Annotated in this window: 47 protein-coding genes and 1 tRNA gene (2 of these 48 only partly in view); 20 read left to right on the top strand and 28 right to left on the bottom strand. The window is 72.4% G+C overall.

Going from position 1 to position 57,671, the window contains the following annotated elements:
• From ASG23_RS03420 to ASG23_RS03395, 6 genes are all read left to right on the top strand, one after another.
• Positions 1-3,104 carry the 3' portion of an ABC transporter permease gene (locus ASG23_RS03420; RefSeq protein WP_056020014.1) on the top strand. The gene continues 190 nt to the left of window position 1, outside the view, so the window shows 3,104 of its 3,294 coding nt (coding positions 191-3,294); its start codon lies beyond the left edge, outside the window; the stop codon is at positions 3,102-3,104.
• Positions 3,101-5,899: an FtsX-like permease family protein gene (locus tag ASG23_RS03415; protein WP_056020011.1), complete on the top strand. Its 2,799-nt coding sequence runs from the start codon at positions 3,101-3,103 to the stop codon at positions 5,897-5,899. The genes ASG23_RS03420 and ASG23_RS03415 overlap by 4 nt, the downstream gene beginning before the upstream one ends.
• 37 nt (positions 5,900-5,936) lie before the next feature.
• On the top strand, positions 5,937-7,040 hold the full coding sequence (locus ASG23_RS03410) for an ABC transporter ATP-binding protein (RefSeq protein ID WP_082515721.1): 1,104 nt from the start codon (positions 5,937-5,939) through the stop codon (positions 7,038-7,040).
• A complete protein-coding gene (locus tag ASG23_RS03405) occupies positions 7,037-7,771 on the top strand; it encodes an ABC transporter ATP-binding protein (protein WP_056020008.1) in 735 nt (244 codons plus the stop codon). The genes ASG23_RS03410 and ASG23_RS03405 overlap by 4 nt, the downstream gene beginning before the upstream one ends.
• Before the next feature lie 135 nt (positions 7,772-7,906).
• Positions 7,907-8,608, top strand: a complete 702-nt coding sequence (locus ASG23_RS03400; RefSeq protein WP_056020005.1) for a hypothetical protein — start codon at positions 7,907-7,909, stop codon at positions 8,606-8,608.
• 85 nt (positions 8,609-8,693) lie between these two features.
• The gene (locus ASG23_RS03395; protein WP_056020001.1) at positions 8,694-9,458 is read left to right on the top strand and encodes a L,D-transpeptidase family protein; all 765 of its coding nucleotides are present in this window, start codon (positions 8,694-8,696) and stop codon (positions 9,456-9,458) included.
• Between the two features lie 18 nt (positions 9,459-9,476).
• On the opposite strand, the gene ASG23_RS03390 is transcribed toward ASG23_RS03395, so the two are convergent.
• Positions 9,477-10,100 (bottom strand): class I SAM-dependent methyltransferase, encoded by a 624-nt coding sequence (locus ASG23_RS03390; RefSeq protein ID WP_056019998.1) that lies wholly within the window; start codon positions 10,098-10,100, stop codon positions 9,477-9,479.
• A 58-nt stretch (positions 10,101-10,158) separates the two neighbouring features.
• Between ASG23_RS03390 and ASG23_RS03385 the strand changes: the two genes are divergently transcribed.
• A complete protein-coding gene (locus tag ASG23_RS03385; RefSeq protein ID WP_056019995.1) occupies positions 10,159-10,662 on the top strand; it encodes a MarR family winged helix-turn-helix transcriptional regulator in 504 nt (167 codons plus the stop codon).
• Positions 10,663-10,715: 53 nt separating this feature from the next.
• Here ASG23_RS03385 and ASG23_RS03380 read toward each other — a convergent pair whose 3' ends face one another.
• Positions 10,716-12,104 carry a PhoH family protein gene (locus tag ASG23_RS03380; protein WP_056019992.1) on the bottom strand — a complete coding sequence of 463 codons (1,389 nt, stop codon included), beginning with the start codon at positions 12,102-12,104 and terminating at the stop codon, positions 10,716-10,718.
• A 362-nt stretch (positions 12,105-12,466) separates the two neighbouring features.
• The gene (locus ASG23_RS03375) at positions 12,467-13,228 is read right to left on the bottom strand and encodes an isoprenyl transferase (protein WP_056019989.1); all 762 of its coding nucleotides are present in this window, start codon (positions 13,226-13,228) and stop codon (positions 12,467-12,469) included.
• A 283-nt stretch (positions 13,229-13,511) separates the two neighbouring features.
• Here ASG23_RS03375 and trhA point away from each other — a divergent pair, with 283 nt between their 5' ends.
• On the top strand, positions 13,512-14,288 hold the full coding sequence (trhA, locus tag ASG23_RS03370) for a PAQR family membrane homeostasis protein TrhA (RefSeq protein ID WP_082515719.1): 777 nt from the start codon (positions 13,512-13,514) through the stop codon (positions 14,286-14,288).
• 7 nt (positions 14,289-14,295) lie between these two features.
• Here trhA and ASG23_RS03365 read toward each other — a convergent pair whose 3' ends face one another.
• The 3 genes from ASG23_RS03365 to mca are packed head-to-tail and all read right to left on the bottom strand — an operon-like array spanning position 14,296 to position 16,441.
• The gene (locus ASG23_RS03365) at positions 14,296-15,129 is read right to left on the bottom strand and encodes a carbon-nitrogen hydrolase family protein (RefSeq protein ID WP_056019986.1); all 834 of its coding nucleotides are present in this window, start codon (positions 15,127-15,129) and stop codon (positions 14,296-14,298) included.
• Positions 15,126-15,560: a hypothetical protein gene (locus ASG23_RS03360; protein ID WP_056019983.1), complete on the bottom strand. Its 435-nt coding sequence runs from the start codon at positions 15,558-15,560 to the stop codon at positions 15,126-15,128. Before ASG23_RS03360 ends, ASG23_RS03365 begins: the two co-directional genes overlap by 4 nt.
• Positions 15,557-16,441, bottom strand: a complete 885-nt coding sequence (gene mca, locus ASG23_RS03355) for a mycothiol conjugate amidase Mca (RefSeq protein ID WP_056019980.1) — start codon at positions 16,439-16,441, stop codon at positions 15,557-15,559. Before mca ends, ASG23_RS03360 begins: the two co-directional genes overlap by 4 nt.
• A 181-nt stretch (positions 16,442-16,622) precedes the next feature.
• Here mca and ASG23_RS03350 point away from each other — a divergent pair, with 181 nt between their 5' ends.
• Positions 16,623-17,042 (top strand): DUF4307 domain-containing protein, encoded by a 420-nt coding sequence (locus ASG23_RS03350; RefSeq protein ID WP_056019977.1) that lies wholly within the window; start codon positions 16,623-16,625, stop codon positions 17,040-17,042.
• Positions 17,043-17,291: 249 nt separating this feature from the next.
• Entirely contained in the window at positions 17,292-17,777 is a 486-nt protein-coding gene (gene greA / locus ASG23_RS03345; RefSeq protein ID WP_056019975.1) for a transcription elongation factor GreA, read from the top strand.
• Positions 17,778-17,837: 60 nt separating this feature from the next.
• Here the strand turns inward: greA and ilvA are convergent, their stop codons facing one another.
• Genes ilvA through ASG23_RS03330 form a run of 3 tightly spaced genes read right to left on the bottom strand, consistent with a single transcriptional unit; the run spans position 17,838 to position 21,609 of the window.
• Positions 17,838-19,040 carry a threonine ammonia-lyase gene (gene ilvA / locus ASG23_RS03340; RefSeq protein WP_056019973.1) on the bottom strand — a complete coding sequence of 401 codons (1,203 nt, stop codon included), beginning with the start codon at positions 19,038-19,040 and terminating at the stop codon, positions 17,838-17,840.
• Entirely contained in the window at positions 19,037-20,380 is a 1,344-nt protein-coding gene (locus ASG23_RS03335) for an AI-2E family transporter (protein WP_442856801.1), read from the bottom strand. Before ASG23_RS03335 ends, ilvA begins: the two co-directional genes overlap by 4 nt.
• Positions 20,377-21,609, bottom strand: coding sequence for a cystathionine gamma-synthase (locus ASG23_RS03330; RefSeq protein WP_056019968.1), 1,233 nt, complete (start codon positions 21,607-21,609; stop codon positions 20,377-20,379). The genes ASG23_RS03335 and ASG23_RS03330 overlap by 4 nt, the downstream gene beginning before the upstream one ends.
• A 213-nt stretch (positions 21,610-21,822) precedes the next feature.
• On the opposite strand from ASG23_RS03330, the gene msrA reads away from it, so the two are divergent.
• Positions 21,823-22,491 (top strand): peptide-methionine (S)-S-oxide reductase MsrA, encoded by a 669-nt coding sequence (msrA, locus tag ASG23_RS03325; protein WP_056019965.1) that lies wholly within the window; start codon positions 21,823-21,825, stop codon positions 22,489-22,491.
• Positions 22,492-22,799: 308 nt separating this feature from the next.
• Here msrA and ASG23_RS03320 read toward each other — a convergent pair whose 3' ends face one another.
• The gene (locus ASG23_RS03320) at positions 22,800-23,087 is read right to left on the bottom strand and encodes a SelT/SelW/SelH family protein (RefSeq protein WP_056019962.1); all 288 of its coding nucleotides are present in this window, start codon (positions 23,085-23,087) and stop codon (positions 22,800-22,802) included.
• A gap of 99 nt (positions 23,088-23,186) precedes the next feature.
• Between ASG23_RS03320 and ASG23_RS03315 the strand changes: the two genes are divergently transcribed.
• Entirely contained in the window at positions 23,187-24,029 is an 843-nt protein-coding gene (locus tag ASG23_RS03315; protein ID WP_056020760.1) for a CPBP family intramembrane glutamic endopeptidase, read from the top strand.
• Between the two features lie 9 nt (positions 24,030-24,038).
• The gene (locus ASG23_RS03310) at positions 24,039-25,283 is read left to right on the top strand and encodes a D-arabinono-1,4-lactone oxidase (protein ID WP_056019958.1); all 1,245 of its coding nucleotides are present in this window, start codon (positions 24,039-24,041) and stop codon (positions 25,281-25,283) included.
• Here the strand turns inward: ASG23_RS03310 and ASG23_RS03305 are convergent.
• From ASG23_RS03305 to ASG23_RS03295, 3 genes are all read right to left on the bottom strand, one after another.
• Positions 25,280-26,194 (bottom strand): transglutaminase-like domain-containing protein, encoded by a 915-nt coding sequence (locus ASG23_RS03305; protein WP_056019955.1) that lies wholly within the window; start codon positions 26,192-26,194, stop codon positions 25,280-25,282. The two genes, ASG23_RS03310 and ASG23_RS03305, sit on opposite strands and share 4 nt — an antisense overlap.
• A 65-nt stretch (positions 26,195-26,259) precedes the next feature.
• Entirely contained in the window at positions 26,260-27,084 is an 825-nt protein-coding gene (locus ASG23_RS03300) for a MerR family transcriptional regulator (protein WP_056019952.1), read from the bottom strand.
• 96 nt (positions 27,085-27,180) lie between these two features.
• Positions 27,181-27,588 carry an FKBP-type peptidyl-prolyl cis-trans isomerase gene (locus tag ASG23_RS03295; protein WP_056019949.1) on the bottom strand — a complete coding sequence of 136 codons (408 nt, stop codon included), beginning with the start codon at positions 27,586-27,588 and terminating at the stop codon, positions 27,181-27,183.
• Between the two features lie 109 nt (positions 27,589-27,697).
• Here ASG23_RS03295 and ASG23_RS03290 point away from each other — a divergent pair, with 109 nt between their 5' ends.
• From ASG23_RS03290 to ASG23_RS03280, 3 genes are read left to right on the top strand one after another with little or no spacing between them, the layout of a single operon-like run.
• Positions 27,698-28,567, top strand: a complete 870-nt coding sequence (locus ASG23_RS03290; RefSeq protein WP_056019946.1) for an alpha/beta fold hydrolase — start codon at positions 27,698-27,700, stop codon at positions 28,565-28,567.
• The gene (locus ASG23_RS03285; protein ID WP_056019942.1) at positions 28,560-29,147 is read left to right on the top strand and encodes a TetR/AcrR family transcriptional regulator; all 588 of its coding nucleotides are present in this window, start codon (positions 28,560-28,562) and stop codon (positions 29,145-29,147) included. Before ASG23_RS03290 ends, ASG23_RS03285 begins: the two co-directional genes overlap by 8 nt.
• Positions 29,148-29,197: 50 nt before the next feature.
• A complete protein-coding gene (locus ASG23_RS03280; RefSeq protein WP_056019940.1) occupies positions 29,198-29,803 on the top strand; it encodes a class I SAM-dependent methyltransferase in 606 nt (201 codons plus the stop codon).
• Between the two features lie 7 nt (positions 29,804-29,810).
• Here ASG23_RS03280 and ASG23_RS03275 read toward each other — a convergent pair whose 3' ends face one another.
• From ASG23_RS03275 to ASG23_RS03265, 3 genes are all read right to left on the bottom strand, one after another.
• Positions 29,811-30,821, bottom strand: coding sequence for an acetylxylan esterase (locus ASG23_RS03275; protein WP_056019937.1), 1,011 nt, complete (start codon positions 30,819-30,821; stop codon positions 29,811-29,813).
• 42 nt (positions 30,822-30,863) lie between these two features.
• Entirely contained in the window at positions 30,864-32,249 is a 1,386-nt protein-coding gene (locus ASG23_RS03270; RefSeq protein WP_056019933.1) for a cystathionine beta-synthase, read from the bottom strand.
• Positions 32,250-32,357: 108 nt separating this feature from the next.
• Entirely contained in the window at positions 32,358-33,182 is an 825-nt protein-coding gene (locus tag ASG23_RS03265; protein ID WP_056019930.1) for a Bax inhibitor-1/YccA family protein, read from the bottom strand.
• Positions 33,183-33,379: 197 nt separating this feature from the next.
• Here ASG23_RS03265 and ASG23_RS03260 point away from each other — a divergent pair, with 197 nt between their 5' ends.
• Both ASG23_RS03260 and ASG23_RS03255 read left to right on the top strand, forming a co-directional pair.
• Complete coding sequence (locus ASG23_RS03260) at positions 33,380-34,375, top strand: ABC transporter ATP-binding protein (RefSeq protein WP_056019927.1); 996 nt, start codon at positions 33,380-33,382, stop codon at positions 34,373-34,375.
• Positions 34,372-35,241, top strand: a complete 870-nt coding sequence (locus ASG23_RS03255) for an ABC transporter permease subunit (RefSeq protein WP_056019924.1) — start codon at positions 34,372-34,374, stop codon at positions 35,239-35,241. Before ASG23_RS03260 ends, ASG23_RS03255 begins: the two co-directional genes overlap by 4 nt.
• 59 nt (positions 35,242-35,300) lie before the next feature.
• Here ASG23_RS03255 and ASG23_RS03250 read toward each other — a convergent pair whose 3' ends face one another.
• Complete coding sequence (locus ASG23_RS03250) at positions 35,301-38,408, bottom strand: efflux RND transporter permease subunit (protein WP_056019921.1); 3,108 nt, start codon at positions 38,406-38,408, stop codon at positions 35,301-35,303.
• A 165-nt stretch (positions 38,409-38,573) separates the two neighbouring features.
• Here ASG23_RS03250 and ASG23_RS03245 point away from each other — a divergent pair, with 165 nt between their 5' ends.
• The gene (locus ASG23_RS03245) at positions 38,574-39,434 is read left to right on the top strand and encodes a siderophore-interacting protein (RefSeq protein WP_056019917.1); all 861 of its coding nucleotides are present in this window, start codon (positions 38,574-38,576) and stop codon (positions 39,432-39,434) included.
• 12 nt (positions 39,435-39,446) lie between these two features.
• Positions 39,447-39,956 carry a VOC family protein gene (locus ASG23_RS20855; RefSeq protein WP_442856800.1) on the top strand — a complete coding sequence of 170 codons (510 nt, stop codon included), beginning with the start codon at positions 39,447-39,449 and terminating at the stop codon, positions 39,954-39,956.
• Positions 39,957-40,193: 237 nt separating this feature from the next.
• On the opposite strand, the gene ASG23_RS03235 is transcribed toward ASG23_RS20855, so the two are convergent.
• The 11 genes from ASG23_RS03235 to eno all read right to left on the bottom strand — a co-directional run.
• Complete coding sequence (locus ASG23_RS03235; protein WP_056019915.1) at positions 40,194-43,775, bottom strand: family 43 glycosylhydrolase; 3,582 nt, start codon at positions 43,773-43,775, stop codon at positions 40,194-40,196.
• Positions 43,776-43,777: 2 nt separating this feature from the next.
• Positions 43,778-49,879, bottom strand: coding sequence for an Ig-like domain-containing protein (locus ASG23_RS03230; RefSeq protein ID WP_235520830.1), 6,102 nt, complete (start codon positions 49,877-49,879; stop codon positions 43,778-43,780).
• Between the two features lie 273 nt (positions 49,880-50,152).
• Positions 50,153-50,226: transfer RNA gene (locus tag ASG23_RS03225), tRNA-Leu, on the bottom strand.
• A 75-nt stretch (positions 50,227-50,301) separates the two neighbouring features.
• Positions 50,302-51,789 (bottom strand): NAD(P)/FAD-dependent oxidoreductase, encoded by a 1,488-nt coding sequence (locus tag ASG23_RS03220; RefSeq protein WP_056019909.1) that lies wholly within the window; start codon positions 51,787-51,789, stop codon positions 50,302-50,304.
• A 70-nt stretch (positions 51,790-51,859) separates the two neighbouring features.
• On the bottom strand, positions 51,860-52,096 hold the full coding sequence (locus ASG23_RS19405) for a family 1 glycosylhydrolase (RefSeq protein WP_082515716.1): 237 nt from the start codon (positions 52,094-52,096) through the stop codon (positions 51,860-51,862).
• Positions 52,032-53,147, bottom strand: coding sequence for a hypothetical protein (locus tag ASG23_RS03215; protein WP_056019906.1), 1,116 nt, complete (start codon positions 53,145-53,147; stop codon positions 52,032-52,034). Before ASG23_RS03215 ends, ASG23_RS19405 begins: the two co-directional genes overlap by 65 nt.
• Positions 53,144-53,473 carry a PadR family transcriptional regulator gene (locus ASG23_RS03210; protein ID WP_055917522.1) on the bottom strand — a complete coding sequence of 110 codons (330 nt, stop codon included), beginning with the start codon at positions 53,471-53,473 and terminating at the stop codon, positions 53,144-53,146. The genes ASG23_RS03215 and ASG23_RS03210 overlap by 4 nt, the downstream gene beginning before the upstream one ends.
• Positions 53,474-53,841: 368 nt before the next feature.
• Positions 53,842-54,795, bottom strand: coding sequence for a Ppx/GppA phosphatase family protein (locus ASG23_RS03205; protein WP_082515714.1), 954 nt, complete (start codon positions 54,793-54,795; stop codon positions 53,842-53,844).
• 301 nt (positions 54,796-55,096) lie between these two features.
• Complete coding sequence (locus ASG23_RS03200) at positions 55,097-55,597, bottom strand: DUF501 domain-containing protein (RefSeq protein ID WP_157465501.1); 501 nt, start codon at positions 55,595-55,597, stop codon at positions 55,097-55,099.
• A 29-nt stretch (positions 55,598-55,626) separates the two neighbouring features.
• Positions 55,627-56,097 (bottom strand): FtsB family cell division protein, encoded by a 471-nt coding sequence (locus tag ASG23_RS03195; RefSeq protein WP_235520828.1) that lies wholly within the window; start codon positions 56,095-56,097, stop codon positions 55,627-55,629.
• Between the two features lie 404 nt (positions 56,098-56,501).
• On the bottom strand, positions 56,502-57,671 hold the 3' portion of the coding sequence (gene eno, locus ASG23_RS03190) for a phosphopyruvate hydratase (RefSeq protein WP_056019900.1). The gene runs 111 nt beyond the window's last position; the window shows 1,170 of its 1,281 coding nt (coding positions 112-1,281); its start codon lies off the right edge, out of view; the stop codon is at positions 56,502-56,504.

Genomic DNA, 57,671 nt, shown 5'->3' with positions numbered 1-57,671 from the left:
CGGAGCTCAGGCTCGAGAGCGGCGGCCCGGTCGGCGCCACCGCGGCCGGCCAGGCCTACCTCGACGAGCTCCTGGGCGAGGTCCCGTCGACGCGGACCGAGTGGCTGACGTCCCCCATGTACCAGCTCACCGGCGAGGACGGTCGCATCAAGCCGCTCGCGTACCTGGCCGACTACCCCGACGTGCCGTCGAACGCGACGCTGCTGGCCGGCGCGTGGCCCACCACCGCGAGCGACGACAGCGGACGGGTCCAGGTCTCCGTCCCGAAGGTCGCCGCCGACGCGTACGGATGGACTCTCGGCAGCGAGCTTCCGGTGAAGAGCTACTCCACGTACCTCGACAGCACGGTGGTCGTCGTCGGGATCCACGACCTCGACGGCCCGGCCGGCGTCTGGACCCACGACCTGCTGCTGGGCGCCGAGCACGATCCCCGGTACCCGGTGCCGAACAGCTTCGGCTTCCTCGCCACCGACGCCTGGGGACCGTTCGTCGTCGCGCCGGGCACCCTCACCGACCCGGGTTCGGTCGGGATCGCGACCCTGATCGCATCCCCCCAGCTGGTGGACAGCCCGCCGGGAGCGATCGCCGCCCTGCGCGGCCGTCTCGACACCGCTCAGGCCGCCCTGGTCGGCGCCACCGACGACGTCACCACCTCGGGCGTGCTCACCTCACGGCTGGCCACGACGATCGACGTGGCGCAGGCCAACCTGGCGGTGACCCGCGTCAGCCTCGTCATCGTCGGCCTCATGCTCGTCGTGCTCGCGGTCACCGTCCTCCTGCTCGCCGCGCGCCTGCTCGCCGACCGCCGAGCGCCCGAGCAGACCCTCATGTCGTCGCGCGGAGCGTCCGGGCGGCAGCTGCTGGGACTAGCAGCGCTCGAGGCGGCAGCGGTCGCCCTGGTCACCACGCTCGTGTCTCCGTGGCTGGCCGGCCTGCTGTTCCAGGCGATCACCTCCGTGGGTCCCCTCGACGAGGCGGGGCTGCACCACGACCCGGGTCGCCCCCCGTCCCTGTGGATCACCTGCGCCGTCTCGTCCTTCGTGCTCGCCGGCGTGCTCCTCGGACCGCTCCTGCGACGCCGGGGCAGCGTCGTCGACGCCGAGCAGCAGCTGGTCCGGCAGGACCGTCGCGGCGGGCTCGCGCGCTCCGGTGCCGACCTCGCGCTCCTGGTGCTGGCGGGGCTCGCGGTGTGGCAGCTCCGCGCCTACCGCTCGCCGGTCCTCGATGCGGGCTCCGGACGACTCGACCTGGTGCTGGTCGTCGCACCTGCCCTCGTGCTGCTCGCCGGTGCCGTCCTGGCGCTGCGGCTGCTGCCCCTGGTCGCGCGTACCGGGGAGCGGATGGCGGCCCGGAGCCGGTCACTCGTGTCGCCGCTCGCCGCGTGGGAGGTCGGTCGACGGCCCGGGCGAGCAGCCGGCGCGGTGCTCCTGCTCACGCTCGCACTGGCGGTCGGCACGTTCTCGCAGGCCTTCCTCAGCACGTGGCGGACGTCCCAGGGCGACCAGGTCGACCTCGCCGTCGGGACCGACGTGCGCCTGGACCGCATGGCCGGCTCGGGCATCACCCAGGCGAGCGCCGTCAACGACCTCGCCGACGCGCAGGCCAGCAGCCCGGTGACGTTCCGGTCGGCGATCGTGGGACATCCCGCCGACACCCCGGACGAGAGCCGTGGTCGCAGCGTCGACCTCCTCGCGCTGGACACCACGCAGTCCGACGCCCTCCTGCGTGGCCGGATCTCGCCGTCGTGGGACACCATCGCGGCTCCGCTGCACCCGACCGAACCTGCGACCGGTATTGCGCTCGCCGGCTCCCCCAGCAGCCTCCTCGTCGACATCGAGAGCGACCTGTCCCCCGCCGTGGCGGGAGTGCTCCTGGTGAGCCTGGTCGTGGAGGACCCGCTCGGGACCCGCACCCCGGTGGAGCTGCCACCGATCCCGGTCGTCGGGACGGCCGACGACGTCGCTGCCACGCTGCCGGCCACCGCCCCCGGCCTGACGCTGGTCGGGATCGTCGCGCAGCTCCTCCCCGACTCCACCGACCCCGGCACCGCGTTCGCTGGCGGAGTGTCCGACGCGCGGCTCGACGTGACCGTCCGAGACCTGCGTGCCGTCGAACGACCCGCAGGAGCCACCACGGACACCGTCACCCCGGTCGTGCTCACCGCCGCCCCCTGGACCGTGCAGGGCGCGCTGCAGGAGAACAACAACCGGCCCCTGCTGTCGGCCAGGACCGACGACGAGGTCCTGCGCGTCTCGGGCGGGCTCGACCGTCTCGAGGTCCTCCTCGGTCGGACCGGGTTCGCCGCCGCGACGTTCCCCCTGCCGGGGCCCCTCCCGGCCGTCGTGACCGACACGCTCATGGCCGCGTTCGCCGTCGAGGTGGGCGACGAGCTCGAGCTCGACCTGGGGGGTGTCCGCGTCCCGGTGGTCGTCGAGCGGGAGGTTGCCTACCTGCCCGGCCTGCCGACGGGCGCGGCGGTGCTGGTCGACCGCGACCTGCTGACGCGCGCGGCCTTGCTCGGCTCGTCGACGAGCCCGCTGCTCGACGAGTGGTGGCTCCAGGTCGCCGACGCGAGCGCCCCTGCGCTGATGGAGCAGATCCGCCAGGAGGAGCTCGGCGTGGCCGTCGACCGCGTGACCGCCCGCGCGGTGGCCACCGACGGTCCGTTGCGGATCGGCGTGCAGGCGGCTCTGTGGATCGTGACGGTCGCCGCCGTGACGCTCGCGGTCGCCGGGTTCGCCATGAGCGCCACCGTCGCGGTGCGCACCCGCCGGCTCGAGCTGGCCAGGCTGCAGGCTCTCGGCACCTCGCGGTCCGGCCTCGTCCGGTCGGTGCTGGTCGAGCACGGGATCCTCGGTGTGCTGGGCCTGGTGGCCGGACTCACCCTCGGCGCGGTGCTGAGCCAGGTGGTCTCCCCGCTGGTCACGGTGTCCGCGGAGGGCGGGCGGCCCGTTCCCGTGGTGATCGTGCAGTGGCCGTGGTTCACGCAGGCGACGCTGGTCGTCGTGCTCGTGGTGCTGGTCGGCGGTGCCGTCGCACTCACCACGAACTCGCTGCTGCGCCGAGCCTCTGGCGAGCTCCTGCGGCTGGGGGACGAGCGATGACCACGACCACGATCCGCGCCCGGGCCGCGACGACCTGGCGCTCGACCAGTGGGGACGCGGTCCTCGTCGCACGCCGACGGAGCCGCCAGGACGCCGGGCTGCTCGCGCTGGCCGCGGTTGTGCTGGCCGTCACGGTGCTCATCGCGCTGGCCGTTCCCCGGGTCGTGCTGCGGACCGCCGACGCGGGCGTGCAGGGCGCGGTCCGGGACGCCGGAACGGCTGCGGACGTGGTGACCGTGTTCGGCCGGGGACCCGGGCTGGGCGGCGTCAAGGCCAACGGTCAGCCCGCACGCGTCGACAACGCGGCAACGTTGGCCGCGAACGCTGCGACGGTGATGCAACAGTCCCTGCCGGCGTCCGTCCAAGCCGTGACGGGTCCCGTGGTGACCGCGGTCCAGAGCGGGCAGCTCGGCGCGCGACTCGCAGACGACCTGGTGACCACCCGGTTCGTGCACCTCGGCACACCGACGACGACCGAGCCCGTCGTCCGGTGGGTGTCGGGGATCGAACCGCGCATGTCGCCGGAGTACCAGGTGGGCTCGCCGGATCCGCGCCTCGTCGAGGTCGGGGTGTCGGCCGCTGCCGCGGACCGGCTCGGCCTCGCCGTCGGACAGCGACTGCCGCTCACCGGGCCGACCCGAGGTGACGTCGTGGCCGTCGTGACAGGTCTGTACGAGCCCGTCGACGCCACGTCGCCGGTGTGGTCGACCTACGCGGACCTCCTCGACCTCCAACCCCCGCCGGCTGTCGCCGAGGTCCTCGGCCGCGCGGGTCTGCTCGCCTCCGACGCCTCGCTGCCCGATGCGATGCTCGCGATGCAGTCGGGTCAGTCGACCAGCATGTCCTTCCGGTTCCCGGCCGACCCGGCCGAGCTGCGCGCCACGGACACCCGGGCGGTCGCTCGCGACGTGTCGCGGATCATCGCCCGGCCGGGTCCGCTGACGGGTTCTGACGGGCGCACACCGTCGGTCGACAGCTCGCTCGACATCGTGCTGCGGGCCGCCGACGCGCGCCTCCTCGGCGCGACGGCTCAGACGTCGGTGCTGCTCGTCGGCCTCGCGGCGGTGGGGGCGCTCGCGCTCGTCCTGGCCGCGCGGTTGCTGGTGGTCCGTCGCGAGACGTTCCTGCTCGCCGAGCGTGCCCGTGGGGCGTCGATCGCCTCGGTCGCCCTGCGTGCGCTGATGGAGAGCGTGCCGCTCGTCGCCCTCGCCACCGCCGTCGGCGTCGCCCTCGCGTGGCTGGTCGTGCCCGACCGTCGGGGCAGCTGGGTGACAGCTGCGGTGATCGTGGTGGTCGCCGCAGCCGCGCCCGCGATCGCTGCGGCGGTCGTCGTGGCCGGCGCGTGGACGGGCCGCCGACTGCCCGCCAACCGCGCAGACCGCGAGCGTGTGCTCGGCCGGCGCCGTGTGCGCCGCCTCACCGCCGAGCTCGCGATCGTCGCGATCGCCGCCGCTGCGCTGGTGTCTGCGCGGGGACGTGGGCTCGTGCAGACCGCCACGGGCGGCGTCGACCTCCTCCTGGCCGCGACACCGGTGCTGCTCGCCTGCGCCGCGACCGTCCTGGTCGCCCGGGCACTCCCGCCCGTTCTGCGCGCCCTGTCCGGGATCGCGTCCCGTCGACGGGGGCTCGTGCCTGTGGTCGCGACCGCCCGAGCAGGCCGCACGTCCGGCACCCGGGTCCCGCTGCTCAGCCTGACGATCTCCATCGCCCTCGTCGTCTTCTGCGGCACCACGGCCGTGACCGTCACCACCGGTCAGCGCACCGCCGCGGACATCGTCGTCGGAGCCCAGGTCCGCGTCGACGGGTCTCTCGACCCGTCCGTCGTCGCCGCCCTGCGGGACGCACCCGGCGTGACCGGCGTCGCCGGGGCCACCGCCCTCAGCGAGCGGACGTTCGGCCGGTCCAGCGGGGTCAAGGCGCAGGTGCTGCTCGTGGACTCGGCCGACCTCGCGCAGATCCTCGCCGCCCACGACCGCCCGATCGACCCCGGCCTGGCCGAGCTCGGGTCCGCGAGCGGAGACGGCGTCCCGGCGCTGATCTCGCCGTCGCTGCAGAGCACGGCGGCGCTCATCACACCGGCGCTCATGGGAGCTCAGGCGTTCGTCGGCCTCCGCGTCGTCGGCACCGCCGACCATCCGCCGGTCGTGCCGTCGGCGTCCTCGACGCTGTCGGAAGCCGACGGTGTCGTCGTCGTCGATCGCGGTGCGTTCAGCGCAGCATCGGGTGACGAGCTGGTCAGCACGACGACCTGGGTGGACGGCCCCGGGGCGGCTGCGGCCGTCGGTGCCGCGGGACTGACCGACACGCCCGGCATCACCGTCACCGAGCACGACGAGTGGCTGAGCACGTGGCGGGCGTCGCCTCTCAACGCGGGCATGCTGGCCCTGCTCGTGGCGACCGGTCTGGTCCTCGCGGGCTACGCGGTGCTGGGGCTGGTCCTCACCGTCGTGGCGACGAGTCGCGAGCGCGGCCGCACGCTGTCGGCGTTGCGGACGCTCGGCCTGGACGCGCGGACCGCTCGCGCGATGACGTTCGGTGAGCTGGCCCCGTTGGCGCTCGCCGCGGTGCTCGCCGGGACGGCGATCGGTATCGCGGTCCCCTGGGTGCTCACCGGTGCCCTGGGGCTCGACCTGCTCACCGGCCACCCGGCGGCGGCAGCGCTGCAGGTCACCTGGGTCCCGATCGTCGGGGCGACCGTGGTGGTGCTGGGCGCTCTCGCGGTCGCGGTGGGCGTCGAGTCGGCGGTCCGTCGGCGGGACCGGCTGGGCGAGGTGCTCCGGGTGGGCGAGCGATGAACGTGACAGACACCGGCACGACGCGCAGGAGGTCTTGATGAACGCGGTGCAGACGGTCGAGGAGTCAGCGTCCGAGAGCTGGAGCGCGCTCGAAGCACGCGCCCGACAGCGGACGGATGCGTTCGGGGAGCACGCGCTCATCGTGTGCGACTCCCTGGTGCGCATCTACCAGTCCGAGGGCGTCGAGGTACAGGCGCTGCAGGGCCTGGACCTGCTCGTGGAGGACGGCGAGCTCGTCGCGATCGTCGGCGCCTCCGGCTCGGGCAAGTCGACGCTGCTGTCCGTGCTGTCCGGTCTGGACGTCCCCACCGCCGGCAAGGTGCGCGTCGGTCCGTGGGACCTCATGTCGATGTCGAGCACGCAGCGGGTGGCGTACCGGCGCTCGATGGTCGGGTTCGTCTGGCAGCAGACTGCCCGCAACGTCGTGCCGTACCTGAGCGCCACGGAGAACGTCGCGTTCCCGCTCGCCCTGGCGGGGGTGCGACGCAAGGAGCGCGACCGCCGCGCGGCCGAGCTGCTGGAGGTCCTCGGCGTCGGCTACTGCGCCGACCGCCGGCCCGGGCAGATGTCCGGCGGCGAGCAGCAGCGGGTCGCCATCGCCGTCGCGCTCGCCAACTCCCCCCAGGTCCTCTTCGCCGACGAGCCCACGGGCGAGCTCGACTCGGCCACCTCGCACGACGTCCTCGAAGGCCTGCGGACCGTCAACCGCGAGCTGGGCACCACGGTCGTCGTCGTCACCCACGACCCCGGCGTGAGCGAGCACGTGCAGCGGACGGTCGCCATCCGCGACGGGCGCACCAGCTCCGAGGTCGTCCGGCGCACGCACACTCGCGACGACGGCACCGAGCACGTGGTGGCCGAGGAGCTGGCCGTGCTCGACCGCGCCGGCCGCGTGCAGCTGCCGCGCGAGTACCGGGAGGCCCTGAACCTGGTCGGCCGGGTACGGCTGGCGCTCGAGGAGTCGCACGTCTCGCTGTGGCCGGAGCGGTCCACCCCGACCCCCACCTCCGGCCGGCCGCCCGGCCGGCACTCCGCCACACCCACGGGGGCGGTCCCCGCCGTGCCGGCGCCGCCCGCCGCGCCCATCGCCACAGAACCTGCCGCACCCGCCGCATCCGCCGACCAGGAGGCCGACCGGTGACCACCGCCCTCAGCACGCCCGCGCCGACCGCTGCCGCGAGCACGGAGCCCGTCGTCCGGGTCGAGCACGTCAGCCGCACCTACAGGACGGGCTCAGCCGCCGTGCACGCCCTCCGGGACGTCTCGTTCACCATCGCGCCCGGCGAGCTCGTCGCACTGGTCGGCCGCTCGGGCTCCGGCAAGACCACGTTGCTCAACGTGATCGGCGGTCTGGACCGACCCGACGCCGGTCGCGTGGTCGTCGACGGACGTGAGGTCTCGACGCTCGACGAGCGTGGCCTGGTCGAGCTGCGGCGGGACGTCGTCTCGTTCGTGTTCCAGACCTTCGGCCTCGTCCCGGTGCTGTCCGCCGCGGAGAACGTCGGCGTGCCCCTGCGCCTGCGCAAGCTCCCCACCAAGGACCGTGAGGCGCGCGTGCAGCTGCTGCTCGACCTCGTCGGCCTCGGGTCGCACGCCCTGCAGCGGCCCGGCGAGCTCTCGGGTGGTCAGCAGCAGCGCGTCGCCATCGCCCGCTCGTTGGCCAACTCGCCGCGCCTCCTGGTGGCGGACGAGCCCACGGGTCAGCTCGACACCGAGACAGGCACCGCCGTGATGGCGCTCATCCGGGCCGTCGTCGAGGCCGAGGGGATGACCGCGATCGTGTCCACCCACGACCCGCTGATGGTGTCCCTGGCCGACCGCGTGCTGCACATCGCCGACGGATCGTTGGTTAACTCTGGTCGCGAATCGTAGAGGTGGGATATCTCTCCAATTGACAAATTCGGACATTCCGAGATCGGCGCGTTGATGCTATAGCCTCGGGCGCAGGACACAGCGTTCTAGAGGGTCCACCGGCTGGACATCCCTACACGAGGAGTGGCTTCAAGAATGAAGATCAACAAGCTCACAGCCGTCGGCGCGACTCTCGCGCTGGCCACCGCATCCGTCCTCGGCCTCGGCGCCGCGGCAAACGCCATCGACGTCCCGATCGGAAGCATCGGCGTCGAGGGTGCGACGTATCCCGCCGGCACCTGGTTCCTCGGCAACCCCGTCGGCCCCGCGCTGGCCCAGGACACCACTGGCCTGACCATCACCGGACAGAACCAGCTGCTCTACGGTCAGACGACCGTCGTCGAGACGGGCGCGGAGTTCACCTCGCTCATCGGAGGCGCGTCCGTCGCGCCGGCGACCGGCAACTATGCCTTCCAGGTGCCGGTCTTCTTCGACGGCGCCGGGAACGCGGAGTTCACCACCCTTCGTCCAGCGGTCCCCGGCACGCCGTTGACCACGACGGACTGGATCTCCAGCCAGAATGTCCCGTCCCTTGGACTCGTCGCGAACGCTGCGGTGCCGTTCGCCACGATCGCTGCCGCCTTCCAGGCCGCCGGAGACGCGGAGGTGCTCGCCTTCGGTCTGTTCGTCCCCGCAGGACAGACTGTCGTTCTGAGCACCGTGACCTGGGGCGGCACAACGTGGAACTTCGCCACTCCGACAGCGCCCGTCGTGCCCGTGGCCCCGCCCGTGGCGCCTGTGACCCCGGCAGCGCCGGTCGCGACCCCCGTCCCGGGCGCGGCGACCTTCACAGGCTGATCCGGTAGTTTTTCGCTCGTCCTCCGTGTGGCCCGGTCGCGCAAGCGGCCGGGCCACACGGACGTCCCGGCCAGGAGACACCTCCATGCGTTCACCTCTCGCCCGCGGCGGCGCGCTTCTCGCCCTCGTCCTCGCTCTCGCGGCCTGCAGCGCACCGCAGGCGCCGACGACCACCCCGACCCCGACGGCCACGACGGCCACGACACCAGCAGTGGTCCTCCCTACTGCGGGCGTCACTGCGGTACCGGCGCCCGCACCTGCGCCCGTACACAGCGTCGCCGAGGCGTCGGTCGAGGTCGTCACGGCCTACCACGCCCCCGGCGGTGCCATGCTCTCCGACTTCTCCAATCCGATCGCCTCGGGCGCACCGCTCACGTTCTACATCGAGGAGTACCAGGGTGACTGGCTTCGCGTGCGCCTGCCGATGCGGCCGAACGGGACGACCGGATGGATCCGTACGTCCGAGGTCTCGGTGAGCGTGCTCCACTACAGCCTGCACGCCTCGACCGCGGACCACTCCGTCACCCTGCTCGAGGACGACGTCGTGGTGCAGACCTTCCCTGCCGCCGTGGGCACGGGTGACACGCCGACACCACTCGGGGACTTCTACCTGACCGAGCTGCTCGCACCGACGAACACCGGCTACGGTCCGTACGCGTACGGGATCGCGGCCTTCTCCGAGGTCCTGAACGAGTTCGGGGGCGGGCCCGGGCAGATCGGCCTGCACGGCACGGACAAGGCCGACAGCATCGGACAGTCGGCCAGCCACGGGTGCATCCGTCTGCACAACGAGGACATCACGACTCTCGCGAACCTCCTGCCGTTGGGCACACCGATCACCATCGAGTGACACCGCCGGACGAGCCGCTTACTCCGGCCGTAGCACCAGGCGTCCCACGGGGTTCAGCCACGACGTCCGGGTGAGGCGCCGCTCGCGCACGACGGAGGTGCCGGTCCCGAGAGACGCGGCTGTGGAGTCCGCGTGCGGGAGCGCCCACCGGATGTCGTAGATCCACGCCTGCCCGCCCGACCGCAGCACCCGCCGAATCTCCCGCAGGCCGGCGGTGGGGTCGGCCCAGTGGTGCTGGCTGATGGTGGACACGACGACGTCGAAGGTGGCGTCGGGCCAGGGCAGCGCCGCGACGTCGGCGACCGTGTAGGTCACCCCCGCGGTCGCGGTCTGCTGCGCCCAGGCGATCATCTCGGGAGCGAGGTCGATCGCGTCGACCTGCAGACCGGGAGCGGACGCAGCGATGAGGCGCGGCATCGTCCCGGGGCCGGTGCCGACGTCGAGCACGCGCGCCCCGTCGGGGAGCTGTAGGGCCGTCACGTCGCGAGCGACGCGGCGGTAGACGCGGGCCGCCAGGCGACCGGAGACGCGCTCGTACCGCCCCGGGTCGTTCATGGCTCCCATCCCGTGGCCGTGGGGCGACAGGTGGCCGTGCAGCCGCCCCGGCCGGTGCTGGTGGCTGTGGTGCTCGGTGTCGGTCATCGCGCTTCTCCCCTACAGTTGTACGTCACAACTCTTACGAGGAGAGTAGGCGCAACAGTTGCAGAGCACAACCTTCCCGGACGACGGGCTGCGCCGGTTCGTCCAGCAGATTGTCCGGTCGAGTGGCTTCCTCGAACCGGTTCAGCGTCCGCACGAGCACGCCGGTGTGCGGCTGTCGGTGTCGGAGACGTTCGCGCTCGGCGAGCTGGCCGAGGCCGGCGCCCTCTCTCAGCAGGAGCTGGCCGCCCGCCTGGGCCTCGAGAAGAGCACGGTCAGCCGCCTCGCCGCGGGGATGCAGGAGCGCGGGTGGCTGAGCCGCGAGCGCGACGCCGACGACCGGCGCCTGTACCGGCTCACGCTGACCGCGCACGGACGGGAAGTCGCCGCCCGCGTGGGCGCGGACCTGAGCGAGCACCACGGCCGGCTGCTCGCACGGCTGAGCCCCGAGGAGCGGCACGCGCTCGGCGTCGGGCTCGGCGCCCTCGTCCGGGAGCTCGAGGCCGGGCACGAGGGACACGACACCGTCGACCACGCCGGGCACGAAGGTCACGGGCACCACTGACGACGGGCAGACGCCCGGGCCCCACGCGGGGTGCCCGGGCGTCCGTCCATCGATCAGACCTCGATGCCCTCCAGCAGCTCGGTGACCAGCGCGGCGACGGGCGAGCGCTCCGAGCGGGTGAGCGTGATGTGGGCGAACAGCGGGTGGCCCTTGAGCGCCTCGATCACGGCGGCGACGCCGTCGTGCCGACCGACCCGCAGGTTGTCGCGCTGGGCCACGTCGTGAGTGAGGACCACGCGCGAGCTCTGCCCGATGCGGGACAGCACCGTCAGCAGGACGTTGCGCTCGAGCGACTGGGCCTCGTCGACGATGACGAACGCGTCGTGCAGCGAGCGCCCGCGGATATGGGTGAGCGGCAGGACCTCGAGGATGTCGCGGTCCATGATCTCCTCGACGACCTCCTTGGACACCAGCGCCCCGAGGGTGTCGAAGACGGCCTGCGCCCAGGGGTTCATCTTCTCGTCGGCGCTGCCGGGCAGGTAGCCGAGGTCCTGGCCGCCGACCGCGTACAGGGGCCGGAACACCATGACCTTGCGGTGCTGCCGACGCTCCAGCACGGCCTCGAGCCCGGCGCACAGGGCGAGCGCGGACTTGCCGGTGCCCGCCCGACCGCCGAGGGAGACGATCCCGATCTCCTCGTCGAGGAGCAGGTCGATCGCGATCCGCTGCTCCGCGCTGCGCCCGTGCAGACCGAACACGTCCTGGTCCCCGCGGACGAGCTGCACGTGCTTGTCCGCGGTCACTCGGCCGAGCGCCGAGCCGCGGGGGCTGTGCAGGACCACGCCCGTGTGGCAGAGCAGGTCGTTCGGGTTGGTGCCGGCGACGCTGGTCGGCGTGAACCCGTTGGCGACGTCCGCCAGCGCGATCGTCTCGTGCTCCCACAGCTGCGACATCTGCTGCTCGGCCAGGTCGAGCGCGTCCATGCCGGTCCAGCCGGAGTCCACGGCAAGCTCGGCGCGGTACTCCTCCGCGACGAGGCCCACGGCCGACGCCTTGACGCGCATCGGGAGGTCCTTGGAGACGACGACCACGTCGTGCCCCTCGGCCGCGAAGTTGGCCGCGACCGCCAGGATGCGGGTGTCGTTGTCGCCCAGCCGGAAGCCCGCCGGCAGCACGGACGGGTCGGTGTGGTTGAGCTCGACCCGCAGGGTGCCGCCGTCGTCGCCGAGGGGGATCGGGACGTCGAGCCGGCCGTGCTCGATCCGCAGGTCGTCCAGCATCCGGAGGGCCGACCGGGCGAAGTAGCCCAGCTCCGCGTGGTGCCGCTTGGCCTCGAGCTCCGTGATGACGACGACGGGGAGGACCACGTCGTGCTCCGCGAACCGCAGGATCGCCCGCGGGTCTGAGAGGAGCACCGAGGTGTCGAGCACGTGGGTCTTGCGGCCATCAGTCACGGTGGCGGGGGTCGTGGACTGGGGGTCGAGCTGCGCCTTGCTGACCACGGCAGGCTCCCTCCGGCGCTACGTGCGCCGAGACGGGCACCGGACGCCGGAGTCCTGCCAGAGCAGGACCTCGCACCGACGTTCGGCGACGGGACGGGGGCGGTCGGCCCCTCCGGGAACGAAGGGCCGGGTCCGGCCCTCCTCCCGGAGCGGATGCTCCATGGGCTGGCCTCCCGGGGACGGCGGTCGCTGTCCTCTACGGCGGAACTTAAGCCCGGCACGGGGTCGCCGCGTGGAGGCACGCGCATGTGTTTACACGGTGTTCACCTGGGCGGACCGGCCCTCAGCAGCCGTCGCGCTGCAGAGCCGCAGGTCGGCGCGCCGAACTCGCTGGACACGGTCCGAACATTTAACCCGGGGACTCAGCGTCCGCCGCGTCGCTCCCGCGCAGCGTAGGCGCGGACCGCGCGCAGGAAGTCGACCCGACGGAAGTCGGGCCAGTACGCCTCGCAGAAGTAGAACTCCGAGTGCGCGCTCTGCCAGAGCAGGAACCCGCCGAGCCGCTGCTCGCCGGAGGTCCGGATCACGAGCTCGGGGTCGGGTTGCCCCTTGGTGTAGAGGTGCTCGGCGATGTGCTCGACGTCGAACGCCTCCGCGAGCTCGTCCAGGCTCGACCCGGCGTCGGCGTGCTGGCGCAGGAACGACTTCACGGCGTCGGCGATCTCCTTGCGCCCGCCGTAGCCGACCGCGACGTTCACGTGCAGCCCGACGACGCCGGCTGTGGCCTCCTGTGCGGCGACGAGGGCCCGGACGGTGTGCTCGGGAAGCATCTCGAGCGCTCCGACGGCCTGGATCCGCCATCGACCCGTGGCCGCGAGCGCCGCGACCGCGTCCTCGATGATCTCGAGCAGCGGCTCGAGCTCGTCGGCGCTGCGGGCGAGGTTGTCCGTGGACAGCATCCACAGCGTGACCACCTCGACCCCGATGTCCTCGCTCCACTCGAGCAGGTCGGCGATCTTGTCCGCTCCGGCCTGGTGCCCGTGCCGCGTCGACTCCCCCACGCTGCGCGCCCAGCGGCGGTTGCCGTCCAGGATGACCCCGACGTGGCGCGGCAGTCCGTCCTTCGGGAGCGACGCCGCCAGCTGGCGTTCGTACAGCCCGTAGAGCGGGTGGGGCAGACGCACGCGCACTCCTTGGTCCAGGCGAGGGGAACCCGCTCACCGTACTCGCCGGGTGGGGTCGGCGGACGCGGTCTTCCCGGCCGCAAGCATCAGTGCACCGGACCTTCACAGGACCCCGCCCGGGACCGGTCACGCACCGCAGACCCGAGGGGTGCGGGGTACTTTCGGAGGTGCTCCGCAGGGCTCCGTCGACCGCGTCACATCGCGCGCGGCACGGTCGACTGCCTACCTACGGTGTCGTAACCTACGGTGTCGTAGGTTTCCGCTGACGAATCGAGTCCGGTCCATGAGCTCCTCCCCCGTGCCCGCCCCCGGACAGCCGGGCGCGTCGCCCGTGGCCTCGTCGGAGGCGGTCGGGCACGGGCGCGACGAGCACCGGCCCGACGAGCCCGACAGCCTGGTCGAACGCGTCGACCGGGTCGCCGAGACCGTCAAGCCGCAACTGCGCGGCTGGATCCACGCGGGCGTCACCCCGTTCGTGCTGGTGGCGTCGATCGTGCTCGTCGTCCTCTCGCCGACCCCGCTGGCAAAGTGGTCCACCGCCGTCTTCGGCCTCACCGCGGTGATGCTGTTCGGCACCAGCGCGGTCTACCACCGGGGCCACTGGTCCCCGAAGGTCGCCGGAGTGCTGCGACGCCTCGACCACACCAACATCTTCCTCATCATCGCCGGCACGTACACGCCCTTGTCGGTCCTGCTGCTCCCCGCCGACACGGCCCGCACGCTCCTGATCGTCGTGTGGTCCGGGGCCCTCGTCGGCCTGCTCGCGCGCGTGTTCTGGCTCGGCGCCCCGCGCTGGGTCTACGTCCCCGTCTACGTGGCGCTCGGCTGGGTCGCGGTCTGGTTCTTCCCGGAGTTCTACCGGTCCGGCGGCCTCGCGATCGTCCTGCTCATCGCCCTGGGCGGGCTCGCGTACACGCTCGGGGCGGTCGTCTACGGCACCAAGTGGCCCAACCCGAGCCCGCGCTGGTTCGGGTTCCACGAGATCTTCCACGTGCTGACGGTGGTCGGGTACGGCTGCCACTACGTCGCGGTCTCGCTGGCGTCGTACGGGTCGGCCTGACAGGGCCTCAGACGACCGGGACCACCGTGTACCGCCGGTTGTTCAGCGACGGATTCTCCTCCCGGACACGCAGCAGCGCCGCGCCGTCCAGGTCCACGGTCCGCACCTGGGGCTCCTCGTCCAGCTCGAGTCCGACGACCCCGTCGGGTGCGACCACGAGCGAGCGCCCGACGACCCCGCGACCGCACTGACCGACGGCGACCACCGCAGCCGTGTTCTCGATCGCTCGCGCGATCGCGAGCGTCCGCCAGTGCATCGCCTTGAGCTCACCCGCGGCCCACGCCGCGGGGACGACCAGCACCTGGGCGCCCGCGTCGACCAGCCGTCGCGCCGACTCCGGGAACCGCAGGTCGTAGCAGGTCAGCACCCCGAAGGTCAGGCCACCCACCTCGACGACGAGCGGCGGCGCATCCGTGGGACCCGGCACCAGCCGGTCCGACTCCCGGTGCCCGAACGCGTCGTACAGGTGCACCTTGCGGTAGACCCCGACCAGCTCGCCGGACCCGTCGACCGCCACGACCGCGTTCACCGCGCGGGGGTCACCGCCGTCCGCGGGCAGCGTGGTCCCCGCCAGGACCACCACCCCCGTCGACCTCGCACGCGTGCGCAGCATCGTCACGAACGGGCCGTCGAGCGGCTCTGCGTGCTCCGCGCCGACGCCCCGAGGGTCGAACCCCGAGGCGTACTCCGGCAGCACCAGCAGGTCGGCGCTGGCGCGTGACGCCGTCTGGAAGACGTCCTCCACCACCTCCCGGTTGGCGGTGTGGTCGTCGCTGACCTGCAGCTGCGCCACGGTCACGCGCACGGAGGGCCGCTGCGGGGGCTCCGGGGCGGCGCTCATCGAGACGAGCCCGGGTCGTCCTGCGGACGCTCAGGCGACTTGTCATCCGGCGTCGGACCGCTGGGCCGTGACCCGCCCGGGCCCTGTCGTGGCGCACGACCTGGCTCGTCGTCGCCGACGATGTCCCACGGTGCGACTGCGACGTCCGCGTCGACCTCGAGGTCCGGACCGCCGGGGCCGGCGTCGACCATGCCCAGGTCGGCGTGCGGGCCCGCGGTGCGGTCGTCGTCGTCGTCGAGCCCCAACGCCTTCGCACGGCGGTCGACGATGCGCAGCTGCTTGGTCAAGGAGAGGAACAGGAAGACCACAGCGAGTGCGAGCGCGAACGTGAACACGAACCCGAGGAACCCCGGCGAACCGAGCGGTGTGCCGTCGATCGTGACGTCCGACGGCGACGGGCTGGGGGTCGACGCGGCGAGGAGCGGGATCATGTGGTCGGGCCCCCACGAAGCCCGGCGAAGAGGTCGTCCTCCGGGAGGGTCACGGGCACGTGCGACGACGCGAGCTCGTACTCCTCGGTCGGCCACTGGGCGATCTCGAGCTCGCGGGGCACCGCGAAGAAGAAGCCGTCGGGGTCGATCTGGGTGGCGTGGGCACGCAGGGCGTCGTCGCGCTGCCCGAAGAACGCGGAGCACTCGATCCGGGTGGTCACCTCGCGCTCGGGCACCTCGCGGGCCTGCCGGGAGTCGAGCCAGTCGCCGAACGGGGACTCGCGGCCGGCGGCGACGATGGCGTCGTGCACCGCCCGCATGCGTGCGAGCGAGAAGCCGTGGTTGTAGTAGAGCTTCGACGGCCTCCACGGCTCGCCGAGCCCGCGGTAGCGCTCCGGGTCACCGGCCGCCTCGAACGCTTCCGCCGACACGCGGTGGCACATGATGTGGTCGGGGTGCGGGTAGCCGCCCGACGGGTCGTACGTGGTGATCACGTGGGGCCGGAACGCACGGACCAGCTGGACCAGCGGGGCAGACGCCTCCTCGAGCGGGAGGAGTGCGAAGCACCCGTCCGGCAGCGGCGGGAGCGGGTCGCCCTCGGGCAGTCCGGAGTCGACGAAGCCCAGCCACCGGTGCTGCACCCCGAGCGCCAGCGCCGCCGCAGCCATCTCGTGCTTGCGGTACTCGCGCATGCCGTCCAGACCGCCGTCGACCGCGGGGTGCTGCGGGTTGAGCACGTCCCCGCGCTCGCCACCCGTGCACGACACGACCAGCACCTCGACGCCCTCGGCCGCGTACTTTGCCGTGGTCGCGGCGCCCTTGCTCGACTCGTCGTCGGGGTGGGCGTGCACCGCCATCAGGCGCAGCCGCTCTCCGGTCACCTCGGGCCTCCCGTCGGTCGCCCGCCGATGGCCCGCCGGGACCGCGAGGGTCGCGGTCCGCTCGGCACGGGCGGGTGGTTGGACGAGAGACAATGATCGCGCACGCGGCACCCGCGTCGCGCCACCACCGCACCGAACACCATCCAGCTCGCGTCGCCCGCGCGAGAGCACGAGGAGCGCAGTGACCGAGCCGCCCACCACCCGACCGCCCGCCGGTCGGTACGGTCCCGAGCCGACCGCGCGGTCCGCCCGGCGCGGCCGGATCGGGATCGTGGTGGCGGCGGTCGTCGGTATCGCCGTCGTCGTCTGGATCGGCCTCACGATGGCGGGGCAGCCGGTGTCGTACAAGGACGTGGGCTACCACGTCGACGGGTCGCGCTCCGTCGACGTGACGTTCGAGGTGACCAAGCCCAAGGAGTCGACGGTGACCTGTACGGTCACGGCGCTGTCGGAGTCCTACGCCGAGGTCGGGGTCCGCACGGTCGAGGTCGGCCCGGCGGACTCGGCGACGCGCCGGGTCACCGTCCCCGTGCAGACCACCGAGCTGGCGGTGACGGGGATCGTGGAGTCCTGCGAGCTGGTCGAGGACCCCACGTCCTGATCGGGCCGCTGAGCGGGTGATCTCGCGGTTCCGTGGCCCCTGCCTTGCTATCCTGTTCGTTTCAACGCCGCCCCGGTCCGGCGCCACGACTGGTCCACCCGACCGAGAGGGAACGGCGGAGCACCCCTCAATACCCGCTCTCCGGACGCGTCGCCACGATGCGTCCGGACGATCGGACTGCCGAGCGCTGACCCCCCGGTCAGCGCGGACGTCGGCTCGTCCGGCACACACGTCAGGAAAGGAGCGATCGTGACCGATACGACTGCGGCCACATGGTTGACCCAGGAGGCCTACGACCGCCTCACGGCCGAGCTGACCCACCTCGAGGGTGAGGGCAGCGCAGAGGTCATCGAACGCATCGCGGCTGCGCGCGACGAGGGCGACCTCAAGGAGAACGGCGGCTACCACGCCGCTCGCGAGGAGCAGGCCAAGCAGGCTGCGCGCATCCGCGAGCTGAAGGAGAAGCTGCGCAACGTCCAGATCGGGACGCCCCCGGACGACGGGATCGTCGAGCCCGGCATGGTCGTGACGGCCCTCGTCGCCGGCGACGAGATGGTCTTCCTGCTCGGCTCCCGCGAGATCGCCGGGACCTCCGACATCGAGGTCTTCTCGCCGACGTCGCCCCTCGGGGCGGCGATCAACGGCACCAAGATCGGCGACTCGACCTCGTACACCGCGCCCAACGGGCGTGAGATCACGGTCGAGATCACCGACGCGAAGCCCTTCGCGGGCTGAGGCCCGCAGCACGACGAGGCGCCACCCCGGAGCGGGTGGCGCATCGTCGTCGTTTCTGGATCAGCCGTCGGTCAGCCGGTAGCCCGCTGCACGCAGGTGCTCCAGCACGTGGTCGCAGTGCTCGGGCCCCTTGGTCTCCACCTGCACCACGATCGCGACCTCGTCGAGCTGCAGGTCGCCGACCGTCCGCGCGTGCGAGACGTGCATGACGTTCCCCCCGGTGTCCGCGAGCGCGCGCAGCAGGTCGGCGAGCGCTCCGGGGGTGTCGTCGATCCTGACCTGCAGCTGCAGGAACCGCCCGGCCGACGCGAGCCCGTGACGGACCACCCGCATGAGCACGAGCGGGTCGATGTTGCCGCCGGACAGGATCACCACGACCGGGCCCTCGATGGGGCCTATGCCCGCCATGACCGCGGCCGCGCCGGCGGCCCCGGACGGCTCGACCAGCATCTTGGCGCGCTCCGCGACCAGCAGGAGCGCACGGGACAGGTCCTCCTCGGAGACGGTCCGCACCTCGATGTGATGGCCCGACAGGATCTCGAACGGCACCGTGCCGGGAAGCCCGACCGCGATCCCGTCGGCCATGGTCCGCAGCTCGGGCGCAGGGATCGGGTGACCTGCCGCGAGCGAGGCCGGGTAGGCGGCCGCGCGGGCGGCCTGCACCCCGATCACGCGCACGTCGGGCCGCAGCTCGGCGAGCGCCGCGACGACCCCCGCGGCCAGACCTCCGCCGCCGACCGGCACGATGACCGTCGCGACGTCGGGCACCTGCTCCGCGATCTCCAGCGCGATGGTGCCCTGGCCGGCGACGACGTCCACGTGGTCGAACGGGTGGATCAGCACCGCGCGAGTACGCGTCGCGAACTCGTGGGCGTGGACGAGGGCGTCGTCGACGCTGGCCCCGACGAGCTCCACCCGTGCGCCGTAGTCCCGGGTGGCGGCGACCTTCGGCAGAGCGGCGTCGGCGGGCATGAACACGACGGCGTCCAGACCGAGCATCCGCGCCGCGAGCGCGACCCCCTGCGCGTGGTTGCCGGCACTCGCGGCGACGACGCCCCGCGCCTGCTCCTGCGGCGAGAGCCGCGCCATGCGCACGTAGGCGCCGCGCAGCTTGAACGAACCGGCGCGCTGCAGGTTCTCGCACTTGAGCCACACCTCGGCCCCGCACGCCTGCGACAGGGCTCGGCTGAGCTGCACCGGTGTGCGGTCCGCGACCCCCTGGAGCAGCACCGCCGCCTCGCGGACGTCGGCGAGATCGATCATCGCCGGCCCGTCGGGGCGGACCCGGTTTCCGTCGCGTCGTCGGGTGGGCCACCGGGCACGCCGGAGTCCTCGGCCACGGTGTCCACCGCCGCGGGGGGCTCGTCGGCGTCGGTGCGCTCGGCGATCTCCGCCTCTGTCGCCACCCGCTCCGACGTCAGCTCGGCCACCTGCGCGATGGCGCGGTCGAGCACGGGATGACCACGCCCGCGCACGGGGACGTGGTCGTCGGTGCCCAGCTGCGGGAACTTGTCGTGCCCGTGCAGGTAGAGCAGCACGGTGTTGAGGGTCGCGGCGATCGGCACCGCGAACAGTGCACCGACGATCCCCGCGACGAACGACCCCGCCGCCACGGAGAGCAGGACCGCGACGGGGTGCAGCGACACCGCGTGGCCCATGAGGAACGGCTGGAGCACGTGCCCCTCCAGCTGCTGCACGACGATGACGACGACGAGCATCCAGAGGGCCGTCACGGGTCCGTTGGAGACGAGCGCGACCAGGATCGCGATCGAGCCGGTGACCACGGCGCCGACGATCGGGATGAACGAGCCGAGGAACACCAGCACCGCCAGCGGCAGCGCGAGCGGCACCTGGAGGATCGCGGCCCCGAGCCCGATGCCGACGGCGTCGACGCCCGCGACGAGGATCTGCGTGCGGGTGTACGCACCGAGCGTGACCAGGCCACGCCGGCCCGCCTGATGCACGTGCTCGCGGGACCCGCGTGGCAGCAGCCCGACGACCCACGCCCAGATGACACGTCCGTCGAGCAGGAAGAAGAACGTGCAGAACAGGGCGATCAGCGCGCCGGCGGCGACGTGCGCGACCGTCGTGGTCGCGTGCAGTGCCCCGGTGACCAGCTCGGTGCTCCCACCGCTGAGCGACCCCTGGATCCTCTCCATCCAGCCCGAGATGTCGGTGGTCGTGAGCTGCAGCGGGCCCTCGGCCAGCCAGGTGGTCAGCTCGTCGATGCCCTGCGCGGCTTGGTCCCAGAGCTCACCGAAGCCCTTGACGATCGAGCGCCCGGCCAGCGTGAGCAGCCCGCCCACGAGCACGACGAGCCCTGCGAGCGCGATCCCGACGGCCGCCACGCGGGGCAGCCCGCGCCGGACCAGCCAGCCGACGGGCGCTGCGAGCAGGACGGTGACCAGGAGCGCCACCGCGATCGGCACGACGACGACCTTGAGCTCGTTCAGGAGCCAGAGGAGCACCGCGAGGGCGGCGCCGATGAGCAGCAGGCGCCAGGACCACGCAGCTGCGTTGCGCACCGACGGGGGCACCGAGGTGCCGTCCGGGTTGCGGACCACGTCGGGCGTGCGACGCGGACCCGGGGACGACGCGCTCACGCGGCACGCCCGGCGGCCAGCGCGGCGTCGAGGTCGGCGATCAGGTCGGCGACGTCCTCGATGCCGACGGACAGCCGCACGAGGTCGTCGGGCACCTCCAGCTCGGTGCCGGCCACGGACCCGTGGGTCATCTTGTGGGGGTGCTCGATCAGCGACTCCACGCCGCCGAGGGACTCCGCGAGCGTGAACACGTGCGTCGCCGCGCAGACCGCCAGTGCCGACACCTCGCTGCCCGTCCGGAACGAGACCATCCCGCCGAACCCGGTCATCTGCCGCGCGGCCACGTCGTGACCGGGATGGCTGTCCAGACCCGGGTAGATCACCGACACCACGGCGTCGTGCGCGACGAGGAAGTCCGCAACCGCGCGCGCGTTGCTCTCGTGCCGGTCCATCCGCACCGCGAGCGTCTTGAGCCCGCGCAACGTCAGCCACGCGTCGAAGGGACCCGCGATGGCACCCGACGCGTTCTGGTGGAACCGCACCGCGTCCGCGAGGCTCGTCGTCCCCGTCGGCGCCTCCAGCCCCACGGGCAGCTGCGCGCCGTCCGCGACGACGAGCGCTCCGCCGACGACGTCCGAGTGCCCGCCGATGTACTTCGTGGTCGAGTGCACGACGACGTCGGCGCCGAGGGCGAGCGGCTGCTGGAGGTAGGGCGTCGCGAAGGTGTTGTCGACGACGAGCAGCGCTCCCGCAGAACGGGCGTGCGCCGCGAGGACTGCGATGTCCGCGATGCCGAGCAGCGGGTTGGTCGGCGTCTCGACCCAGACGACCTTGGTGCGCCCCGGCTGGATCGCCGCGAGGACCGCGTCGGCGTCGGACAGGTCGACCGGCGTGTGGTCGATGCCCCACGGCCCGAAGACCCGCGCGACCAGGCGGTACGTGCCGCCGTAGGCGTCGTTCGGGATGACGACGTGGTCGCCCGGCCGCAGGGTCGCGCGCAGCAGGGTGTCCTCGGCGGCGAGACCGGACGAGAACGCGAACCCGGCCGCACCCCCTTCTGCCGCCGCGAGCGCCGACTCCAGCGCCGTCCGGGTCGGGTTGGCCGAGCGCGAGTACTCGTACCCGCCGCGCAGTCCGCCGACTCCGTCCTGCTTGTACGTCGAGGTCGCGTAGATGGGCGGGACGACCGCCCCGGTGGTGGGATCCGGGTCCTGACCTGCATGGATGGCGCGGGTCGAGAAGCCTGCCGAGGACCAGTCGTCGTCGTGGGGGTGCGCGTGGTTCGTCACGCGTCCCAGGCTAGGCGCTCAGGACGTTCGCGCCCGGCGGGCGGCGCCGGTGCGCCGACGGTGCGCTCCGGGTCATGCGCTGGTGCGCTCTCGGTCTGGTATTGGTTCGGTCAAGAGTTTCTCTCCTCTGCGGGAACACCGACGCCGTGCGTACCGTTGCAGATCCCGGGAGGACCCAGGTGACCAACCGGGCTCCCGGAGAGGATCAAGACCATGAGCTGGCTGTTCGGATCCGCCCTGAAGACCACGATGGTGACCCCCGAGCGGGCCCTCGCGGGCCGCGACCGGTACGCATACACCGTCCCGACCACCCACACCGTCCTCGGCACCCCTCTGCAGGGCCCCTGGCCTGAGGGCACGGAGGTCCTCTACGTGGGAATGGGCTGTTTCTGGGGCGCGGAGCGCACCTTCTGGAAGATCCCCGGCGTCGTCACGACCGCCGTGGGCTACCAGGGTGGGTTCACGCCCTTCCCCAGCTACGAGGAGACGTGCACCGGGATGACGGGGCACACCGAGATGGTGCTCGTCGCGTACGACCCGTCGGTCGTCTCGGCCGGCGACCTGATGCGCACCTTCTGGGAGTCGCACGACCCGACGCAGGGGTACCGGCAGGGCAACGACGTCGGCACGACGTACCGGTCGGCCATCTACACCACCACGCCGGAGCAGGAGCTAGCCGCACGCACCACCCGTGACGAGTTCCAGCCGCGACTGACCCAGTCCGGCTTCGGGGAGATCACCACCGAGATCCGGTCCGCCGAGGACGCCGGCACGTTCTACTACGCCGAGGGCTACCACCAGCAGTACCTCCACAAGAACCCGGCGGGCTACTGCGGGCTCGGCGGCACCGGGGTCTCCTGCCCGCGACCGACCGGCGCCTGACCCGCCGCGTCCCGCCCGCTGCCGCTCCGGAGCGGGCGGGACGCGCCCAGCAACAGATGTCCGGGCGGGTGACCGACCAGCCCCCGCTGTCGGTCACCCGCCCGTCATGGGGCCGGCCGGAGCCCCCGTCGTTCCCGGCCGGCCACCCTCGGTGTCGTCTCTGGTGGACCGACCGGGTCGCTCCCCCTGCCGGTCCGCGGCGAACCTATCGACGCCGGGCGGACACCGTCCACGGTCGTCCACCTGGTGCTGGACCCCGGTCCACCTGCACGAACGTCCATCTCGAGCGGTGGGCGGTGCCAGGTCGGTCATCCCTCGGCGACGCGGTCGGTGTGCCCCAGCGGCTTGTCCGGCGCCACCAGATCGCGCACGATCCGCTTCAGCTCCGGCAGCTCGGGGAAGCCGCCGCGCTCCGACCGGTCCCAGACCAGGACCCCGTCGACCTCGACCCGGAACACGCCCCCGGTCGCGGGCCGCAGCGCGACCTCGCCGAGCTCGCGGTGGAAGGTGGTCAGCAGCTCCTGCTGGTACCAGGCGGCCCGCAGGAGCCAGCGGCACTGCGTGCAGTAGGTGATCGCGACGCGCGGAAGGTCCATGGGGCAAGTCTCGCCCAGCGGCCGACGAGCAGTCAGACTGCACGTCGAGACCCTGGAGGCCCGTCCGTGTCAGACCCGTTGAGCCCGACCCGCGACGGCGTGCACGCCGTCGACGAGCCTCGCCCGACCACCCAGGCAGCGCTCCGCGTCGTCGCCGCCGCGCTGGTGTGCGGCGCGGCGGTCCTGCTGTTCGCGGTCCATGTCCGCCCGCTCGGCTACGTGCCGCTGGTCCTCGGCGTGGCGCTGGGACTCGCCGTCGACAAGCGCCTCGGACGAGACCTCGCCCTCATCGCGCTCGGTCAGGTGATCATCAGCACGATCTCCCTGAAGGCGGACCTGTCGAACGTGGGCATGCTCAGGTTCACGGTCGCGCTGGGCCTCGCAGTGGTCGTGCCGACGCTGATCTCCAGCCGGGTGTTCCACGACGACAAGATCCACTTCCCGGTCCGCACGGGCCGGCGCTGGGACCGCTGGCAGGCGCTCTACCTGGTGGCGGTGGCGTTCGCGGCCTACCTGATCCTGCCGGCGTACTTCCTGGGATCGGGGGTGTGGCAGAACTGGCCGGACCTCGACGGCACAGGCGACGTGGTGCGGTTGTTCATCGGCGTCAACGCCGTCGGCATCTGGGACGAGCTGTTCTTCATCTGCGTGGTGCTGGCGCTGCTGCGGCCGCACTTCCCGTTCTGGCTCGCCAACGTGCTGCAGGCCACGGTGTTCGTGTCGTTCCTGTGGGAGCTGGGCTACCGCGGGTGGGGGCCGCTGCTCACCATCCCGTTCGCGCTGATCCAGGGCTGGATCTTCCGTCGGACCACGTCGCTGACCTACGTGGTGGCCGTGCACCTGCTGTTCGACCTGTTCGTGTTCCTCGTGCTGGTGCACGCGCACGACCCGAGCATGTTCGACATCTTCATCACCGGGCCAACCCCGGGCGAAGGCCCGTAGGTTGGTGCGGTGACGCTGACGAACTGGGCCGGCAACTACGTCTACCGCGCGGGGGTCGTGCACCACCCACGCTCCGTCGAGGAGCTGCAGGAGCTCGTCGCGCGCTCCCCGATGATCCGCGCGCTGGGCACCCGGCACTGCTTTAACGACCTTGCCGACGATCCCGCCGCGCTCGTCGTCCTCGACCGCCTGGAGTCCGCTCCGGAGATCGACGAGCAGGCGCGGACCGTCACAGTCACGGGCGGCACCCGCTACGGGACGCTCGCGCAGCACCTGCACCCCGCCGGCTGGGCGGTGCACAACCTCGCGTCGCTGCCGCACATCTCGGTGGCTGGCGCGGTCGCGACCGCCACGCACGGCTCGGGCGACGCGAGCAGGAACCTCGCGGCGGCCGTCGCGGCGCTGGAGATCGTCGGCCCCGACGGCACGCTGCGGACCGTGCGCCGCGGCGACGACGACTTCGCCGGGTCCGTCGTCGCGCTGGGCGCGCTCGGGGTGGTCACCCGCGTGACGCTCGACATCGAACCCACCTACGACGTCGCGCAGGAGGTCCATGTCGACCTGCCGTGGTCAGCGGCGCTGGCGCACCTGGACGAGATCACGAGCAGCGCCGACTCCGTGAGCCTCTTCACCGACTGGACCGGGGACACCATCCAGCAGGTCTGGCGCAAGACTCGAGTCACGCCGAGCTACGCACTGCGCACCGACCTGTTCGGCACGACCCCCGCCGACGGCCCCCGCCACCCGCTGCCCGGCATCGACCCCGTGAACTGCACCGCGCAGCTGGGCGAGCCCGGCCCGTGGCACGACCGCCTGCCGCACTTCCGGATGGACTTCACGCCGAGCAACGGCGACGAGCTGCAGTCCGAGTTCCTGGTGCCGCGCGCCCACGCGGTCGCCGCGCTGGAGGCGGTCCGGTCGCTGAGCGACCTCGTCTCACCGCTGCTGCAGGTCACCGAGGTCCGCACCATGGCCGGCGACGACCTGTGGCTGTCCGGCGCACAGGGTGGCCCTCGCGTCGGCCTGCACTTCACGTGGCTCCCGCGGCAGCCCGAGGTGGAGGCGGTGCTGCCGACCATCGAGGCCGCGCTGGCCCCGTTCGAGGCCCGGCCGCACTGGGGCAAGCTCTTCGCGGACGAGTATCGCGACCTCGCCCGCCTCTACCCCCACTGGGACGACTTCCGCGCTCTGGTCGCGCGCACCGACCCCGACGGCGTCTTCCGCAACGACTTCCTGGAACGGCACGTCCTCTAGGACCGCCAGCGGTTCACCTTCGCGACGAGGTCCGCGTCGCCGACGCGTCCGGTGGGCGACAGCGTCACGACTCCCCCGCCCGGGTGCAGCCGCGCGTCGCTCGCGTATCGCTCCTCGAGCTCCGCCTCCGCGTCAGCCGAGCCGCCGTCCGCCGCGACGAGCAGCTCCGCAATCTCGTCGGCCAACCGGTCGAGGTCGTCGCGGGGCGTCGGCGTCTCGGGCAGCGTGTCACCCCACACGTCCCAGAGGAGCAGCTCGTCGCGCTGCCGGTGCGCCAGCTCGGTGACGACGTACCCGCGGACGAACGCCGGTCCGCACAGCTCGGGCATCGACGGGTCGACGCCGTAGGTCGACACGTCGAGGCCGTCGCGACGGTGGGCCAGCCACACCTCGGCGGCCGTCTCGAACGGTGCACCGGGTCCGGTCGGCATGTCGTGCGAGTCGAAGGCGAACCAGTCGTCGGCGGCGTTCAGCTCCGCGTCGAACCGCACCCAGCGCGACCCGTCCCACCGCTCGCCCACCACGTGGTCGTGGTGGAACCCCGCGCGGAAGTACCCCGCGAACCCGACGCGGCTGCGCGCCGGGATGCCGTGCTCCCGCAGCACCCCGATCGCGAACAGCGTGTGGTCGCGGCAGCACCCGGCGATCTGCTGGGCGGGCGCGCGGGCGGCGTCGAGCGGCCCGGCCGCACGCTCCTGCGCCTCGCCGAGGATGTCCGAGAGCCATCGCAGGTCGATGTCGGCGTCCTGTCCGGGGGTGAGCCGCTCGGCGCCGGCCCGGTAGTGGACGACGGTGCTGCAGGCGGCCGCGTGCAGCGCCGCGGGGTCGGTGCCGACGGCCGCGAGCAGTGCGGCGTGCGCACCGGGGTCGGTGAACGGGCTGTGGCTGGCGTACGCGGTGAGATCGGGCATGGAGCCAGCGTGGGCCTTGCCCCAGGGGCAGGGTCAAGAGCCTCGGGGAGCGCATGAGCGCGGGGTCAGGCGACCGGCTGCGCCACGTGCGCGACGACCCCCTCGTCGGACCACGGGACGGGGTAGATCTCCCGGGGTGGACCGGCCGCCCGGCGACCCCCAGCGCTGAACCAGGTCTCCAGGGCGACGTACGCACCGATGATCTCCGGGTACCGACAGTCGGACGCGGTGACCGGCACGTACGCCAGCGTCTGCGCGGGCTCTTGCCGCAGAACGATCGAGCCGGTGGGGACGATCGCACCCTCGTAGGGGATGCACGTCTCGATCGGGCCGTCCCCGTCGTGGCCCACCGCGCCGTGGAACAGCACCCAGAACTCGGTCCCGTACGACGCCCCGCCCGCGTCGAGGAGTGTGCGGATCTCCAGCGCGTCCGACGCGAACGTCGCGACGAGGTCCTCCTGCGCGACGTGGCGGCGGACCGTCGCGACCGTCCGTGCCTCGACCGGGCGGACCACGACGTCGTCGACGCCGAAGTGCCCGGGGTGCGCCGAGCCGCCCGAGGCACCCAGGGACTGGAGCACCAGGTCCAGCTCCGGCCCCCGGTCGGCCAGGTCGCGCCGGCGGTCGGCCCACCACGACCGGATCGCGGCCGCCTGCCCGAGCGGCTCGGCGAGCACGTCGGCGATCGTGCCGAGCGGCATCTCGAGTCGTCGCAGCAGGGAGATCGTGCGCGCTCGCTCGAGCTGCCCGGGGTGGTAGTAGCGGTACCCGCTGTCCGGGTCGACCCGCACCGGCTCCAGCAGGCCTCGGGCGTCGTAGAGGCGCAGCGCCTTGAGCGAGAGCCCCGACCGGCGCGCGAACTCACCGATGGTCACCTCGCCGTCCGCCACGGGCCGAGGATACGAGCCCTCACCGACGAGCGACAGGCTCGCCGACGCGCGACGACCCCCTCAGCCGGTGGGCCGACGGGGTCGTCGCGGCAGAGATCAGTTGCTGGTGCCGACGATGTCGACCACGAAGACGAGCGTGTCGCCGCCCTTGATGCCGGCCTGCGGGACGCCGCGGTCGCCGTAGCCGAGGTGCGACGGGATCGACAGGAGCACGCGCGAGCCGACCTGCTGGCCGACGAGGCCCTCGTCCCAGCCGCCGATGACGGCGCCGACGCCGATCGGGAAGCTGATCGAGGAGCCGCGGTCGTACGAGTTGTCGAAGATGCCGCCCTGCCACGCCTGGCCGAGGTAGTGCACCTCGAGGTCGTCGCCGGCCTCGACGAGGGCGCCGTCGCCGCGGGAGAGGACCTGGACCTCGAGCTCACCGGGCGCCGCGGCATCCGGGAAGGTCAGCGTCGGCTTCTGGCCGAAAGAACCCGAGACCTCGGGCAGCGCTGCGGACATGACGTACTCCTTCGATGGATGACAGTGCCCGCCCATCTTGCCAACCCCGACCGACAACCGCCGAACCGAGGGGTTGACCAGCGTGGCTAATGGCATTAGCTTTTAGGTCATGACACCCATCCAGCACCTGCAGCGCCCCGAGGGGCGGATCGCCTACACGCTCGACGGGCCGGTCGGCGGACCGCTCGTCGTGCTCATCCCCGGCATGGGTGACCTGCGCAGCACGTGGCGGGAGCTCACCGGCCCGCTGGCGGAGGCCGGCCACCGCGTCGCCGTCATGGACCTGCGCGGCCACGGCGACTCCGACACCACGTTCGCCACCCACGGCGACGTCGTCACCGGCCAGGACGCGCTCGCGCTAGTCGAGCACCTGGGCGGCCCTGCCGTCCTCGCCGGCAACTCGATGGGCGCCGGCGCCGCGGGCTGGGCCGCCGCCGAGCGACCCGACCTCGTCGCTGGGCTCGTCCTGACCGGACCGTTCCTGCGCGAGCGCCCGATGCCCGCGGTCGCCGTCGCGGTCATGCACGGCCTCGAACGCCTGCTCTTCTCCCGCCCGTGGGGCGGCGCCGTCTGGGCGTCGTACTACCGCGGCTACCTGAACCGCGGCACCAAGGCGCCATGGCTCGACGAGCACGTCGCGGACCTGCGCGTCGCGATGAAGGACCCCGCCCACCTGCGCTCCTTCCGGCACCTCACCGTCCAGCTGACTCACACGCCGGTGGAGGTCCGCGTCCCCGAGATCCTTGCGCCGGCCGTCGCCTTCGTCGGCGCGATCGACCCCGACTTCCCGGACCCGGCCGCGGAGGCCGAGTGGCTGCGCGGCGCGATCGACGCCGACGTCACGCTGATCCCGGACGTCGCGCACTACCCGCAGAACCAGGCGCCCGAGGTCGTCGTGCCCCGCACGCTGGCGTTCCTCGCGGACCTGCCCCGAGACGCCGCCGGCCGGTTCCAGGTCCGCACGAGCGCCCGTGCCTAGAGCGGGGCTCGACCGCGCCGCCGTCGTCGACCTGGCCCTCGCGGTCGTCGACGACGGCGGGCGCACGGGCTTCGCCGACCTGACGCTCTCCGCCGTCGCGGCCCGGGCCGGTGTTGCGGTGCCCAGCCTCTACAAGCACGTCGCGGGCCTGCCCGCGCTACGTCGCGAGGTCGCGCTCGTCTGCATCGAGCAGTTCGGGGACGCCCTCCGTGCCGTCCGCCAGACGCGCTCCGGTGCCGACCTCCTCCCGGCCTCGGCCCAGGCGATCCGCCACCTCGCTCGACGCGTCCCCGGCCGCTACCAGGCGGTCCAGAGCGCGGCATGGGTCCACGACCCGGACGCGGTCGCGCTCCGGGACGCGGGCGCGCGGGTCGTCGCCGAGCTCTCCGAGGCCGTGGCAGCGCTCGGTGTCCCCGACGATCGGCGCATCGATGCGGTCCGCGCGGTCCGCGCCTCGGTGCACGGGTTCGTCGTGCTCGAGCTCGACGGTGGCTTCGGCATGCCCGACGACGTCGATGCCAGCTTCGACTTCCTCGTCGCCGGGCTGGTCGGCGGTCTGGAACGCCTGAGCGTCCCCTAGTGCGTCAGCCGCGACCCGTGCTGGGATGGGTTCGGGGGGAGGTGCCGGCGATGAGAGGTGTCCGCACGGGCTACGGCCTGGCATACCGGGTCGGGTTCACACCTTGGGAGCACTACGGACGGATCGCGGCGTCGACCATCGGCGCCCTGCTGGACCGCGAGGAGGCCGGCCGGCCGCACCCGCCGGGCCGCGCACTCGACCTCGGCTGCGGCCGCGGTCAGAAGACGCACGAGCTCGCCCGCAGGGGGTGGGACGCCGTCGGCATCGACACGGCGGTCCACGCCATCGAGGAGTCGGGCCGAGATGCTCCGTCCGGCGCGCGCTTCGTGGTGGGAGACGTGACGGCGCTCCCCGCGGACCTGGGCAGGTTCGACTTCTTCCTGGACGTCGGCTGCTTCCAGCACCTGGACCTCGCCGAGCGGACGGCGATGGGCCGCGGGGTCACCGCGCTCGCGAACCCGGGCGCGACGCTGCTGATGCTCGAGTTCGGGGCGACCCGCCTGCGCTCCTTCGTCGGGGGTGTGACGAGGGCGGACATCCAGTCGGCCTTCCCGGGCTGGCGCCTGCTCTCGGCCGAGCCGGCGAGCACCGCCGGGCTCGGGTGGCCGATGTCGAGGACGGCGCCGCAGTGGTTCCGCTTCGGGCTCGCTTCCTGACGTCGCGTCAGACCCGGGCGACCCGCGACCCCGAGGCCAGCAGCGACCGCAGCCAGTGCAGCTGCCGGTCGAGCTGGTGGGCCTGCCCGCCCTCGTGCTGGTTGTACGCGTAGACCTCGATCTGGGTGGTGGGCCTTGCCGCCGACAGCCCGGCGTAGTGGTTGTAGGCCGCGAACACCGTGGACGGCGGGCACGTCTGGTCCCGCAACGCGACGGAGAACAGGGCCGGAGCAGAGGCCCGCCGCGCGAAGTGCACGCCGTCCAGGTAGGACATCGTGCGCAGGACGGTCGCCTCCTGGCCACGGTGCACGGCGAGGTACTGCACGAGCTCGCCGTACGGGAACGCGTCCGTGATGGCCAGCGCGCGCGGGTAGTGGCACAGGAACGGCACGTCGGGCAGCACCGCGGCGAGCCCATCGGCCAGCCCGGCGACCGCGAGCGCGAGCCCGCCGCCCTGGCTGATCCCCGCGACGGTCACGCGTGCAGGGTCGACCCCGGGCAGCGCCCGCACGGCGTCGACGGCACGGACCGCGTCGGTGATGAGCCGCCGGTAGTAGTGGTCGTGCGGGTCGAGGATCCCGCGCGTCATCACCCCGGGCGACGCCGGACCGGAGCCCGCCGGGTCAGGCGTGTGGCCGCCGTTGCCCCACGTGGACCCCTGCCCGCGCGTGTCCATCACCAGGTGCACGTACCCTGCGGCCGCCCAGGCGAGCCGCTCGTGCGCGAACCCGCGCCCGCCGCCGTACCCGATGAGCTCGACGACCGCGGGCAGGTCCTCCGTCGCTCCCGCGGGGCGCGTCACCCACGCCTTGATCGGGTGCCCGCCGAACCCCGCGAACGTCACGTCGAACGCGTCGATGACCGTGAGCCCGGAGTCGACCGGCTTCACGGTCAGGCCGAGGTCGAACGTGCGCGCCTCGGCCAGCGTGCCGGACCAGAACTCGTCGAAGTCCTCCGGCTCGTCCAGCACGGGCAGGTAGCGCTCGAGCTCGGGCAGGGACAGGTCGAACAGGGCCATCGTGCTCCTTCGGACGGACAGCGTTTCCCGACGACGAGAAAACTACCGTGCGAGGAACCCCAGCAGGTCGTGCCGGGTCAGGACGCCCACGGGCGACCCGTCGTCGACCACCATGAGCGCGTCCGCCTTCTGCAGCGCGGACCGTGCGGACTCCACGCTCTCCCCCGAGCCGATCAGCGGCAGCGGCGCGGACATGTGCCGGTCCACGCGGTCGGACAGCTCGGCGTCGCCGGAGAACACCGCGTCGAGAAGTTCGCGCTCGCTCACGGAGCCGGCCACCTCCCCGATCTTCACGGGCGGCTCCGCACCGACGACGGGCATCTGCGAGACGCCGTACTCGTGCAGGATCTCGATGGCGTCGCGGACGGTCTCGTTCGGGTGGGTGTGCACCAGGTCGGGCAGCGTGCCGGTCTTCGTGCGCAGCACGTCCGCCACCGTGGCGCCCTCGTCGGCGGCCAGGAACCCGTACGACCGCATCCACTTGTCGTTGAAGATCTTGGACAGGTAGCCGCGCCCGCTGTCGGGCAGGATCACCACGATCACCGCGCGCTCCGCGGCAGCGGGGTCGTCCTCCTGCAGCCGGCGGGCGTAGCGCAGGGTCGCCTCGACGGCCATGCCGCACGAGCCGCCGACCAGCAGCCCCTCCTCGCGGGCGAGCCGCCGCGTCATCGCGAAGGAGTCCGCGTCGGAGACCGCGATGATCTCGTCGGGCACGGTCGGGTCGTAGGCGGTCGGCCAGAAGTCCTCGCCGACGCCCTCGACCAGGTACGGCCGACCGTCGCCGCCCGAGTAGACCGAGCCCGCGGGGTCGGCGCCGATGACGACCACCCGCCCCTCGGAGACGTCGTGCAGGTAGCGCCCGGTGCCGGTGATCGTGCCGCCCGTGCCGACGCCCGCGACCATGTGCGTCACGCGCCCGTCGGTGTCGGCCCAGATCTCCGGGCCGGTCGTCTCGTAGTGGCTCGCCGGACCGTTCACGTTGGCGTACTGGTTCGGCTTCCACGCGCCCGGGATCTCCTTGGCCAGGCGGTCGGACACCGAGTAGTACGAGCTGGGGTGGTCCGGCGCGACCGCGGTCGGGGTCACGACGACCTCGGCACCGTAGGCGCGCAGGACGTCGCGCTTGTCCTGGCTGACCTTGTCGGGGCAGACGAACACGCAGCGGTAGCCCTTGCGCTGGGCGACGAGAGCGAGCCCGACGCCGGTGTTCCCGCTGGTCGGCTCCACGATGGTGCCGCCGGGCATGAGCTCGCCGCTCGCCTCCGCGGCCTCGATCATCTTCAGGGCGATGCGGTCCTTCACGGAGCCGCCGGGGTTCATGTACTCGACTTTGGCGAGGATCGTCGCCGTCAGGCCAGCCGTCACGGACGTGAGCTGGACGAGCGGGGTGCCGCCGACGAGCTCCGAGATGTGCTTCGCGTACTTCATCGTGCTGCTGCTCCCATGGGTGTTGGGTCGAGCCCGAGCGGGCAGACGCACGTCGGCCCGGGTGCGATCGATCATCGCACCCGGGCCGACGAGCTTCAGGTCAGGCGGTCACTCACCACGCAGGATGGCGAAGAGCCGCAGCAGCTCCAGGTACAGCCAGACCAGCGTCACGACGAGGCCGAACGCGGCCGTCCACGCGAGCTTGGCCGGGACACCGGCCTCCACGCCGCGCTTGATGGAGTCGAAGTCCACGATCAGCATCGCGGCCGCGAGCACGACCGCGATCAGACCGACGGCGACGCCGATCCACCCGGCCCGCAGCGGTCCGTACCCGTCACCGGTGTTCCCGAACAGCATGAACACGACGTTGATGAGGGAGAACACCAGGTAGCCGACCATCGCGATGAGCAGGGTCCGCTGGAACTTCGGCGTCACCCGGACCTTGCCGGACTTGAACAGGACGAGCGAGACCGCGAACACCGAGAGCGTGGCGAGGACCGCCTGGCCGACGATGCCCTGGAACTGCGCCTCGTAGAACCTGCTGAGGCCGCCGAGGAACACCCCCTCCGCCGCGGCGTAGAGCAGGATCAGCGGCGGGCTCGGCTCCTTCTTGAACGCGTTGACCAGACCGAGGACGAGCCCGACGATCGCGCCGAAGATCCACAGACCGGGCGCGAGCACCCAGGTGGCTGCACCGGTGACGACCAGCACGGCCAGCAGGCCGGCGGTCTTCATGATGACGTCGTCGTACGTCAGCCGGCCCGTCTCGCGCGTGGTCGCGGCGGGGGCGTCGTACATCTGGTCGAGCGTGGCGGCGTCGACCACCTGGGGGCTGGGGGTCCCGTAGGAGACCGCCGACGTGGGCGACTTCTGACCCCGGCGCTGCACGGGATCCTGGAAGACGGGACTGTTGTTGAACACGGGATTGGCCATGGCGTCCTCCTGGACGGATCGGGCGCTGTCAGACGAGGCTGTCACCGTAGCGAACGTCGACAGGCTCGCGTTCGTTCCCGGGTCTGACGCGCCTCGGCCATTCGGTGGGGAGACATCCCCCCTTGGTCCGATGTGTGGCAATTCGACCCCTCTCTAGTCTCGACACGGCTCCACACTCCCGACGACGAGGAACAGTGATGATCGAGGCCCACGACCTCACGAAGAGATACGGCACCAAGACGGCGGTGGACGGCATCTCGTTCACGGTGCAGCCCGGCCGGGTCACCGGCTTCCTGGGCCCCAACGGTGCCGGCAAGTCCACCACGATGCGCATGGTCGTCGGCCTCGACCGGCCGACCCGCGGCACCGTCACCGTCAACGGCCGCCCGTACGCCGAGCACCGCTCCCCGCTGACGCAGGTCGGCGCGCTGCTCGAGGCCAAGGCGGTCCACACCGGGCGCAGCGCCCGCAACCACCTGCGTGCCATCGCCGCGACGCACGGCATCGGCGACAAGCGGGTCAACGAGGTCATCTCGATGACCGGCCTCGACACCGTCGCCAAGCGGCGGGTCGGAGGCTTCTCGCTCGGCATGGGGCAGCGCCTCGGCATCGCGGCCGCCCTCGTGGGCGACCCGCAGACGTTGATCCTCGACGAGCCGGTCAACGGGCTCGACCCCGAGGGCGTCCTCTGGGTGCGCAACCTGGTCAAGTACCTGGCCGCCTCGGAGGGCCGCACGGTCTTCCTGTCCTCGCACCTGATGAGCGAGATGGCGGTGACGGCGGACCACCTGATCGTCATCGGCCGCGGCAAGATCATCGCCGACGGCCCGGTCGACTCGGTGATCTCGCAGGCCACGCGGGCCACGGTCCGGGTGCGGTCCCCTCAGGCGACGGACCTGGCAGCCCGCCTCGCCGGTCCGGCGGTGACTGTGACGCCGTCCGAGGACGGGCTCATGGAGATCCACGGCGCGACCGCGGTCGAGATCGGTGAGATCGCTGCCAAGGCCGGGTTCGTCCTGCACGAGCTCACCCCGCTCTCGGGCTCCCTCGAGGACGCGTACATGTCGCTGACGTCGGAGTCCGTCGAGTACCACTCGGCGGCGCTGCCCGGACAGGAATCCGTGCCGCACGGAGCCCACGCCGCGCCCCCTGCCCCGACGACTGGCCCGACCACCGGAGAGGACGCCCGATGACCACCGCCGTCGCCACCGAGCCCCATCGCCACGCCACCGCCACGAAGCCGTACAAGCTGAGCTTCGGCCACCTGCTGCGCGGCGAGTGGATCAAGTTCTGGTCGGTGCGCTCCACCACCTGGACCCTGTCGATCTTCCTGATCGCCACCGTCGGCCTGGTCTCGCTGATCAGCCTGGCCATCCTCAACGCCCCGAGCCCCGAGAACGGCGGGCCGCCGCCCGGTCAGGAGGGCACGCCGCTCGACCCGTTCGCCGTGGCGGTCACGCTGGCCCAGCTCGCCGTCGCCGTGCTGGGCTGCCTGACGATCACCGGCGAGTACACCACCGGCATGATCCGGTCCAGCCTCACGGCAGCACCCAAGCGGCTCCCGGTGCTCTGGTCCAAGGCGATCGTGCTCGTCGTCTCGGTGTTCGTCGTCGCCCTGGTCGCGATCGCGCTCGCCGCGGCGCTGCAGTGGCTCTTCTTCGACAGCCAGGACTTCTCGATCGACGTCACCGATCCCGAGCTCGTCCGGCCGCTCGTCGGGACCGCCCTGTACCTGGCGACGATCGCTCTCCTCGCGTACGCCCTCGGCGCGCTCCTGCGTCACTCGGCCGCGGCCGTCGCGACGGTGCTCGGGCTCCTGCTGGTGGCTCCGATCATCTTCACCGCCATCCCGTGGAAGCCGCTGACCGTCACGTCCCCGTTCCTCCCGGGACTCGCGGGGCAGCAGGTGACGTACACCGACGCGGCGCTGGAGCAGTCCGCCGGCTTCTCCGACATCGGCGTCGACCTGACCGCGTGGCAGGGCTACGGCGTCCTGGTGGTCTGGGTGGTGCTGATCCTCGGCACCGCGGCTGTCCTGCTCAAGAGGCGCGACGCCTGACCGTAGGCACGGCATGACGACGGGGGCGGTCCGCTGCGGACCGCCCCCGTCGTCGTGCGTCAGGCCTCCGCGGTCCGGACCGTCGCCTTGTGCGCCCGCCGCTGCTCCCCACGTCCCCGCGCCTTCTCGGCCAGCGTGTAGAGCACCGGGACGAGCAGGAGCGTCAGCAGGGTGGACGTGACGAGGCCGCCGATGACGACGATCGCGAGCGGCTTGGAGATGAACACCCCACCACCGGTGATTCCGAACGCCATCGGTGTGAGCGCGAAGATCGTCGCCAACGCCGTCATGAGGATCGGCCGAAGTCGCTTGCGCGCACCCTCGGTCACGGCCTCGGCGAGCGGGCTGCCTGCCCGGCGGTACTGGTTGACCAGGTCGATGAGGACGATCGCGTTGGTGACCACGATGCCGACGAGCATGAGCACACCGATCAGCGCCGGGACGCCCAGCGGGGTGCCCGTGAGCAGGAGCGCGAGGATCGCACCCGTCGCGGCGAACGGCACCGACACCAGCAGGATCACCGGCTGCAGCAGCGACCGGAACGTGGCGACCATCACCAGGTAGACGATCGCGATGGCGACCAGCAGAGCCACGCCCAGGTCGGCGAACGCGTCCTGCTGGTCGGTGGCGACCCCGCCGATCGCGACGCTGGCGCCGGCCGGGACGTCGAGGTCGTCGAGCTGTGCCTGCAGATCGGTGGTCAGCGCACCGAGGTCCTGGCCGGTCGGCGTCGCGGAGACGGTCGCCGACCGCTCCCCGTCGACCCGCGTGACCGACGTGGGCACGTCGACCTCGTCGATGCTGGCCACCTGCGCCAGCGGCACCAGACCGGTCGCCGTCGGCAGGACGACCGCCCGCAGCTCGTCGAGCGTCGCCGGACCCGCGGTCGCCTCGATCGTCACGTCGAGCGGACCGTCCCCCAGGTCGACCGTGCCGACCGGGCGCGGGCTCATCACCGCGGCGACCGTGCCGGCCACCTGCGTCTCGGTGAGCCCGACCTCAGCCGCGGCCGCGCGGTCGACGACCACCTGCACGGTCGGCTGGGCAGCCGCGAGGTTGTTGGTCACGTCGGAGGTGCCGTCGACGCCCTCGACCAGGGTCTGCACCTCCTGCGCGAGCTCGGCGAGCTGGTCCGGGTCGTCCGAGCGCACCACGACGTCGACCGTGGAGCTGCCGAACGCCGCCCCACCGCCGGCGACCGTGACGTCGCCCAGCTCGGACGTGGCGGCACGGACGTCCTCCTGGACCACCTCCGGGTCGGCGTCGGCGTCGAGGGTGAGCGCGAACGTGGCGCGCGGCGTGCCGGAGCCGCCGGTGAAGGCGGCCTCGGGACCACCGGAGGACCCGACGGTGGTCTGCACCGTGGTCACGCCGTCGACGGCCATGAGAGCCTGCTCGACCTCCTGCGCCGACGCGTCCTGGGCGGCGAGCGAGGTGCCGGGTGCGAACGCCTCCGTCACGGTGAGCGTGTCCTGGCCGGAGTCGCCCAGGAAGTTGGTCTCGAGGCGCGGCACCAGAGCGATCGTGCCGACGAAGATGAGGAACGCTGCCCCGAGAGTGATGACGGGGTGCCGCAGCGCCGGGCGCAGGGTGGCGAGGTAGCTGCGCTGCAGGAAGCCGTGGCGCTCGCGCTCCTCGGCGTCGTCGCGCGCGACGGCGTCGGGCTCGGCCTGCGCGCTCAGCGCCCGGGGCGCGTCCTTGATGAACCAGTACGCGAGCACCGGCACGATCGTCAGCGCGACGAACAGGGACGCGGTCATGGCGATCGCGACGGTGATGGCGAACGGTCGGAACAGCTCCCCGACCATGCCGCCGACCAGCGCGATCGGGAGAAACACGGCGACCGTGGTGACCGTGGACGCGGTGATCGCACCGGCGACCTCCCGGACCGCGGTGAGGATGGCGGTCGTCTTGGCCTCGCCGTAGGACCGGTGCCGCTTGATGTTCTCGATCACGACGATCGAGTCGTCGACCACCCGGCCGATCGCGATGGTCAGCGCGCCGAGCGTGAGGATGTTCAGCGAGTAGCCGCCCAGCTGAAGTCCCGCGAACGTGACCAGGAGCGACAACGGGATCGAGATGGCGGAGACGAGGGTCGAGCGGACCGAGCCCAGGAACAGCAGGATCACGAGCACCGCGAACAGCAGGCCGAGCGCACCCTCGGTGGCGAGGCCCTCGATGGACTCCTCGATGAACGGCGCCTGGTCGAACACGACCGCGACCTGCACGTCGTCGCCCAGCTGGGCCTCGAGCTCCTCGACCGCGTCCCGCGCCCCGTGCGAGACCTCCACGGTGTTGCCGTCGGGCGTCTTGGTCAGCGAGACGGCGAGCGCCGGCTCCCCGTCGAGGCGCGAGAACGACGTGGCTGTCACCGGCGCGACCGTGACCTCCGCGACGTCGTCGAGCGTCACCGGCGGGTTCGCGCCGACGAGCGGGAGGGACTCGAGGTCCTCGACCGAGGACAGCTCGCTGCCCACCTGGACCGACAGCGTGGTGTCGCCCTCGTCGACCGTCCCCGTGGGGAGCACGACGCCGTTGTCCTGCAGGATCGTCGCGACGCTCGCAGGCGACAAGCCGGTCCCGGCGAGCGCGGGCAGGTCCAGCGTGACGGTCACGGCGTCGTCGGAGACGCCGGTCACGGTCACCTCCCGGACACCGTCGATCTGCTCGAAGCGCGGCACCACGGTGTCCTGCACGAGCGTGGCCAGCTCGGCGTCGTCCATGCCCTCCCCGCCCGAGATCGCCAGCTGCACCACGGGGAAGTCGTCGAGCGAGCCGGTGAAGACGGTCGGCTCGACGCCGGTGGGCAGCGAGGTGCGGACCCGGTCGACCGCCTGCTGCAGGGCCTGCGCGGACGCGTCGAGGTCGCCGCCGTACGTCAGCTCGACCGTCGTCGTGGACAGGCCGGTGGACGACGTGGAGGTGACCTCCTCCACCCCGTCCACGGCTCGCACAGCCTGCTCGACCGGCACCGTGACCTGCTGCTCGACCAGCTGCGGCGACGAGCCCGGGTCCACCGCGACGACGACGGCCGTCGGGATCTGCAGCGACGGGATCAGCTCCTGCTTGAGCGATCCCAGGCTGATCCAGCCGAACACGGCGATGGCGATCGTCAGCAGGGCGACCACCGAACGGTTGGCCAGCGACAGGCGGGCGAGGCGAGACATGGATCCTCCGACGGGGTCCGCTGTGTGCAACAGATGACGCGGAACCGCGTCCACCTGCGAGAACGCACCCGGACCGGCGGGGGTTCCCCGTGCCGTGTGCGTCGTCGGTCACAGCGGGCGGCTAGCGTGGGCCGCCGCAGCCCCTCCCACCGACGAAGGATCTCGATGACCGACGCACCGGCCCGACCCCGACCCGCACCGCTCGTGGCGGAGGTCGTCCGGACCGAACGGATCGCCGAGACGATGGTCCGCGTCGTCGTCGGCGGACCCGGCCTGGACGCGTTCCAGCCGTCGCCGCACGCCGACTCCTACGTCAAGGTCGTGTTCCTCCCCGCCGGCACCGACCGTCCGCTGCGCGAGGACGGACGCCTCGACCTCGACGCGGTGCGCGCGAGCCTCCCGCCCGACCAGCAGCCCCGCCAGCGCTCCTACACCGTCCGCTCGTGGGACCCGGTCGCGCGCGAGCTCACGCTCGACTTCGTGGTGCACGGCGACGAGGGCATCGCGGGGCCCTGGTCGGCGTCCGCACAGCCCGGCGACGAGGTGCTGCTGGTCGGCCCCGGCGGCGCGTGGTCGCCCGATCCCGACGCCGCGTCGTACCTGTTCGCCGGGGACGCCAGCGCGCTGCCCGCCATCGCGATCGCCCTCGAGCGGCTCCCCGCCGACGCCGTCGGGCACGCGGTCATCGAGGTGCACGGTCCCGAGGACGAGATCCCGTTGACCTCCCCCGCCGGCGTGCAGGTGCTGTGGGTGCACCAGGGCTTCTCGGTCGCGGGTCTCGCTCTCGTCGACACGGTGACCACCCTGCCCGACCTGCCCGCGCCCGTCAGCGCGTTCGTGCACGGCGAGGCGGGCGTGGTGCGGGAGCTGCGCCGGCACGTCCGCGTGGACCGCGGTGTCACTCGCGAGCAGCTGTCGGTGTCCGGGTACTGGCGCCTGGGCGCCGACGACGAGGGCTGGCGCGCGACCAAGCGCGACTGGCTCGCCACGATCGAGGAGTCCGAGTCGGCGGAAGGGCTCGCCTGACCCATGTGGAGCGTGACGTTCGACTGCGCGAGCCCCGCCGTGATGGCCAGGTTCTGGGGTCCGGCGCTCGGGTACGTCGTGCCGCCCCCACCCGACGGGTTCGAGACCTGGGAGGCCTGGGCCCGGCACCACGAGGTGCCTGACGACGAGCTGGGCGACGGCGCCTACCTGGCGGACCCCGACGGGGTGCTGCCGTCGCTCTCGTTCCTCAAGGTCCCCGAGGACAAGGTGGCCAAGAACCGCGTGCATCTCGACCTGCAGGTCTCCGGAGGGCGGGCGGCGCCGCAGGAGGACCGCGAGACCCTGATCCGTGACGCGGTGGACCGGCTGACGGCCGCGGGTGCCACCGTCCTCGCCGAGACCGCGAGCGCGGCGAGCTCGACCACGTGGTCCTGGCGGACCCTGAGGGCAACGAGTTCTGCGTGGTCTGACCCCAGGCACTCTGGGGTGCGTACGCCGTCGCCACCGGATCCTTCTGGGTCGGCGCCCCTGGGCTGGTCAACGTGCCGCTCGCGTTGCTGACGATCGCGCTGCTGCGCCGGGCGCGCGCGCCGGAACGGGTCGCGGCCGCCCAGGTCGTGGGCGAGGGCTCACCGATTCACTCCTTGCCAGTGGTGGACGATCCTCTTCTACCACTACGACACCGACGCAGGGGATGCGCGGCTGGGCATCAACCGGCTGAGCTGGGACGCGTCCGGCTGGCCGTACGTCAGCTGAGGGTCAGGAGGCCCCGGTCGTCGACCGGGGCCTCCTGCGTTCTCAGTCCCAGGGCAAGCGCCACCCGGTGTCCGCAGGTGTCACGGGACCGACCGGCTCCGACGTCGCGGATGCCGTGACGAGTCCCGCCCCGAACCCGGTCGCCCGCACCGTGAGCGTCGCGCCCTCCAGCGCCGGGGTCACGGTGAGCCGGTCCCCCGTCACCCCGTCGAGCCGCACACCGTCCGCGAACCAGGCGTACGCGAGGCGCACGCCGTCGGGCTGCCAGTCGGTGGTCTTGGCCCGCACGGTCTCGCCGACCTGGGCCTCGCCCGTGATGCGCACCGTCCCGGGGACGACCGCCTGCGCCGGTGCGCAGTCGGGTGCGTCGGCCCGGAAGGCCCACGAGCTCGCCTGCGGACCGGCCGGGAACGCGAACCCGTCGAGCGGGCGCGCCGTCACGGTGACGGTGCCGCCGAGCGGGACGACGACGGTGCCCTCGGCGGCCGCGCCGGCGACGGTGTACGCGACACCCTCGACCGTCGGCGCCGTGAGCGACCCGTCGCCGGCCTCGCCGTCGGTGCAGACCGGCGCCGTGAAGACGGGCACCTGTGGGGTCACGACGACGTCCTCGCACTCAGGAGCGGTGAACGTGTGCTCCCACTCGGTCACGGCGCCGTCGGCCAGCTGGAAGCCGTCCGCCGCGCGAGCCGTGACGACGACGTGGGCGTCGGCGGCGACCTCCACCGTGCCGGTGACGTCCTGACCGTCGATCGCGTAGAGCACGCCCTCGACGTCCGGGATCGTGACGGTCGCGGTCCCGGTGCACACCGGCGCCGGCTGGAAGGTCGGCGCCACCGGCGTGACGACCCCGTCGGCCTGGACCGCCCCGACCTGCCACTCGCGGATTCCCACAGAGCCCTGCCCGGCCGCCTCACCCCACGACTGCGCGACGATCCGTAGCGCCCGGGTGGTCACCGGTGCGAACCCGACAGGCTCGAAGCCCTCGCTGTTCCGCCCGTACTCGCCCGACGTCAGTGCGACGTCGTGCCAGGTGGTCCCGTCCGCGTCGAGGTACTGGAGCACCCAGGAGCGCGGTGCGATCAGTCCCTCGTTCTGGGCGTCCGGCACGTTCTGGTACCACCACACGTTGGCGCGGTCGACCGTCACGTCGAAGTCCCACGTCAGCTGTGCCCACTGCTCGCCGACGCGGTCCCACGTGCCCCAGCTGGCGCCGTACTTGCTCGCGTCGTCCTCGCCCCAGGCGTTGGTGCCGTCGATGAGTCCACCGACCGCCTCCCAGCCGGAGGTGAACGAGGTGGTCGGCGTCGCGTACGGAGCGACGTTGCCCTGGAGCTGGGCGCCGTCGCCGAGCGGCACGGACACCGTCGTCGTCGCCGTGTTCCCCGCGTGGTCGCGGGCCCGGACCACGAGCTCGTGCGGCAGCATGTCCGGCGCCTGGACGACCGCACCGGGCTCGACGGCGACCCAGTCACCCATGCCGTCGAACCGGTACTCCAGTGCCGCCAGACCGGACAGGGCGTCCGACCCGCCGACGGTGACCGCCCGGGTCGCGGCGTCGAGCGCGGCGGTGACCGTGGGTGCGCCGGTGTCCACCTTGACCGTGCGGCTGACCTCGGTGGACTGGTTGCCCGCCGCATCGGTGGCACGTCCGGTGACGACGGTCTCGCCCTGCGCGGAGACCGGGACGTCGACGAACCGGGCGTCCGGCGTGGCGGTCCACGCGCCGGCACCGACACGCGTCTCGATCGTCGTCAGGTACGACGTGTCGTCGTCGGCCGCCACGCGGACGGTGACCGGTGAGGAGAACCAGCCGTCCTCGCCCGAGGTACCGGACGCGGCGACCGTCACCATGGGGGCCGTCGTGTCGTCCCCGCCCGGATCGACCGTGCCGCCCACGTGGACGGTCGCGACCAGGTAGGCCGCGGACTGCCCGAGGGCCCGTCCCTCGACGGTGAACGTGCCCTCGGCCGCATACTGCGCCGGGTCCACCGGACGCCAGTTGACGGGCGTCCAGAGCCCGCCCACGCGGACTGCCTCGGGAAGCACGGGGGCGGTGCCGACGGGCGTCGCGACGTCCACGTCCGGCAGCGACTCGGCCTGGACCGCGTAGACCTCCCACTCGGAGACCGCGACGGAGTGCACGTACGCACCCTCGTCCTGCCCGCGGAACGTCGCCCGCAGCGCGGTGGTCGTGACCGGAGTGAACGTCACCGTGTGCCACGCGTCCGTGGCCGTCGGGTACGTCGCGCCCTGCACGGGCTGCCAGTCGCCGGCCTCGTCGCGGTACTCGACCACCCACGACGCGGGCAGCCGGATCCAGTTGCCGTCGCGGTGGAACTCGATGCCGACGCTTCCGGTCCGCACGGGTGCGTCCCACGTGTACTGCAGCCAGTCGGTCGCGTTCGAGCTGGTGGTCCCGCGGTAGTTGCCCCACTGGTCGGGCGGCAGCAGCGCTGTCGTCGCGCGGAAGCCGTCGTTGATCGACCGCAGCGTCATCGGCGGCTGCTCGGTGAACGAGGCGGCCGCGGTCGCCGCGAGCGCCACGTTGTCGGTCAGCCGGAACGCCGGGTCGTCCGCGCGGGTGGGGACCACCGGAAGGATGCGGTCACCGTCCCACTGCACCTCGTCGATCGCGATCGAGCGCCGGAAGTGGCCTCCGTTCACCGCGTCCTTGGTGTGGTACGTGATCCACCAGCGGCCCTCGTGCTCGACGATCGACGGGTGCACGGTCGTCGCCGACGTGCCGCCGAGGATGATCCCCTGGTACGTCCACGGCCCCGACGCCGACGGAGCCGTCGCGTACGCGATGCACGCCTGGTAGTTCGACGGCGTGCACTCCGAGCCGCCCTGCTTCCAGTCGTACGCCAGGTAGTACGTGCCCTCGCGCTCGAACACCCAGGGCGCCTCGAAGAAGCCGGTGAGCCCGGGGATCGTGGAGATGGCTCCCGTCGTGGCGGTCATCGTCGGCTCGAGCTCGACCATCCGCGCGACGCCCCACGAGCCCCAGTACAGGTAGACGCGGCCGTCGGTGTCGGTGAAGACGTGCGGGTCGATGACCTCCTGGCCGTTCGTGGACGTGCCGAACACGTCGGTCCAGGTGAGCAGCGGCTCCCCGACCGCGTCGGTCCACGGCCCCAGCGGGCCGTCGGAGACCGCGACGCCGATGGCCATCCGGTTGGGCACCGTGGTGTCGTCCCACTCCACCGGCGCGTACCAGTAGAACTTCCCGTCGGCGCCGCGAGTGACCTGACCCGCGTACGCCGCCCCGTCCCCGGTGGCCCAGGCGAAGACCTCGTCCGGGTCCAGGTTGTCGGCGTACAGGTTCCAGTCGCCGGACGTGGGGTCGGTCGTCGTGAGCACCCCGTAGTCGTGCATCTCGAAGCCGCCCTGCTGCTCGGCCGCCTCGTCGTGACCGCCGTATACGTAGAGCGTCCCGTCCACCGACAGGGGTGCCGCGTCGGCCGAGTAGTACGTCCCGTCCCCGAGGATCGGGTTGCCCTCGGTGTGGAACGACCGGGTGGCGGGCGGGTCCGCCGCGACGGCCGCCGACGGCCACGCCGCCAGCGTCGTCGCGACGAGGGCGCCGGTGAGCACGCTGGTCACAATTCTGCGAGTCCTCATGATCAACGTCCCACCTTCGTGCCGTCGGAGGTGCGGCTGGTTGCGGTGTAGCCGTCCTTGGAGCCGGTCACCGTCACCGTGAGCACGGCTCCCCGGTCGGCGGTGCGCACGACGTACACCGGGTGCGTCGCGCCCGTGATCGCCTCCCCGTCGCGGAACCACTGGTAGCTCGTCGACACCGGGAACGGTGACCACGGGACCGTCAGGGCGACGACGGGCAGCAGGGGTGCGGCGATGCCTGCGATGCGCACGTCGTGCGCGCCGAGCTGCCCTCGTTGGACCGTGGTCGGTGGCGACGAGACCCACGCCGACGGCTCGTGACCGGAGGCGGTGCCCCGGACCTCGACCGCGAGCGCCTTCCCGACGTCGGCGGGACGCGGGCCGTAGCTGCTGCTCGTCGCCCCGCGGATCGTCGTGCCGTCGAGCGTCCAGCGGTACTCGAGCCGCGCCTCCGCCGGCCAGCCGGTCGTCTGCGCGGTGACCCGCTCGCCGACGACGGCCGCGCCGAGCGCCACCGTGCCCGCCTGGACGGTCGGCCTGACCACCGCAGCGGTCTCCGCCGACGTCACCGAGACGCTCTCCCAGCCGTCCAGGTACCCGGTGACCTCGACGGTCACGCTCTTCCCGACGTCCTTGCTGGTCGGTGTGTACTCGGGGCCGGTGGCGTCCTTGACCACCTTCCCGCCGACGGACCACCGGTAGGCGAGCTCGACGCCGTCGGGGCCCCAGCCGGCGGTCTGCGCGAGCAGCACCTGCCCGACCGTCGGGAGCCCGACCACCTCGACGGTGCCCGCCGTGACCACGGCCTCGCCGGGTCCGGCCGCCACCTCGAGCGGTGCTTCCGCGACCGACTCCCCGCTCGTGGCCCGCACGGTGTACGAGCCTGCGGCGAGGTCACGCGGCAGTGGCGCCGTGCGGAGCGAGCCCGCGCCGTCACCGTCGGTGGCGAGCGTGCCGAGCGAGATCCCGCCCGGCTCGAGCGTCACCGCGTAGTCGGCGTCGGCCGTGCCGCCCGTGAGCGTCGCGTCGAACGCGTCGCCCGCGGTCACCGGCCCCGTGGGGACGGTGAGGGCGAGCGGCGCGACGGGCACGCTGTCGACCTCCCACTCGACGATCCCGACCCAGCCGTTCGCCGGCTTGGTCAGCGTTGCTCGCAGCGCCGTCGTGGTGACCGGGGCGTGCGTGACCGTGTCGAACTGGCCGAGCGTCGTCGTGAACCCCGACGGCTCGGGCACGGGTGCCCACGTGGTGCCGTCCTCGAGCAGGTACTCGAGCGTCCACGACGCCGGCAGCCGGACGCCTCCGCCGTCGTCGAAGAACAGCACCCTGCTCGTCGTCGTCGTGATGGGAGCGGGCCAGTCGAGGCGTGCCCACTGGGTGGCGCCTGCGATGTTCCACGTACCCCAGGCCGAGGCCTGCGACGTGACCGGGTAGTCGGCGACGCCGTCGGTGATCCCGGCGGCCCGGTTCCACGTGGTCGTCGCCGAGACGGTGACCGTCGCGTTCGGGGCGATGTTGACCGGTGCGTTCGGGTCGGGTGCCGGGACGGTGATGCTGCCGACCGTCGAGACGTTCCCCGCCCGGTCCGTCGCCCGGTACTCGACGGTCGCGGCCTGCGCGATCGTCGCGCCGGAGCCGTAGGCGGTCCACGCGCCGCCGTCGACCCGGTACTCGACCGAGGCCACGCCCGACCCCGTCTCCGTGGTCGTCAGCGTGAGGCGTCGCCGCGACTCGTCGAAGCTCGCCGCCACCACCGGTGCCGTGCCGTCGATGTCGACCGCGACCGACTGCACCGGTGAGACCAGCCCGCCGGCGTCAGTGGCCCGGGCGCGCACGGTGTGCCGCCCGTCCCCGCTGACGGTCACCGGACCGGTGACCTCGGTCCACGCACCGCCGTCGATCTGTGCCTCGACCAGCGGGGACGAGTCGTCCTCGTCGGTCGCCGTCACGGTCACGGCGACCGGGCCGGTGAACCAGCCGCTCGCCGGGACCGCCGGCTCGGTGGCCACGGTGACGACCGGTGCCGCCGGAGCTCCCTCGGTCACGGCGACGACGACCTGCGGCCGCTTGTCGGTGCCGGCGACGGTCCCCTCGACCGTGAACTCGCCCGCCTGGGCGTACGACGCCGGGTCGACCGCGTCCCAGGTCACCGGCAGGGACGCCTGCGACCCGTCGTTGTAGACCGCGATCGCCCGGGCGGGGAGCACCGGTGCGGTGCCCGCGACCGTGCTCACCGCGAGCGGCTCGAACGTGTTGACCTGCACGGCATCGGTCGGGCGCACCCAGACCGTCGCCCGGGCCAGCCGGGAGGTGCCCTGCACGAAGCCCGGCACCGTGAAGTCACCCTGCGCGGCGTAGGCCTCGGGCGGGACGTCCTGCCAGGTGACCGCTCGCGGCACGCGGGTGCCGTCGGCGAACACGACCTCGACCTCGGTCGGCAGCACCGGTGCGACACCGATGAGCGTGCGCACGGCGACCGGCTCGATCGACACGGGTTCGTCCGCGAGCGCCTGCCACTCGATGATGCCCGGGTAGCTGGCGCCGTTGCGGACCAGCGTGGCGCGCAGCGACGTCGTCGTGACCGCCCCGTGCGTGACCGAGTTGAGCTCACCGTCCACCGTCGGGTAGTCGCTCGCCCCCGGCACCGGCAGCCACGTGCCGTCGGTTGCCAGGTACTCCAGCGACCACGACGACGGGGGCAGCACGCCGCCCGGGTCCTGGTTGGAGTGGAACAGGATGCGCGACTCGTCGACGCGCACCGGCTCCGGCCAGGTCAGCCGCGCCCAGTACGTGTTGCCCGCACCGGCGGCGGTCCCCCACGTGCCCCACGCGTCCGACTCGGCCGCCGCCGGATAGTTCGTGTTGCCGTCGTTGATGGCAGCGACGCTGTTCCAGCCGGTGACGGCCGACGCGCTCGCGGTCGCGTCCGGCGCGACATTGGTCTTCGCGTCGCCGCTCACCACGGCGTCGACCACGACGTCGGTGCCGGTGCTCAGCTCCCCGTCCGACGCCGTGAGGCGCAGGACGTACCGCCCGGTGGTGTCGAACCGCACGACGGTTGTCGCCGACGCGGGGCTCGCGATGACGGCCTCGGCGCCGTCCGGGGCGCTGACGACGGTCCAGGCGCTGGTCAGCGTGCCGACCGGCTGGGCGTCGTCCGTGACGGACCCGATGAGGCGCACCTGGCCCGGCTGGTCGAACGCCGGGTCCTGGTACGCGGTGACCTTCGGTGCGGCGTTGGTCGACGGCGGTGCCTCGACGCCCGTCGCGAACGCCTGGATCTCCTTGAGACCCGTGCGGAAGCCCGCGGCGTGCTTGACCGTGACGCGCAGCCGGTCCGCCTGGACGGCGGGAAGCTGCACGTGGTTGAGGTTGGCAGTCGAGTAGACCGGCGTCCGTGCCTGTCCGGCCACCGGGTGCCAGCCCGCGGCGTCGTGGTACTCGAGCGTGTACAGCTCGGGCGCCGCGTAGCCCTGCACGGTCGCGGTGGACGACGAGCGGTAGAAGTACAGCCGCACGTCGTCGACGGTCTGCGTGCCGTCGAGCTCGACCTCGAGCGAGTCGGTCGCGTTCGGTGAGCCGGCCGTCCCCCAGAAGGGCTCGTTGACGGTCGTCCCGTCGACGGCGCCTGCGGCACCGCGGCCCGTCGCCTCGAACGTCGACGTCACCGGACGGCCGGCGGCCAGGTTGGCCGAGCCGGTCGACGCGGTCGCGATGTCGGTGCCCGCCTTGGCGAAGATGTCGACCACGCGGTCGTCGTCGGCGAACCGGACCTCGTCCGCGGCGGCGAGGGTCGACGCCGACGCCGTGACCACCTGCGCGCCGCCCTCGGGCACCTCGACGGTGCCGGTCGCCGGGTCGTAGACCACGTGCGCCAGGTCGTCGACCGTGAACGCGAGCTCACCGTCGAGGAACACGGAGTACCCGGCGGGCACGTCGGCGCCGTAGTGGTCGCCGGTCTCGTCCCACGTCACCGTGAGGTCGCGGTCGTGGTACCGGATGTTGTTGGCGGTGAAGTACGGCCAGTCGATGTCGACCGGGTCCAGCTCGATCTTCCCGTCCGCGCGGCTGCGCAGACCCATCGCGTCCTCGATGACGGTGAAGTTGGTCGCGCCCAGGATCGTGTGGTGGATCCACGAGCGGTATCCGATGGACCCGCCGTCCGCCGCCGAGCCGTCGGCCCAGAACTCGTTCTGGTTGGGCAGCCGGTTGTCACCGCCCTGGTAGTGCGCGAACGCGTTCCAGTAGAGGAGCTGCTTGTACATGTCCGGCGTCACGTAGTCCGACGGGTAGTCCCGCAGCACCGAGGCGAACATCCGGAACAGCACCGTGGAGTTGATGACGGAGAAGTTGTTCGAGCCCGCCTCCGGGGAGTCGTTCTTGTCCACCTGGTTGGCGGTGAAGAACGGGAACACCGGGTACTGGTCGGCGTCGGCGAACAGGCGCAGCGCCTCGACGTAGGACGCCTCGTAGTCCGGGTCGCTCTGCTTCGGCATGAGCCCGACCGTGAACGGGTAGTAGTTGTTGATCTCCTTGTACGGGTTGAGCGTCCCGTCCTGCGTCATCTGGTGCTTGAGCAGGTTCCCGTACAGGCCCACCTGGTCCGGCGTCGTCTGGGCCGGCTCCCACAGGTGCTCCAGGACTGCCGACCGCACGCGGGCGGCCAGGTCCTCCATGTGCTGCGCCTTCTCGTCCTCACCCGCGACGCGGAAGAACTCGGCCGCCGCCTTGGAGTTGGAGTACAGGTACGCGCTCTCGGTGCGGTCCATGTTGGCGCCGTGCCCGGGCCAGTGGAACGAGACCGCGTCGGCGTCGTTGCCCGTCATCGCGCCCCAGCTGTACTCGATGAGGTCGTTGCCGTTGCCGTCGTACGCGTCCAGCAGCCCTTCGACGTCGTCCATCGAGTGCTGGCCGAGGGTGCCGCCGATGGCGCCCGGTCCGCCGTGCAGCTCGTACGCCCGCCACGCGGCCTCGGTGATGTACTGCGTGTACGAGTTGGACCAGTTGGCCGGGTCGCCCGGGTTGTCGACGAACTTCCCGCGCTTCGACACCTCGCCCACCGCCACGGCGGGGCCGTACGCGTACGTCGGGTCGCGGAAGTACTTGAGGTCGTCGACGAACATGCCGACCGTCAGCACGATCGCGTTGTTGTAGCCGAGCACGCCCTCCATCGACGTCGGGAACTGGTAGTCGTTGCCCGGGACGTCGGCGTCGAGGTAGTTGTAACGCATCAGCCACCAGCGGTAGAAGAGCGTCTTGTCGATGTTGTCCTCGGGGGTGTCGAGGTACGGGATGTTCTCGGCCCACCACCGGTTGTACGCGGTGACGTGCGTGCTGAACGCCTCCGCCGGGCTCGCGGCCCGGTACGCGGCGTAGCCCGATGCCGACCCCGGCAGCTCGTCGACGAGCATGCCGAGCTGGAGCTTGGTGCCGGCCGTGCCGTTCGCCGGGACGGTCAGTTCCCTGGTCAGGCCGCCGGTGGTCGCGGTGAACCCGTCGCCGGACAGCCGCGGGTAGACCGTCGTGATCGAGTTGAACGCGCGGACCGCGCCCACCAGCTCGTCGCCCTCGGCGTGCGTGGTCAGGGGCGACGTGGCGCTCAGCGTGACCGTGCGCGCGGCGCCGGACGTGTCGGTGACGTCGACGTCGGCCACGAGGACGTCGTCGTCGGTGATGAACTTCGTCTGCCGCAGCGTCAGCCCGCCGCCGGTGAACACGCTCGAGAAGTACGACGGCGTCTGTCGGCGCTGCGAGGCCTGCTCGGTGAGCGTCACGGGCGCGCCGTCGGCCTGCACGGTGAACGTGAACGCTCCCCCGCGGCCCAGCGACTCCCAGTACGCGACGTCCCCGTCCCAGCCCAGGGCGGTGGGCTGGTGGCTCTTCATGAACACGGCACGCCCGCGCGTGAACGCCACGCGGCTCTCGTCGGCGTCGAAGCCGGGCCCGGTGCGCGCGAGCATCCGGTCCACCCAGAAGTCGGTGCCGGGCGCGCTGCCCGCGCCGGCGGCGACGTCCGTGTCGAAGACGCGCTGCAGGTAGGGCGACGGGCCGTACTCCACGCCGGTGTCGGGGACCGGGTTGTCCGATCCCTCGAAGACCGGCATCCCGAGACTGCTCTGGGGGACCTCCGCTCCGGGGACCGCCGACGCAGCGACCGGGACCATTGACACGGCGACCACCGAAACGGCGACAAACGAGGTTGCGAGCATCCGGGCACGGCCAGATGCGAGGAGCGTAATCTTCACGTCCGGAACGCCTCTCTCCATTGAGAATGCGAGGGAATGCCAGGAGCGTCGCATATGGGGTCGAAGGACCGCAATGGTTTTCGGTGTTTTCGGTCGCGGCGCAGGTCGCGGGTCCCAGAGGCGCCGGCTGGGTGCCCCCGCCGGGGTTCGAACCCGGACTGTGCCGGGTTTAAGCCGGCTGCCTCTGCCAGTTGGGCTACGGGGGCTGTCGTCGTCGGCTCATCCTGGCAGACGACGAGTGCCCCCTACCGCGAGGGTCGGGGGCACCGTGACGTGCAGGGTCAGGCGCTCTTGGCGCCCTTGGTCGCCTGCTTCTCGGCCGGCGATCCCGGCTCCGCCTTCTGCGGCGGCAGCGCCCGGTCGCCCTCGCCCGGCTCGACCGCACGCGGCTTGGCGGGCACCGACGCGGCACGGAACTCCGCGCGCGGGTCGTGCAGCGTGCCCAGCGCGACGACCTCCCGCCGCAGCAGCAGCGCACCGGTCCAGCCGGCCGCGATGCGGATCTTGCGGTTCCAGGTGGGCATGGCGGCCACGTGGTACGAGCGGTGCAGCACCCACGCGAGGAAGCCGCGCACCTTGATGCGGCCGAACATCTGCGCGACACCCTTGTACATGCCGAGCGACGCGACGGCGCCGATGTTCTTGTGCTTGTACTCGGTCACCTCCGCCGAGCGTAGGACCCGCGCCAGGTTGTCGCCCAGGTGGTTCCCCTCGCGCAGCGCGTGCTGGGCGTTCGGCGGGCACATCTGACCGGGGTTGAACAGGTCCGGGACGGCGGCGCAGTCACCGGCGGCGTACGCGTCGGCCACGACCGCGCCCTCGGCGTCGATCACCTGGAGCGACGCGTTGCACGTGACGCGGCCCATCTTGTCCAGCGGCAGGTCCGAGTTCTTCAGCACCGGGTTGGCCTTGACGCCGGCGGTCCAGACCAGGGTCTCGGCGTCGAACTCCAGCCCGTTCGACAGCACGACGTGACCGTCGACGCAGCTGTTCAGGAACGTCGACAGGTGGATCTCGATCTGCCGCTTGCGCAGCTGCTCGAGGGTGTACCCACCGAGCTCCTCGCTGACCTCGGGCAGGATGCGCGGCGAGCCCTCGACCAGGACGAAGCGCAGCTCGTCCTGCTCGATCGCCTTGTAGTACTTGACCGCGGCGCGCGCCATGTCCTCGACCTCGCCGAGCGCCTCGACGCCGGCGAACCCGCCTCCCACGAAGACGAACGTGAGCATGCGCTTGCGCAGCTCCGGGTCCCAGGTGCTCGCCGCGATGTCGATCCGGTTGAGCACGTGGTTGCGGACCGCGATGGCCTCTTCGACGTTCTTGAAGCCGATGCCCTGCTCCGCGAGCCCGGGGATGGGCAGCGTGCGGGCGACCGAGCCGAGGCCGACCACCAGGTGGTCGTAGGTGACCCAGTACGGGTCACCCTCCTCGGGGGTGATCTGGACCGTGCGGCCGGCGTGGTTGATCTCGCTGACCTTGCCCTGGAGCACGTCCACGCCCTTGAGGGCACGGCGGTGGGGGGCGACGATGTTGCGGGCGTCGATCGAGCCGGCCGCGGCCTCGGGCAGGAACGGTGCGTACGTCATGTACGCGCGGGGGTCGACGACGACGATGGCCGCCTCCCGCTTGCCGAGCCGCTTGCGCAGCCGACGCGCCGTGTACAGCCCCACGGTGCCGCCACCGAGGATGACGACGCGGGGCACCTTGCGCGGCTTGCCCGGACGGGGCGTTGCAGCCGTGCTGGCGACATCGGAGGCGGGGATAGGCATGCCTCAACGGTAGCGGCGCCCGCATACCCCCGCGCCCCAGGATCGCGGTGATGATGCGCACACCGGGAACTCAGGAGCGCGCCACCGCGTTCGCGCGGACCACCGTCGAGTACCACTCCATGCTCGCCTTCGGGGTCCGTTCCTGCGTCTCGAAGTCGACGTGCACCAGACCCCAGCGCTGGCTCATCCCCTCGGCCACTCGGACGTTGTCCAGCAGCGACCACGCGTAGTGCCGACGGGGATCACGGCGTGCTGGTCGGCGACGACGACGGAGCGCCCTCCGCTCCGACGGCCGCCTCCGGGGCATCGTCGAGTGCCGGCGCCTTCGCGAACGGCCACGGCGGCGTCGTCGCGCTGGACTCCGCCGGGAGAACCTGGAGACCGTCGTCGTCGTACGTGAACTCGGACGCCGGCGCCCCCTGCAGCGGGTAGACGTTCCAGCGTGCGCGACCGTCCGAGTCCACCCGGCTGACGAACGACCACGGCTCCGTGGCCTCGGGGAACCAGTACTGGCCGAGTCCGTCGTCGAACGTCGTGCGCACCGGGCGGCCACGGTCGTCGTAGACCTGGACGTCCGTCAGCGGGCTGCCGTCCGCGTCGTACACGAACAGGTTGCTCACCTGGACGCCGTCGACGACGACCCCGTCGACCGCCTTGTCCTGGATGATCGTCTGCGTCCCGCCACCGCCGAGCCGGCCCGCGGTGTAGTCCGCGTAGACGGACTCGCTCGCGACCAGACGGTCGTGCGCTCCCGCCAGCAGGGGCAGGACGGCGACGACGGCGACCACGTTCGCGGTCACCGGCAGCCACGCCAGCCGACGCTGCTGGAACCACGCACCGCGCCCGTACTGCACGCTGAGGATCACCGCGCCGACGAGCACCAGGAACGCCGCAAGGTTCCGTGGGAGCCACCCCGACGCCCCGGCCAAGATCGCGACCAGCTGGTAGACGACCCACCCGCGCAGCAGCCACCAGACGGGCCGCAGCGCGATCAGGAACGCCTCGACGGGAGGCCACCACGCCAGCGCGCGCAGCCGTCGCAGCGCCCAGCGGCCGAACCGGCGGGTGTCGTCGACCGGGTCGCTGAGCAGCTGCCCCCGCCGCGCGTGCGCCGTCGCCGGTGCCAGCCCCGCCGCCGCCCGCAGCTCCGCGGCGTAGTCCTCGGGCGGCCCGAACTGCTCCAGGAGCCCGCGCCCATGGGCCACGTGCCGCTCGTCGTCCAGCGCCTCCGCCAGGTCGGCCTCGAGGTCGTCGCTGAGGTCCTCGACCTGCTCCGGGCCCAGGTCGGCGAGGCTGCGACGCACGGCCGCGGCGTACCCGGCCACGTCCAGCGCGTCCGTGGTGTCCAGCACGCTCATCGCACGACCTCCGTCTTGAGCAGGCGGCCCATCGTGCCTGCGAACTCCTGCCAGTCCTTGCGCTGCGCCTCGAGCATCGCCCGGCCCTGCGCGTTGATCCCGTAGTACTTGCGGTGCGGCCCCTCGTCGCTCGGCACCACGTAGGACGTCAGCGCTCCCGACGAGTACAGGCGCCGCAGCGTCCCGTAGACCGACGCGTCCCCGACCTCCTCGATGCCCGCGGCGCGCAGCCGGCGGACGACGTCGTAGCCGTACCCGTCCTCGTCGGAGACGACCGCGAGCACCGCCAGGTCGAGCACGCCCTTGAGCAGCTGCGTGGTGTCCATGCGTCCTCCGGGTCTGGGTGCGCGTCCGCGTCCCGGCCGCCGACCGCCCGGTGGGGCGGCCGACGGCGGGGCCGGCGAGTGGTGCGGGAGCCCCCTCCGGCTCCCGCAGGTGCGACGCTATTACACATTGCGCACTACCGTCCAGAGCGCGCCAGGGCGTGTCGCGACCCCGATCCCCGCCGCCTCCAGGACCCAGCCCTCACAACGTCAGACGTCCGCAGATTCGGTCGTCGGGACGCTCGAATCCGCGGACGTCCGCACTCGTGCCGGCGGGAACGCGTCGAAGTGCGGACGTTGCGGCTGGTGTTGCGTCCGCGCTCGTCGGGCTCGAACCCGTCGGAGTGCGGACGTTCCAGCTGGTGGGAAGGTCAGCGGGTGGCGACGCTCCAGGCGATGCCGTCGAGGATGTCGTGCTCGGAGGTGACCACCTCGGTCAGCTGCCCGCCCGCGGCGGCGACCTCGTCGCGCACCCGACGGATGACGTCCGCCCACACCAGCGCACCGGCGCCGATGACGTCGACCCGGCCGGGGTGCATGAAGCCGAGCGCCGCGCGGTCCTCGCGGGACCGCTTCAGGAGGTCGTCGCACGCGGCGAGGACGACCTCGACCGGCAGGACCGACCCGTCGATGACCTCGGGGTCGTACGCGGGCAGCCCGAGGCCGTGGGCGGCCACCGTGGTGACGGTGCCGGCGAGCCCGACGAGCGTGACGGTCTTGCCGAGGGGGACGAGGGCCGACGCCGTGTCCAGCGCCGCGGCGACGTCGGCGTGCGCTGCGGCGATCTCGGCGGCGGTCGGGGGGTCGCTGCGCAGGTGCCGCTCGGTCATCCGCACGCAGCCGACATCCATCGAGAACGCCGCCTCGGGGGTCGTGGTGCCCAGCACCAGCTCCGTCGAACCGCCACCGAGGTCGACCACGAGGAACGGTCCCGGGTGCTGCGCGCCGAGCACCCCGGTGGCCCCGCGGAACGACAGCTCGGCCTCCTCCTGGCCCGCGACGACCTCCGGCTCGACGCCCAGCGCGGCACGCACCCCGTCGACGAAGTCCGCGCGGTTCTCCGCGTCGCGCGACGCCGACGTGGCGACGAACCGGATGGCCTCCACCCCGAGCTCGGTGCAGATGTCGTTGTACCGGCGGGCGGCGTCGAGTGTCCGCGCGAGCGCCTCGGGGGCGATCCGGCCGGTCTGGTCCACCCCTTGGCCCAGCCGCACGACCTCCATCCGCCGATCGAGGTCCACCAACGTCCCGGCGTCCGGATCGACGTCAGCGACGAGCAGTCGGATCGAGTTGGTCCCGCAGTCGATGGCAGCCACACGAGTCACGCGGCCCATCCTCGCACCGGACCACCACCCCCACCCGCCCCGTCCGAGGACGTGGCCGCTCCAGCGCGGAGATGCTCGGACGCAACGGGTTCACCGCCGGCAGCCGGTCGGACGTCCGCAGATCGTGCCGTCAGGACGCGCGATCATGCGGACGTTGCTGTCGACAACGGGGGGACGTCCGCAGATCAGGTCGACAGGACGCGAAGGTGCGGGCGTCGAGGTCGAGGACGCGGGGACGTCCGCAGGATCGGTCGTCGGGGCGCGGAATCGTGCGGACGTCCGGTGCTCGCGAGCGGGTGGCTCAGCAGGTGCAGCGGTCCGGGCGCCAGTCGTCGCGGATCAGGGTCAGGGCCTCGTCGCCGATCGGGTTCACGCCGGGGCCCGCCGCCAGGGCGTGCCCGACCAGCACGTGCAGGCACTTCACGCGGGTCGGCATGCCGCCGGCCGAGATGCCCGCGATCTCCTCCACGTGCCCGAGCGCCTCACGGTCCACCAGGTAGGCGTCGTGCGCGCGGCGGTACGCGGCGGCCAGCTCCTCGTCGTCGGTGAGCCGGGCCGTGAGCTCCTTCATCAGCCCGCCCGCCTCGAGCGTGCTCACCGCCGCGACCGCCGGGGGGCAGGTGAGGTAGTAGGTCGTCGGGAACGGGGTGCCGTCGTCCAGCCGCGGGGCGGTCCGGACCACGAGCGGACGGCCGCAGACGCACCGGGCCGCGATGCCGACGACGCCGCGCGGAGGGCGGCCGAGCTGCTCGGCGAGCACCGCGATGTCCTGGTCGGTCACGTCGTCGAAGGAGGGAGCCACAGGTCGATCCGTTCGTGCAGGAGGTCCGGTCAGCCGCCGGCGGGCGGAGCGGGCGTCCCATTGTCGCCCGGCGCCACCGCATCCTCCGCACCCGGCGCGGGGGTGGTGCCCGCCACCTCGATGGACTCCCACACGGTCGCGTACCAGGGCAGCGTCGACCCGGAGTCCAGCACGGTCGCCGGGCCGTCGGCGACGGGCGCCGTGTCGGGAACGGTCTCGGGGTCCACGACGCGGAACGCCTTCTCCCCCGGCAGCACGAACGAGAGCCGCTCCCGCGCCTGTGCCGTCACGTACGCCGGGTCGTCCCAGCGCCGCAGGTCCGCTCGCAGGTCGTCGTTGCGCTCCTGTGCGGCCGCGACCTGGGCGCGCAGCTGGTCCACCTCGACCTTCTGCTCCAGGTACGAGTGCAGCGTCGGGTACACCAGCACGAAGGCCAGCAGGACGACGCAGGAGAACACCATCGCGCGGACGGTGAAGAGCCGCGGCACCCGCAGCTGCACCCGCTCCGCGCGCGGGGTCCCCCGCGGTGGGGTCGGCGTGCCGCGGGTGGCGGGCCGGGTGGCGGAGGGTCGCGACGAGGACGGCCTGGGCGACGACGAGGGGGTGGGACCGACGCGGGGGATCGCCCCGGAGCGTGGTGGCGACGGCCGACTGCCTGCGCTCCCGCGCGGCACGCCTGCCGCCGGGGTGGGCGTCCCGGACCGCGGGGCCGCCGCGCGCCGACCCGGGGCGCTCGGGGACGCCGGGCGTCGGGGGGCAGACATGGCGTCGATTCTGCCCCGTAGCGCCCCGACCAGCCCGGATGTCGCGTGCCGTGGCGCGCCGGAGACGACACTCACAGGTTCTGGGCACGCCGAAGGCCGGCCAACCCGAATCGGGGTGACCGGCCTCCGAGGGTCGTGCGTCAGGCCGTGAACCGCGGGAAGGCGGAGCGACCGGCGTAGCGCGCGGCGTCGTCCAGCTCCTCCTCGATGCGGAGCAGCTGGTTGTACTTGTTGATGCGCTCGCCACGGGCGGGGGCACCGGTCTTGATCTGGCCGGCGTTCGTGGCCACCGACAGGTCGGCGATCGTGGTGTCCTCGGTCTCGCCGGAGCGGTGCGAGGTCATCGTCGTGAATCCGCTGCGCTGAGCCAGCTCGACGGCGTCGAACGTCTCCGTCAGCGTGCCGATCTGGTTGAGCTTGACCAGCAGCGAGTTCGCGGCCTTGAGCTCGATGCCCTTGCGCAGGCGCTCGGGGTTGGTCACGAACAGGTCGTCGCCGACGATCTGGACCTTGTCACCGATGGTGGCGACCAGGTGGGACCAGCCCTCCCACTCGTCCTCGGACAGCGGGTCCTCGATCGAGACCAGCGGGTAGTCCTTCACCAGCTGCTCGTAGTACGCCGACAGCTCCTCGTTCGACAGGGACTTGCCCTCGAACTGGTAGGCACCGTCCTTGAAGAACTCGGTGGCGGCGACGTCGAGCGCGAGGCCCAGGTCGACACCGGGCGTGAAGCCGGCCTTCTCGATGGCGACCAGGATGAGGTCGAGCGCCTCGCGGTTGCTGCCCAGGTTCGGGGCGAAGCCGCCCTCGTCGCCGAGACCCGTGGACAGGCCCTTGCTCTTCAGCACGGACTTGAGCGAGTGGTAGACCTCGACGCCGGTGCGCAGCGCCTCGCGGTACGTGGCCGCACCGATGGGGGCGACCATGAACTCCTGGATGTCGACGTTGGAGTCGGCGTGCGACCCACCGTTGAGGATGTTCATCATCGGGACCGGCAGCACGTGCGCGTTCGGGCCACCGAGGTAGCGGAAGAGCGGCAGGTCGGCCGAGTCGGCGGCGGCCTTGGCCACGGCGAGCGAGACGCCGAGGATCGCGTTGGCGCCGAGCTTGCCCTTGTTCGCGGTGCCGTCGAGGTCGATCAGCGCACCGTCGATCAGGCGCTGCTCGGTGGCCTCGAAGCCGATGAGCTCGGGGGCGATCTCGTCGATGACCGCGCTGACGGCCTCCTCGACACCCTTGCCCAGGTAGCGGGCCGAGTCGCCGTCACGGCGCTCGACGGCCTCGAACGCGCCGGTCGAAGCTCCCGAGGG

Source organism: Cellulomonas sp. Leaf395 (assembly GCF_001424125.1).
Classification (GTDB): domain Bacteria; phylum Actinomycetota; class Actinomycetes; order Actinomycetales; family Cellulomonadaceae; genus Cellulomonas.
The sequence above is the reverse complement of the archived record's forward strand: the minus strand, read 5'-3'. Positions and strand labels throughout refer to the sequence as shown.

Coding starts and splice junctions, on each gene's coding strand:
- ASG23_RS03415 (WP_056020011.1), top strand. CDS start 3,101: ATGACCACGACCACGATCCGCGCCCGGGCCGCGACGACCTGGCGCTCG.
- ASG23_RS03410 (WP_082515721.1), top strand. CDS start 5,937: ATGAACGCGGTGCAGACGGTCGAGGAGTCAGCGTCCGAGAGCTGGAGC.
- ASG23_RS03400 (WP_056020005.1), top strand. CDS start 7,907: ATGAAGATCAACAAGCTCACAGCCGTCGGCGCGACTCTCGCGCTGGCC.
- ASG23_RS03395 (WP_056020001.1), top strand. CDS start 8,694: ATGCGTTCACCTCTCGCCCGCGGCGGCGCGCTTCTCGCCCTCGTCCTC.
- ASG23_RS03390 (WP_056019998.1), bottom strand. CDS start 10,100: ATGACCGACACCGAGCACCACAGCCACCAGCACCGGCCGGGGCGGCTG.
- trhA (WP_082515719.1), top strand. CDS start 13,512: ATGAGCTCCTCCCCCGTGCCCGCCCCCGGACAGCCGGGCGCGTCGCCC.
- ASG23_RS03365 (WP_056019986.1), bottom strand. CDS start 15,129: ATGAGCGCCGCCCCGGAGCCCCCGCAGCGGCCCTCCGTGCGCGTGACC.
- ASG23_RS03360 (WP_056019983.1), bottom strand. CDS start 15,560: ATGATCCCGCTCCTCGCCGCGTCGACCCCCAGCCCGTCGCCGTCGGAC.
- ilvA (WP_056019973.1), bottom strand. CDS start 19,040: ATGATCGATCTCGCCGACGTCCGCGAGGCGGCGGTGCTGCTCCAGGGG.
- msrA (WP_056019965.1), top strand. CDS start 21,823: ATGAGCTGGCTGTTCGGATCCGCCCTGAAGACCACGATGGTGACCCCC.
- ASG23_RS03320 (WP_056019962.1), bottom strand. CDS start 23,087: ATGGACCTTCCGCGCGTCGCGATCACCTACTGCACGCAGTGCCGCTGG.
- ASG23_RS03305 (WP_056019955.1), bottom strand. CDS start 26,194: ATGCCCGATCTCACCGCGTACGCCAGCCACAGCCCGTTCACCGACCCC.
- ASG23_RS03295 (WP_056019949.1), bottom strand. CDS start 27,588: ATGTCCGCAGCGCTGCCCGAGGTCTCGGGTTCTTTCGGCCAGAAGCCG.
- ASG23_RS03290 (WP_056019946.1), top strand. CDS start 27,698: ATGACACCCATCCAGCACCTGCAGCGCCCCGAGGGGCGGATCGCCTAC.
- ASG23_RS03280 (WP_056019940.1), top strand. CDS start 29,198: ATGAGAGGTGTCCGCACGGGCTACGGCCTGGCATACCGGGTCGGGTTC.
- ASG23_RS03275 (WP_056019937.1), bottom strand. CDS start 30,821: ATGGCCCTGTTCGACCTGTCCCTGCCCGAGCTCGAGCGCTACCTGCCC.
- ASG23_RS03270 (WP_056019933.1), bottom strand. CDS start 32,249: ATGAAGTACGCGAAGCACATCTCGGAGCTCGTCGGCGGCACCCCGCTC.
- ASG23_RS03265 (WP_056019930.1), bottom strand. CDS start 33,182: ATGGCCAATCCCGTGTTCAACAACAGTCCCGTCTTCCAGGATCCCGTG.
- ASG23_RS03260 (WP_056019927.1), top strand. CDS start 33,380: ATGATCGAGGCCCACGACCTCACGAAGAGATACGGCACCAAGACGGCG.
- ASG23_RS03255 (WP_056019924.1), top strand. CDS start 34,372: ATGACCACCGCCGTCGCCACCGAGCCCCATCGCCACGCCACCGCCACG.
- ASG23_RS03250 (WP_056019921.1), bottom strand. CDS start 38,408: ATGTCTCGCCTCGCCCGCCTGTCGCTGGCCAACCGTTCGGTGGTCGCC.
- ASG23_RS03245 (WP_056019917.1), top strand. CDS start 38,574: ATGACCGACGCACCGGCCCGACCCCGACCCGCACCGCTCGTGGCGGAG.
- ASG23_RS03235 (WP_056019915.1), bottom strand. CDS start 43,775: ATGAGGACTCGCAGAATTGTGACCAGCGTGCTCACCGGCGCCCTCGTC.
- ASG23_RS03230 (WP_235520830.1), bottom strand. CDS start 49,879: ATGCCGGTCTTCGAGGGATCGGACAACCCGGTCCCCGACACCGGCGTG.
- ASG23_RS03220 (WP_056019909.1), bottom strand. CDS start 51,789: ATGCCTATCCCCGCCTCCGATGTCGCCAGCACGGCTGCAACGCCCCGT.
- ASG23_RS19405 (WP_082515716.1), bottom strand. CDS start 52,096: ATGCCCCGGAGGCGGCCGTCGGAGCGGAGGGCGCTCCGTCGTCGTCGC.
- ASG23_RS03215 (WP_056019906.1), bottom strand. CDS start 53,147: ATGAGCGTGCTGGACACCACGGACGCGCTGGACGTGGCCGGGTACGCC.
- ASG23_RS03210 (WP_055917522.1), bottom strand. CDS start 53,473: ATGGACACCACGCAGCTGCTCAAGGGCGTGCTCGACCTGGCGGTGCTC.